The 57,419-nt window shown below is 62.1% G+C and carries 52 protein-coding genes (1 of these 52 running past the window's edge); 14 read left to right on the top strand and 38 right to left on the bottom strand.

The window, feature by feature from the left end; translation table 11 throughout:
- The 13 genes from ABEA23_RS11760 to ffh all read right to left on the bottom strand — a co-directional run.
- Positions 1-53, bottom strand: partial view of a tyrosine recombinase XerC gene (locus ABEA23_RS11760; RefSeq protein ID WP_345478199.1) — the 5' portion only. 949 nt of this gene lie to the left of the window's left edge; 53 of the gene's 1,002 nt are visible here — the first part of the coding sequence; its start codon is at positions 51-53; its stop codon lies beyond the left edge, outside the window.
- 36 nt (positions 54-89) lie between these two features.
- Positions 90-1,478: a DNA-processing protein DprA gene (locus tag ABEA23_RS11755; protein WP_345478198.1), complete on the bottom strand. Its 1,389-nt coding sequence runs from the start codon at positions 1,476-1,478 to the stop codon at positions 90-92.
- A 9-nt stretch (positions 1,479-1,487) separates the two neighbouring features.
- Positions 1,488-3,062 (bottom strand): YifB family Mg chelatase-like AAA ATPase, encoded by a 1,575-nt coding sequence (locus tag ABEA23_RS11750; protein WP_345478197.1) that lies wholly within the window; start codon positions 3,060-3,062, stop codon positions 1,488-1,490.
- Entirely contained in the window at positions 3,059-3,436 is a 378-nt protein-coding gene (locus tag ABEA23_RS11745) for a YraN family protein (RefSeq protein ID WP_345478196.1), read from the bottom strand. The genes ABEA23_RS11750 and ABEA23_RS11745 overlap by 4 nt, the downstream gene beginning before the upstream one ends.
- Positions 3,437-3,582: 146 nt before the next feature.
- Entirely contained in the window at positions 3,583-4,269 is a 687-nt protein-coding gene (locus tag ABEA23_RS11740; RefSeq protein ID WP_345478195.1) for a ribonuclease HII, read from the bottom strand.
- A gap of 11 nt (positions 4,270-4,280) precedes the next feature.
- Positions 4,281-5,051: a signal peptidase I gene (gene lepB, locus ABEA23_RS11735; protein WP_345478194.1), complete on the bottom strand. Its 771-nt coding sequence runs from the start codon at positions 5,049-5,051 to the stop codon at positions 4,281-4,283.
- On the bottom strand, positions 5,041-5,808 hold the full coding sequence (gene lepB / locus ABEA23_RS11730; protein WP_345478193.1) for a signal peptidase I: 768 nt from the start codon (positions 5,806-5,808) through the stop codon (positions 5,041-5,043). Before lepB (ABEA23_RS11730) ends, lepB (ABEA23_RS11735) begins: the two co-directional genes overlap by 11 nt.
- Before the next feature lie 37 nt (positions 5,809-5,845).
- The gene (gene rplS / locus ABEA23_RS11725) at positions 5,846-6,223 is read right to left on the bottom strand and encodes a 50S ribosomal protein L19 (protein ID WP_345478192.1); all 378 of its coding nucleotides are present in this window, start codon (positions 6,221-6,223) and stop codon (positions 5,846-5,848) included.
- A gap of 193 nt (positions 6,224-6,416) precedes the next feature.
- Positions 6,417-7,145 carry a tRNA (guanosine(37)-N1)-methyltransferase TrmD gene (gene trmD, locus ABEA23_RS11720; RefSeq protein WP_345478191.1) on the bottom strand — a complete coding sequence of 243 codons (729 nt, stop codon included), beginning with the start codon at positions 7,143-7,145 and terminating at the stop codon, positions 6,417-6,419.
- Positions 7,146-7,156: 11 nt separating this feature from the next.
- A complete protein-coding gene (gene rimM, locus ABEA23_RS11715) occupies positions 7,157-7,723 on the bottom strand; it encodes a ribosome maturation factor RimM (RefSeq protein ID WP_345478190.1) in 567 nt (188 codons plus the stop codon).
- A gap of 23 nt (positions 7,724-7,746) precedes the next feature.
- A complete protein-coding gene (locus tag ABEA23_RS11710) occupies positions 7,747-7,989 on the bottom strand; it encodes an RNA-binding protein (protein WP_044493450.1) in 243 nt (80 codons plus the stop codon).
- Positions 7,990-8,003: 14 nt separating this feature from the next.
- The gene (gene rpsP / locus ABEA23_RS11705; protein ID WP_044492800.1) at positions 8,004-8,423 is read right to left on the bottom strand and encodes a 30S ribosomal protein S16; all 420 of its coding nucleotides are present in this window, start codon (positions 8,421-8,423) and stop codon (positions 8,004-8,006) included.
- Between the two features lie 269 nt (positions 8,424-8,692).
- Positions 8,693-10,279 carry a signal recognition particle protein gene (gene ffh / locus ABEA23_RS11700; RefSeq protein WP_345478189.1) on the bottom strand — a complete coding sequence of 529 codons (1,587 nt, stop codon included), beginning with the start codon at positions 10,277-10,279 and terminating at the stop codon, positions 8,693-8,695.
- A 130-nt stretch (positions 10,280-10,409) separates the two neighbouring features.
- On the opposite strand from ffh, the gene ABEA23_RS11695 reads away from it, so the two are divergent.
- The 4 genes from ABEA23_RS11695 to ABEA23_RS11680 all read left to right on the top strand — a co-directional run bounded on the left by ABEA23_RS11695 (position 10,410) and on the right by ABEA23_RS11680 (position 14,459).
- Positions 10,410-10,982 carry a hypothetical protein gene (locus ABEA23_RS11695; RefSeq protein ID WP_345478188.1) on the top strand — a complete coding sequence of 191 codons (573 nt, stop codon included), beginning with the start codon at positions 10,410-10,412 and terminating at the stop codon, positions 10,980-10,982.
- Between the two features lie 66 nt (positions 10,983-11,048).
- On the top strand, positions 11,049-11,792 hold the full coding sequence (locus tag ABEA23_RS11690; RefSeq protein ID WP_345478187.1) for a hypothetical protein: 744 nt from the start codon (positions 11,049-11,051) through the stop codon (positions 11,790-11,792).
- Between the two features lie 76 nt (positions 11,793-11,868).
- Complete coding sequence (gene ftsY, locus ABEA23_RS11685) at positions 11,869-13,068, top strand: signal recognition particle-docking protein FtsY (RefSeq protein WP_345478186.1); 1,200 nt, start codon at positions 11,869-11,871, stop codon at positions 13,066-13,068.
- Positions 13,069-13,220: 152 nt separating this feature from the next.
- The gene (locus ABEA23_RS11680; protein ID WP_345478185.1) at positions 13,221-14,459 is read left to right on the top strand and encodes an ammonium transporter; all 1,239 of its coding nucleotides are present in this window, start codon (positions 13,221-13,223) and stop codon (positions 14,457-14,459) included.
- 125 nt (positions 14,460-14,584) lie between these two features.
- Here ABEA23_RS11680 and ABEA23_RS11675 read toward each other — a convergent pair whose 3' ends face one another.
- On the bottom strand, positions 14,585-15,802 hold the full coding sequence (locus ABEA23_RS11675; RefSeq protein ID WP_425577214.1) for an MFS transporter: 1,218 nt from the start codon (positions 15,800-15,802) through the stop codon (positions 14,585-14,587).
- Positions 15,803-15,899: 97 nt separating this feature from the next.
- Complete coding sequence (gene smc / locus ABEA23_RS11670) at positions 15,900-19,442, bottom strand: chromosome segregation protein SMC (RefSeq protein WP_345478183.1); 3,543 nt, start codon at positions 19,440-19,442, stop codon at positions 15,900-15,902.
- A gap of 171 nt (positions 19,443-19,613) precedes the next feature.
- On the opposite strand from smc, the gene ABEA23_RS11665 reads away from it, so the two are divergent.
- Complete coding sequence (locus ABEA23_RS11665) at positions 19,614-20,663, top strand: hypothetical protein (protein WP_345478182.1); 1,050 nt, start codon at positions 19,614-19,616, stop codon at positions 20,661-20,663.
- Between the two features lie 31 nt (positions 20,664-20,694).
- On the opposite strand, the gene ABEA23_RS11660 is transcribed toward ABEA23_RS11665, so the two are convergent.
- The gene (locus tag ABEA23_RS11660; protein WP_345478181.1) at positions 20,695-21,741 is read right to left on the bottom strand and encodes a hypothetical protein; all 1,047 of its coding nucleotides are present in this window, start codon (positions 21,739-21,741) and stop codon (positions 20,695-20,697) included.
- 24 nt (positions 21,742-21,765) lie between these two features.
- Here ABEA23_RS11660 and ABEA23_RS11655 point away from each other — a divergent pair, with 24 nt between their 5' ends.
- Positions 21,766-22,791, top strand: coding sequence for a glycosyltransferase family protein (locus ABEA23_RS11655; RefSeq protein WP_345478180.1), 1,026 nt, complete (start codon positions 21,766-21,768; stop codon positions 22,789-22,791).
- Between the two features lie 57 nt (positions 22,792-22,848).
- On the opposite strand, the gene ABEA23_RS11650 is transcribed toward ABEA23_RS11655, so the two are convergent.
- Both ABEA23_RS11650 and ABEA23_RS11645 read right to left on the bottom strand, forming a co-directional pair.
- A complete protein-coding gene (locus ABEA23_RS11650; protein WP_345478179.1) occupies positions 22,849-24,465 on the bottom strand; it encodes a glycosyltransferase family 4 protein in 1,617 nt (538 codons plus the stop codon).
- Positions 24,466-24,562: 97 nt separating this feature from the next.
- Positions 24,563-25,585, bottom strand: coding sequence for a glycosyltransferase family 2 protein (locus ABEA23_RS11645; protein ID WP_345478177.1), 1,023 nt, complete (start codon positions 25,583-25,585; stop codon positions 24,563-24,565).
- A 278-nt stretch (positions 25,586-25,863) separates the two neighbouring features.
- Here ABEA23_RS11645 and ABEA23_RS11640 point away from each other — a divergent pair, with 278 nt between their 5' ends.
- Positions 25,864-28,188 (top strand): glycosyltransferase, encoded by a 2,325-nt coding sequence (locus tag ABEA23_RS11640; protein WP_345478176.1) that lies wholly within the window; start codon positions 25,864-25,866, stop codon positions 28,186-28,188.
- Positions 28,189-28,266: 78 nt separating this feature from the next.
- Here the strand turns inward: ABEA23_RS11640 and ABEA23_RS11635 are convergent, their stop codons facing one another.
- Entirely contained in the window at positions 28,267-29,313 is a 1,047-nt protein-coding gene (locus ABEA23_RS11635) for a hypothetical protein (protein WP_345478175.1), read from the bottom strand.
- A gap of 77 nt (positions 29,314-29,390) precedes the next feature.
- Here ABEA23_RS11635 and ABEA23_RS11630 point away from each other — a divergent pair, with 77 nt between their 5' ends.
- The 3 genes from ABEA23_RS11630 to ABEA23_RS11620 all read left to right on the top strand — a co-directional run bounded on the left by ABEA23_RS11630 (position 29,391) and on the right by ABEA23_RS11620 (position 32,426).
- Positions 29,391-30,344 (top strand): hypothetical protein, encoded by a 954-nt coding sequence (locus tag ABEA23_RS11630; RefSeq protein ID WP_345478174.1) that lies wholly within the window; start codon positions 29,391-29,393, stop codon positions 30,342-30,344.
- A gap of 118 nt (positions 30,345-30,462) precedes the next feature.
- Positions 30,463-31,392 (top strand): ABC transporter permease, encoded by a 930-nt coding sequence (locus ABEA23_RS11625; RefSeq protein WP_345478173.1) that lies wholly within the window; start codon positions 30,463-30,465, stop codon positions 31,390-31,392.
- The gene (locus ABEA23_RS11620) at positions 31,389-32,426 is read left to right on the top strand and encodes an ABC transporter ATP-binding protein (RefSeq protein WP_345478172.1); all 1,038 of its coding nucleotides are present in this window, start codon (positions 31,389-31,391) and stop codon (positions 32,424-32,426) included. Before ABEA23_RS11625 ends, ABEA23_RS11620 begins: the two co-directional genes overlap by 4 nt.
- Positions 32,427-32,497: 71 nt before the next feature.
- Here the strand turns inward: ABEA23_RS11620 and ndk are convergent, their stop codons facing one another.
- From ndk to ileS, 4 genes are read right to left on the bottom strand one after another with little or no spacing between them, the layout of a single operon-like run.
- A complete protein-coding gene (gene ndk, locus ABEA23_RS11615; RefSeq protein WP_345478171.1) occupies positions 32,498-32,908 on the bottom strand; it encodes a nucleoside-diphosphate kinase in 411 nt (136 codons plus the stop codon).
- 11 nt (positions 32,909-32,919) lie between these two features.
- A complete protein-coding gene (locus tag ABEA23_RS11610) occupies positions 32,920-33,399 on the bottom strand; it encodes a DUF4233 domain-containing protein (protein ID WP_345478170.1) in 480 nt (159 codons plus the stop codon).
- Complete coding sequence (locus ABEA23_RS11605) at positions 33,399-34,787, bottom strand: bifunctional folylpolyglutamate synthase/dihydrofolate synthase (protein ID WP_345478671.1); 1,389 nt, start codon at positions 34,785-34,787, stop codon at positions 33,399-33,401. The genes ABEA23_RS11610 and ABEA23_RS11605 overlap by 1 nt, the downstream gene beginning before the upstream one ends.
- 22 nt (positions 34,788-34,809) lie before the next feature.
- Positions 34,810-38,112 (bottom strand): isoleucine--tRNA ligase, encoded by a 3,303-nt coding sequence (gene ileS / locus ABEA23_RS11600; RefSeq protein WP_345478169.1) that lies wholly within the window; start codon positions 38,110-38,112, stop codon positions 34,810-34,812.
- Between the two features lie 426 nt (positions 38,113-38,538).
- On the opposite strand from ileS, the gene ABEA23_RS11595 reads away from it, so the two are divergent.
- Entirely contained in the window at positions 38,539-39,243 is a 705-nt protein-coding gene (locus ABEA23_RS11595) for an MgtC/SapB family protein (protein ID WP_345478168.1), read from the top strand.
- Positions 39,244-39,479: 236 nt separating this feature from the next.
- Here ABEA23_RS11595 and valS read toward each other — a convergent pair whose 3' ends face one another.
- Complete coding sequence (gene valS / locus ABEA23_RS11590; RefSeq protein ID WP_345478167.1) at positions 39,480-42,104, bottom strand: valine--tRNA ligase; 2,625 nt, start codon at positions 42,102-42,104, stop codon at positions 39,480-39,482.
- A gap of 94 nt (positions 42,105-42,198) precedes the next feature.
- Here valS and ABEA23_RS11585 point away from each other — a divergent pair, with 94 nt between their 5' ends.
- Positions 42,199-42,960, top strand: coding sequence for an SDR family oxidoreductase (locus ABEA23_RS11585; protein ID WP_345478166.1), 762 nt, complete (start codon positions 42,199-42,201; stop codon positions 42,958-42,960).
- Between the two features lie 123 nt (positions 42,961-43,083).
- On the opposite strand, the gene ABEA23_RS11580 is transcribed toward ABEA23_RS11585, so the two are convergent.
- Together ABEA23_RS11580 and ABEA23_RS11575 are read right to left on the bottom strand one after the other, a co-directional pair.
- Positions 43,084-43,686, bottom strand: coding sequence for a mycothiol-dependent nitroreductase Rv2466c family protein (locus tag ABEA23_RS11580; RefSeq protein WP_345478165.1), 603 nt, complete (start codon positions 43,684-43,686; stop codon positions 43,084-43,086).
- A gap of 92 nt (positions 43,687-43,778) precedes the next feature.
- Positions 43,779-45,257: a mycothione reductase gene (locus ABEA23_RS11575; RefSeq protein ID WP_345478164.1), complete on the bottom strand. Its 1,479-nt coding sequence runs from the start codon at positions 45,255-45,257 to the stop codon at positions 43,779-43,781.
- 95 nt (positions 45,258-45,352) lie between these two features.
- On the opposite strand from ABEA23_RS11575, the gene ABEA23_RS11570 reads away from it, so the two are divergent.
- Positions 45,353-45,682, top strand: coding sequence for a putative quinol monooxygenase (locus ABEA23_RS11570; protein ID WP_044492838.1), 330 nt, complete (start codon positions 45,353-45,355; stop codon positions 45,680-45,682).
- A 112-nt stretch (positions 45,683-45,794) separates the two neighbouring features.
- Positions 45,795-46,598 carry a ParA family protein gene (locus tag ABEA23_RS11565; RefSeq protein WP_044492839.1) on the top strand — a complete coding sequence of 268 codons (804 nt, stop codon included), beginning with the start codon at positions 45,795-45,797 and terminating at the stop codon, positions 46,596-46,598.
- 97 nt (positions 46,599-46,695) lie between these two features.
- On the opposite strand, the gene ABEA23_RS11560 is transcribed toward ABEA23_RS11565, so the two are convergent.
- From ABEA23_RS11560 to ABEA23_RS11505, 12 genes are all read right to left on the bottom strand, one after another.
- A complete protein-coding gene (locus tag ABEA23_RS11560; protein ID WP_345478163.1) occupies positions 46,696-47,322 on the bottom strand; it encodes a MerR family transcriptional regulator in 627 nt (208 codons plus the stop codon).
- Between the two features lie 110 nt (positions 47,323-47,432).
- Positions 47,433-48,005: a bifunctional nuclease family protein gene (locus ABEA23_RS11555; protein ID WP_345478162.1), complete on the bottom strand. Its 573-nt coding sequence runs from the start codon at positions 48,003-48,005 to the stop codon at positions 47,433-47,435.
- 57 nt (positions 48,006-48,062) lie between these two features.
- Positions 48,063-48,821 (bottom strand): transcriptional regulator FtsR, encoded by a 759-nt coding sequence (gene ftsR / locus ABEA23_RS11550; RefSeq protein WP_260073724.1) that lies wholly within the window; start codon positions 48,819-48,821, stop codon positions 48,063-48,065.
- Between the two features lie 74 nt (positions 48,822-48,895).
- Positions 48,896-49,327 carry an FHA domain-containing protein gene (locus tag ABEA23_RS11545; protein WP_345478161.1) on the bottom strand — a complete coding sequence of 144 codons (432 nt, stop codon included), beginning with the start codon at positions 49,325-49,327 and terminating at the stop codon, positions 48,896-48,898.
- 52 nt (positions 49,328-49,379) lie between these two features.
- Entirely contained in the window at positions 49,380-49,766 is a 387-nt protein-coding gene (gene gcvH / locus ABEA23_RS11540; RefSeq protein WP_345478160.1) for a glycine cleavage system protein GcvH, read from the bottom strand.
- A gap of 92 nt (positions 49,767-49,858) precedes the next feature.
- Positions 49,859-51,100, bottom strand: a complete 1,242-nt coding sequence (locus tag ABEA23_RS11535) for an ABC transporter ATP-binding protein (protein WP_345478159.1) — start codon at positions 51,098-51,100, stop codon at positions 49,859-49,861.
- A 17-nt stretch (positions 51,101-51,117) separates the two neighbouring features.
- Positions 51,118-51,966, bottom strand: a complete 849-nt coding sequence (locus tag ABEA23_RS11530) for a carbohydrate ABC transporter permease (RefSeq protein WP_260073720.1) — start codon at positions 51,964-51,966, stop codon at positions 51,118-51,120.
- A 2-nt stretch (positions 51,967-51,968) separates the two neighbouring features.
- Positions 51,969-52,940, bottom strand: a complete 972-nt coding sequence (locus ABEA23_RS11525) for a carbohydrate ABC transporter permease (protein WP_345478158.1) — start codon at positions 52,938-52,940, stop codon at positions 51,969-51,971.
- Positions 52,937-54,247, bottom strand: a complete 1,311-nt coding sequence (locus ABEA23_RS11520; protein ID WP_425577174.1) for an extracellular solute-binding protein — start codon at positions 54,245-54,247, stop codon at positions 52,937-52,939. The genes ABEA23_RS11525 and ABEA23_RS11520 overlap by 4 nt, the downstream gene beginning before the upstream one ends.
- A gap of 98 nt (positions 54,248-54,345) precedes the next feature.
- Complete coding sequence (gene clpX / locus ABEA23_RS11515; protein WP_345478156.1) at positions 54,346-55,638, bottom strand: ATP-dependent Clp protease ATP-binding subunit ClpX; 1,293 nt, start codon at positions 55,636-55,638, stop codon at positions 54,346-54,348.
- A gap of 176 nt (positions 55,639-55,814) precedes the next feature.
- The gene (locus ABEA23_RS11510) at positions 55,815-56,471 is read right to left on the bottom strand and encodes an ATP-dependent Clp protease proteolytic subunit (protein ID WP_345478155.1); all 657 of its coding nucleotides are present in this window, start codon (positions 56,469-56,471) and stop codon (positions 55,815-55,817) included.
- A gap of 38 nt (positions 56,472-56,509) precedes the next feature.
- On the bottom strand, positions 56,510-57,118 hold the full coding sequence (locus tag ABEA23_RS11505) for an ATP-dependent Clp protease proteolytic subunit (protein ID WP_044492855.1): 609 nt from the start codon (positions 57,116-57,118) through the stop codon (positions 56,510-56,512).
- Between the last annotated feature and the right edge of the window lie 301 nt (positions 57,119-57,419).

Below are 57,419 nucleotides of genomic sequence, written 5' to 3'. Positions count from 1 at the left end.
GGATGCGATCCCGAGCCCGATCCTGACTGCCGTGTATCTGCTCCCTCGGACATAAAGGCAGTGTAGCCCCGGCTGCCTCCCTCCCCTAGCTATCTCCCCTCCCGGGCGATGGCCCACTGGTCGTTGTCCCGGCGCGCCAGACCGAGGCGCTGCAGACGACTGAGGCCTGCCAGAACGTGCGGTACGGGCAGCCCTGCTACTGCGGCGAGTCGGCTGACTGTGGTCAGCTTGCGCACCGGCAGCGCGTCATAGAGCCGCTTATCCACTTCGCTGAGCCCGTCCAGCCGGGCGGCGCCCTCCCGCACCGTGTCCTGCCGACCCGTGCCCTCCCGAACGGCGTTTTGTTGGCCCCTCCGGTCATGGGCAGCAAGTTCCCCGATGGGCACCGTGACCTCCGCGGCTGCGGTGTCCTGTTCAGGGGCGCTTCGGCCCACCACGAGCTGCAGGACGTCGGCGGTGTCTGTAATCAGCTGGGCGGGACTGTGCTGCAACAGCTGGTGACACCCCGCTGAGCTCGCGGAGTAGATGCTGCCTGGCAGCACCCCTACCGGCCTGTCCAGCGCGAGGGCATGGTTGGCCGTGGAGAGCGCTCCGCTGCGGGATCGGGCCTCTAAGACGACGGTAGCCTCAGAGAGGGCTGCGATAAGCCGGTTCCGGTGCAGAAATCTGTGCCGCTGCGGTGAGGATCCCGGCGGCAGCTCGGAGAGGAGCAGTCCGTATGCGGCCACGTTCTTCAACAGTTGCTCGTTCCCGGCCGGGTAGAGGGAGTCCAGTCCTCCGGCCATCACCGCAATAGTGGCGGCTGGTCCCGGCACTGTGTCGGTCCCGGCCTCCGACTCTGCCGGATGCTCACTCAGTGCGCGTTGAATAGGGCGCAGCGCGCCGCGGTGTGCTGCTGCGTCAATGCCGTATGCCCCGCCTGAGACGACACACACCTGGTGGGCAGCAAGCTCTTCGGAGATCTCCGCAGCAGCCCTGGCGCCGTAGTCAGTCATTTCGCGGGAACCTACTAGTGCGATGCTTCGCCCCCGCGCAGGTATGCGCGCTGCGGCGACCTCGTAGGGCCCGGGCCCGTGTTGTGCCGAATGGCTCGCGCGGAACCAGAGCCCGATAGGTGCGGTGGTACGCAGATCGCGTAGCGTCTCCGGCCATGCGCAATCTTCCGGGATCAGCAGTCCACCGCCAAGAGAATCCAAACTCCTGAGATCTTTATCTCCGTGCAGCTGGCCCAGTCTGACCCGCCAGCGTTGCAGGGCAGTGTGCAATTGGCGCTGACGTGGCCCCAGCCCTGCTGCCTCTGCGGCTTCCCCGACTCGTTGCTGCTCCGTTGCAGAAGCGTTTGTCCCTGCCGTCACCAGCCGGTGTGCATGTTCTGGTCCCAACTCCTGGACCATCACCGCACCCAAGAGGTCCCCAGGTTCTATGAGCCGACTCAGCTCGGCCCGGCAGCATCGGGTCTCCTTAGTGCCCCATTCCATAGTTCTCCCCTATCTGGCTGCCGCCAAGCGAAGCTGCATGGCAATGTCGATCTCATCCGCACCTGGTTTCGCAGCCCCTGTGACATCGGCTACCGTCCATGCCAACCGAAGAACTCTCACGTATCCGCGAAGCGAGATCGCGGCACGATCCAGCGCGGTGTCCAGAGAGCGCAATGCAGCTGCGGGCAGCCGCAGGGCCCCGGTGAGCACCGGCAGCGGCACTTGGCTGTTTCTTTCAATGCTGGGACTGCCTTCCTTTCCCAAGGCACTTAGTCGCGCCTGCTGAGCTTGACGTGCGCTGATGACTCGGGCCAGCACCTGAGCGGAGCTTTCTCCGGGCTCTTCAAGAGCCATTGCGGCTGAGCGCGGGCGTTGGACATGAACCTGGAGATCGATTCGATCCAGCAGGGGGCCGGACAGGCGTGAGTAGTACCCGCGTCGCTGGGCTACTGAACAGGTACAGGCTGCCCCGGATCCAACGTTGAGTCCGCAGGGGCAAGGGTTGGCTGCCATCAACAGCTGGAACCGCGCCGGGTAGTTCACCGCCCCGCGAGCACGGTGGAGAACAATCTTCCCGGTCTCCAGTGGCTGGCGCAGCGCATCCAGCACCGGGCGCTGAAATTCTGGGGCCTCATCAAGAAAAAGCACACCGTGATGTGCCCGAGTCACCGCCCCGGGCCGCGCAAGGCGTGCCCCTCCCCCGACAATGGCGGCAGCTGAGGCACTGTGATGAGGTGCTTCAAAGGGCGCCCGACGACGCAGCCTCGTCACACTGCGGGCTCCGGAACTGATGGACTCAATGGCCGTCACTTCCATGGCCTGCTCATCTTCCAGCGGCGGAAGAATACTCGGAAGCCGCTCGGCCAGCATGGTCTTCCCCGCACCAGGAGCACCTACCAACAGCATGTGATGACCCCCTGCGGCCGCCAGTTCCAGGGCAAAGCGGGCCTCCTGCTGCCCCCGCACTTCAGCCAGATCTGGTCCTGCTGGCTCTGACGCGGCCTCGCATTGCTCTGCGACTCCTCCGTGCATTCGGGTCAACCCGCTTAGCGCCTCACGGGGAATCGAACTAGCACCAGGGGCGGCAAAGGCCGCGGCGACTTCGCTGACATGGGAAGCTGCCAGCACATCTGAACCAGGCACTAGTGCAGCTTCCCCGGCGTTCTCCTGGGCAACCACTACCTGGTGCACCCCTGCGTTCACCGCTGAGGCCACCGCAGGTAAGACACCAGAGACCGGACGCAACCGCCCGTCGAGGCCGAGCTCAGCAAGAAACAGCACGTCCTGGGTGCCGCGCAGCAGACCATCAGCGGCCCAAGCGCTGACCAGTATCGCCAGATCCAGCCCTGAACCGGATTTCGGCAAGGAAGCTGGAAAGAGATTCACCGTCAACCGTCGCGCCGGTAAGTCCAGTCCGGCGTTCTTCGCTGCCGAGCGGATCCGGTCTTGACTCTCGCGCAGTGCCGCATCCGGCAAGCCCAACAGGATAAACGCAGGAAGCGACTGACCAATATCTGCTTCTACCTCAATCAGGTGGCCTTCCATCCCCAGCAGCACCACACCGCGTGCCCTGCCCATACTCATAGGGCCACGGCCTTAAGGTGCTCGATCCGCGGGGCAGGTTCCGGTAGGGCAGTGTCACGCCGTTCCAGCAACACTGACACCACATCCACTCGCCGCGGCACCCTCAGCAGGCCGTGTTCCGCAGCGTATTCGCGCAAGAGCAGATAGAGCCGACGCAGCTTCGCATCAGTGACGGCTTCAAAGGGGTGTCCGTAGCCGATTCCTCGGCGGGTTTTAACCTCCACTGCGACAAGCTGACGCTGATCCCGAGTAATCAGGTCCAGCTCGCCGTGTCGGCTGCGCCAGCGTCGTTCTAGTACCTCATGCCCGCGGGCCTGCAGGTACTCCGCCGCCTGCTGCTCACCGATCAGACCGGTGTGATCCTTAGGATGCATCCGTGGTGCTCCTTTCCTTGGAGCACCAGCCTGGGGCATCTGTGATCACCAGACACCGACATCACTTGCCGATGTGGAAGTATCCGCGTGGCGTGTCTCGGCACCTCAGCTGGGGAAAACTCCCCTGCGCTTGAGAGACCTATGTTCTAGAGGCCCGGCAGCGCCTGGAGTCCCAAGTTCCAGGACCGCCGGTGGTACGCGGTCACCCCGGCCTCCTGGATAGCATCACGATGGTTTGCTGAGCCATAGCCCTTGTTGGAATCCCACCCATAGACCGGATGCTGCTGGGCCAGCTGGGTCATCAGCTTGTCCCGCTCCACTTTGGCCAGCACACTTGCGCATGCCACGGTGAGGCTGAGAGTGTCCGCTTTGCGCATGGTGCGCACTCGCGGGGAGCTGCCGCCGGTGAGCCAATCATGGGTGCCATCAAGGATCACCATGTCCAGCGGCCGGCCAAGGTCAGCTTCTACCGCTCGCAGACCGGCCAAGCCGGCGTCGCGCAGTGCCGCGGTGATGCCGTGACGGTCAATGTACTCAGCACTGCGGTGCTCCACCGCATGGGCTTGGGCATGGTCGCAGATCTGCGGCTGCCACCGATTCCGTGCCACGGCGCTGAGCAGTTTGGAGTCCCGCACGCCGTCGAGCTGCTCACAGACTCCCGTCTCCTCCGCCACGCTCTGGAGCAGTTGACTGTCTAAGTCCATCACGACGACGCCGACGCTCACCGGTCCGGCCAGCGCACCCCGGCCGACTTCGTCGATGCCTGCGATCAGGCGCGCGCCAGTCTCCCGGCGCAGCGCGAATTCAGGCAGCAGAGTGGCGTTAGCAGGCATGACAGATCAGCTTACTGAACAGGATCGGGGACATTCTCGAAGGGGTCACGATCTGACCCGCCGCCGGACATCCGGTCAAAGGGCCAGACGATGGCCGCAGTGCGCCCGATGATGTCCTCCACCGGCACCGCCCCGGAATTCGGCTCAGTGACATGGGCACGGGAATCAGCCGAGGCCTCGCGGTGGTCACCCAGCAGCCACACATGCCCCTGGGGCACGGTGACCTCGAAGGGGGTGTCGCTGGGGGCGTTGCCGGGGTACAGATATGGCTCGTCAACGGGTTCGCCGTTGACCAGAATGCGTCCGGATTCATCGCAACACTCAACGGTATCGCCTTCGGTGCCCACCACACGCTTGACCACATAGTGTGCGGAGGTATCAGGCAACAGGCCGATGAAGATCAGCGCGTCCTGCACGGGGTTGGATTCCGTCGAGCCGCCAGAGCCCCACCAGCTGCGAGTGTCTTCAAAGACCACGACGTCGCCCCTCTCGACATCCATGATCCCTGGGGCCAGCAGGTTCACCACGATGCGATCATCCACTTCCAGTGTTGGCTGCATCGATTCTGAAGGGATGTAGAAGGCGCGCAGCAGAAAAGTCTTGACCAGGAATGAGATCAGGATCGCCAGACCAACGATGGTGATCAGCTCGATGATGAAAGCGCCCAGCGGACTGCGTTTGCGCCGTCGTGGCCTGGTCTCTGCCTCTTCCGGCATCGGGCGCGCTGGCTCTGCGGGGTCGGTGAGGTCGCCGTTGTCCTGGTGGGGCTGCTCACTGCTCATACGGGACCTCCTGGATACTGCGCCTCTGGCCCCACGGCCACAAGACGTGGCTGGCGCGACCGATGATGCGATCTTCGCTGATCATACCGCCGCCGGGTGCCCCCAGCAGGGCGCGTGAATCTACTGAGTGCGCCCTGTTATCACCCATCACCCAGACCCTGCCTGCTGGCACCTCCACGTGGAACTCCAGCTCTGAGGCAGGCTCTGCGTCAGTGACTGTGTAGGGCAGGTAGGGCTCATCCAGGGCTTCGCCGTTGACGATGATCCGACCCTGGTCGTCGCAGCATTCCACGGTGTCACCGCCGACGCCGATCACCCGTTTGACGAAGACTTCTTCCGGTGAGCCCAACCCCAGCCAATGGGCACTCTGCTCAAGCGTGCGCGCCAGGATCTCAGAGCTGCCGCGGTAGGGAGCGAAAGAGCCTTCACCGTTGAAGACGACGACGTCGCCCCTCCAGCTGCCGTGCGAATCAGGATAGCGCTTGTCTACTGCGACCTTTTCCCGGTCGTGAAGTGTCGGCCGCATGGACTGCTGCTGAATGGTGTAGATATCCACCACTGCTACGCGGATGAATCCGCTGATCAGCACAGCAGCTACCAGAATGACCAGAGACCAGCCGAGCCAGCTGCCGGGTATAAGCCGCCGCACAGTGTTGCTGGCTGAACGAGGGTTTCTGGCTGAACGCGTGTTCTCTGGAGAACGAGCAGAACCCCGGCCCGCTGACGAAGGGTCAGCAGAGCCGGGGTTCTGGTTCACGTGATGTGCTTAAAGACTCGAACGCGAGGCTGGTGCCTTACGCGGTCTTGCCCTTAGAGCGCGCCACAGCGGATTCGCGCTTCTCGCGGATGCGAGCAGCCTTGCCGTGACGGTCACGCATGTAGTACAGCTTGGCGCGGCGGACGTCGCCGCGTGCCAGGACCTCGATCTTCTCGATGACCGGGGAATGCACCGGGAAGGTACGCTCCACGCCCACTCCGAAGGACACCTTGCGAACGGTGAAGGTCTCGCCAACACCGCCGCCCTGGCGGCCGAGCACGTAACCCTTGAAGACCTGGACACGGGTGGTCTTGCCTTCGACGATGTTCACGTGCACGTTGACGGTATCGCCAGGACCGAAGTCCGGGACGTCGTTGCGCAGGGATGCTGCGTCGATGAAGTCAAGCTTCTGCATCGTTTGCTCCTGAAGACGTCTGCCATAGGTCAGGCGCCTTACGTTCTTAAGGCTCTCCGGAATCTGCCGATACGCAGGTGGTGAGCCTCAAAGGCTTAAGAATCCGGTGCCAACGGGTGTTGACTCCGGGGCCTGTCTGTTGACGCTGCTCCCCCATGGCAGAGCCGGCGTCCAGCAGGCACAGCTGTTTATCTTACTCGTTCGCCATTTCCTGCGCCACTACGTACTTGGCCCAGAGGTCGGGACGGATCTTACGGGTCCGCTGAAGCTGCTGTTCCCGTCGCCACTGAGCGATCTTCGCGTGGTCCCCGGAGAGCAGCACCTCAGGCACTGCTTCGCCACGCCACTGGGCCGGTTTGGTATAGACGGGATATTCCAGAAGGCCCTCACCGGAATGCGACTCCTCGGCGAGTGACTCGCTATTGCCGATCACCCCCGGTACCAGCCGAGTAATGGCCTCAACCATGACGACGACGGCGGATTCGCCCCCGTTGAGCACATAGTCACCGATGCTCATCCGGCGGACATCAAAATGCTCCGCCGCCCAGTGGCTCATCCGCTCGTCAATGCCTTCAAAGCGGCCCGGAGCAAAGACTAGGTGCTGGCGTCCGGCGAGTTCCTCGGCGACTCTCTGCGTGAACACTTCACCCGAGGGTGTGGGGATGATCAATGTGGGACGAACGGCGGCGTCGTCGGAGGCCAGCACATCTTCCAGGGCCAGCGCCCACGGCTCTGGCTTCATCACCATTCCGGCGCCACCGCCGGTGGGAGTGTCATCCACGCTGTGGTGGCGATCGAAGGCATAGTCACGCAGCTGGATGCGGTTGAGCTGCAGGAGCCCATCGCGCTGGGCCTTGCCGATCAGGGAAAGGTCTAAGACGTTGAAGAACTCAGGAAAGATGGAGATGGCGTCAATGCGCATGCTGCGGCTCTCTAGAAAAGACCGGTGGGCGGGTTCAGCCGAATGGTGCGCGCCTCGACGTCGATCTCCGGAACGATCTCTTCGACGAAGGGAACCATGACCTCTTCGCCGTCAGCGGTGGTGACTACGAGAAGATCCTGGGCGGGGCCGGTGATCAGCTCAGCGACTTCGCCCAGTGCGGTACCGGAGGCATCGATACAGGTCATACCTTCGAGGTCGTGGCTGTACCAGCCTTCATCCTCATCCGGCTCAGCCGGCGCCTCAATGTAGAGGAAGGAGCCGCGCAGCGCTTCAGCGGCGTCGCGATCATTAATCTCTTCAAACCGCAGCAGACAGATCTGCTTATTCCAACGCTGGGCGGTGACAGTCAGGCTCGCGGTACCGCGGTCAGCGGTCTCTTTGCCGGGTTCACGGATCAGCGCGACCCCGGGAGCCAGCCGCTGCGTGGGGTCATCAGTGAACAGCTGGACGGTGACTTCACCGCGGATGCCGTGGGGTTTGCCAATGCGAGCGACCCGCAGCCGCTCCCCTGTTCCGGGGGCTGGCTGCGGGTCGGCGTCGTATTCAGTGTGTGCCATGGAAGCGTGTAGCTCCAGGCCGCTCAGCGGCGACGGTCGGTGTCGACGACGTCGACACGAACATTGTCTCCGCCGGGCAGTGCGGCGACCACAGTGCGCAGAGCCTTAGCAGTGCGGCCGGCGCGGCCGATCACCCGGCCCAGGTCATCGGGATGCACCCGAACCTGGAGGGTGTCGTAGCGGCGTCCGTTCTTGCGGCGCACATCAACTTCATCAGGCGAGTCGACGATGCCGCGGACCAGGTGCTCCAACGCGTCAGTGATCACTGCTTCAGACATGATTACTCAGCGTTCTCCTCGGAAGCCTCCGCTGCCGGGGCCTCCTCTGCTGCGGGCTCCTCAGCCTTGGGGGCTGCGGACTGCTCCACGATGACAGATCCCTTGGAAGGAGCGACAAACTCCTCCTTGGCGGCCTTGGTCTTCAGGGTGCCTTCGGCGCCGTCGATCCCCTTGAACTTCTGCCAGTCACCGGTGATCTTCAGCAGCTGCTGGACCTGCTCGGAGGGCTGAGCACCCACGGAGAGCCAGTACTGGGCACGCTCGGAGTCGATCTCGATGAACGAGGGCTCCTCAGTGGGGTGGTACTTGCCGATCTCCTCGATCGCCTTACCGTCACGCTTAGTGCGGGAATCGGCAACGACGACGCGGTAGTGCGGGCTGCGGATCTTGCCGAACCGCTTGAGACGAATCTTGACTGCCACTTGTGTGGTTACTCCTGTATCTGAGTTTTGGCGCGGCCAGGCACTGAGGCAGTGTGGGGATCTTGCTGCCGGATCAGTGCGACCACTAAAGAACGTTGACCGGCCGGTGAGAATAGAGGGTGCCCACAGGCCGAGCAAAGTACATACATATTGTGCCAGAGATCGAGCTCCGGCGCGATTCAGCGTTAGTTCCGGCGGCGCGTACACGCAGCGCTCGCCTCTCGGCCGCGTACAGTGGCCGCGGCCTTCACGCCTGAAGAGTTCCGCGGCTACTTGAGGTACTTCTCGAAGCCCTTGGGCAGGCTGAGGTCGTCTGGGTTGAAGTCCTGTCCGGCTGCGCCGAAGCTTGAGCCATCCATGCGCTTGGCACCCTGCTGACGGCGCAGCTCGGCCTCGCGGGCCTGCTGGGCAGCTTTTGCGGGATTGCCGGACTTGCCCTTGACCTTCTTAGCCTTGCCCTTGGCCGGCTTCTTCTTACCGGCACCTGCGCCCATGCCGGGCATAGGAGGCATACCGGGCATTCCCGGCATACCGCCCCCGCCGGCCATTTTCTTCATCATCTTCTGGGCCTGGCCGAAGCGCTCCAGGAGCATATTGACCTCGGAGACATGAACTCCGGAACCCTTGGCGATGCGGGCACGACGTGAGCCGTTGATGATCTTCGGGGCATTGCGTTCATGCGGAGTCATCGAGTAGATGATCGCCTCGATACGCCCGATTGAGGAGTCGTCGAACTGATCCAGCTGCTGACGCATTCCTGCAGCGCCGGGCATCATGCCCAGCAGCTTCTTCATGGAACCCATCTTCTTCAGCTGCTGCATCTGGGAGAGGAAGTCCTGGAGGGTGAAGTCCTCCTGATCGGCGAACTTCTGGGCCATCTTCTCGGCCTCGGCCTTATCCCAGCTGGCCTCGGCCTGCTCGATGAGGCTGAGAACGTCGCCCATATCCAGGATCCGCCGCGCCATCCGGTCAGGGTGGAAGACCTCGAAGTCCTTCAGTCCTTCACCCGTGGAGGCGTACATCACCGGCTTGCCGGTGACCGAGGCCACTGAAAGGGCCGCACCACCGCGGGCGTCGCCGTCGAGTTTGGTCAGCACCACTCCGGTGAAGTTCACACCTTCGTTGAAAGCTTGGGCGGTGTTGACCGCGTCCTGACCGATCATCGCGTCAATGACGAAGAGCGTCTCATGCGCCCCGACGGCAGCCTTAATATCGGCAGCCTGCTGCATGAGTTCAGCGTCGACGCCGAGACGACCGGCGGTGTCAATGATCACCACATCATGGAGCTTCTCCCGGGCGGTGGACACACCCTCGCGGGCAACCGCCACTGGGTCACCGGTGGGGGCCTCAGCCTCAGAGGAAACACCTGGATGCGGGGCGTACACCGGAACGCCGGCACGCTCACCGCCGACCTGGAGCTGACGCACCGCATTGGGGCGCTGCAAGTCACAGGCCACCAGCAGCGGGGCGTGGCCCTTGCTCTTCAGGTGGAAGGCAAGCTTGCCGGCCAGGGTGGTCTTACCTGCACCCTGCAGACCAGCGAGCATGATGATAGTGGGCGGCTGCTTGGCGAACTGCAGTTCGCGAGTCTGACCGCCGAGGATGCCCACGAGTTCCTCGTTGACGATCTTCACTACCTGCTGGCCGGGATTCAGCGCACCGGACACCTCCGCACCCATCGCACGGGTCTTGATCCGCGAAATGAACTCGCGCACCACGGGCACAGCCACATCGGCATCGAGCAGGGCACGCCGGATTTCGCGGGCGGTGCCGTCAATATCAGCCTCGGACAGCTTCCCCTTGCCGCGGAGGTTCTTAAACGTCGCTGTCAGGCGATCGGAGAGGGAGTTGAACACGTGTGCGTCGGTTCCTTCGCTGTCTGTCGTCGTAAAACTCGTGGGCGCCGCAGCGGCTGCACCGGCGTGGACATCCTCGAAGCGGTGTCAGCCTCGCGCAGCCTGCGGCCCAAAGCTCTAGAGTAACAATGTGCACCAAGTTGATGATGCGGAAGTTATCCAGGCAGCCCTGGTCGGGCACCTCACCACTATGCAGGCAGTGGAGATCGGCCACCGTCGCGCTGCCCGCGCACTGTCTCTCAGTGCCGCAGCACAGCAGACTACTCCCCCAGCCGGGGCTGTGCACGGCTTGTCACCGACTGAACGCATCATGCTCAGCGCCGCGCACCGTGCACGCTGCGCCTCCTACGCTCAGCGTGCGGCCTTCCTGGAGGAGCTCACGCGTTTTCCGATTGCCGGTCTGAAGGCGCTCTCTGCCCACGATATAAAGACCCTGCATGTCCCAGAGCACATTGGTAAGGCCGCCGCGCCAGTCGCTGCGACGCCAGAGGTTGCGGAATCGGCCCCTGCAGAACCGCACGGGACTGCTGCCACGAGCCCCACTGCGCAGGCGGAACGGCCAACCGCAGCGGATGAGAAAAAGAGCCAGCGCGACGACGCCGACGCTCCGGGCCCGGTGCCCACCGCTCCCGCGCCCAAGCCCTCAGCACGCGGCCGCAGCTTCTTCGACGTGATCTACGGCTGGGGCAGCTCTAGGCGCTGAACGGACCACGTAGGATTCTTCGAAGAAGCCACCTGCTGATGAAAAGCCGCTCGAGGGGAGACAGGCATGAGAGATCAGACTGAGACGCCAGAGGGTACTGCCGGTACTGCATCATCCGCTTCCGCAGCACACGACGCCGCAGAGCTCGATTCCACAACGCAGGACGCCGCAGAGCTCGAGTCGTTCCACGCGGGAACCCAGCAGGACGATGCTGCTGAGCTTACGGACAGCGAGCTTGCGGAGAGCGAGCCAGCAGAGAACGAGCCTGCGGAGATCGCAGCACCCGAAGACCTCGGCGAAAACGCTCACCAGGTGGTGCTGGCGCTGCTGAGACATCAGCGCGATCTGGTGCTCGAGCTGCAGGAGGTCTACTCGAGGCTGGAGCAGGTCCGAGAGGTGGAATATGCCCAGTTGCGCATCGAAGTTGATGAGGCACTGCACTCGGTAGCGGATGTACCGGAGCGGCTGACACTGCTCCAGGAGCGTACTGATGCGCTTGCTGCCTCCGTGGAGGAGCACTCTGCTCTCAGCGCTGACCAGAATGCTCGCACCAGCGCGAGCACAGCGGACCAGCGAGTTCAGCTTGCCGAGCGCGATGCCCGAATTGCTGCGCTCACAGCACGACTCGATGAGCTGGAGAAGTCAGCTCAGCAGACGGCCCGTTCTGCGGAGGAAGCTCATGAGTTGCTCGAAGTACTAGCCCAGGAGACCGGTTCCAGCCTCCTCCACCGGTTCACTGAACGAGTCAGCCCGGCAGCCCAGCAGGCCAAGACAACGTTCAGCAAAGTCGCACGCAGGCTTCGCCGCTAGAACGTAGCTGCTTCACTGACCAGCCCGGTCAGCATCTCAACACCCTGGTGTTCCTTCCCCCCGCTAGACTGACCGGGTGGATTCATCAGTTGTGATTACTCTCGCTGTCCTTGCCGTCGTTCTGCTGGGCGTAGTGTCCTTCCTGCTTGTCAGCGGTCGTTCGCTGAGCTCGCGGGAAACCGCTAGGCGCTATCCCACCACTCGGGATGCCGATGATGTACCTCCGGGAGCTGCTGGGGATGCAGATCGTGAGGGTGACGGCACAGCCGTGCTGGCCCCCGAGCGTCCAGAAGCTGAACCCGAAACACAGCTCGAAGCCGAAGCCCCAGTAGTTACTGAGACTCCTGAACCGGTAGGCGGTCGCCTGGCTCGGCTGCGCGCCCGGCTGGTGAAGTCAAATAACGTTTTCGGCAAATCCCTGCTGGCTCTGCTCAGCCAGGATGAAATCGACGAGGACGTCTGGGATGAGATCGAAGAGACTCTCCTGATGGCTGACCTCGGTACTGATCCCACGATGGAATTGGTGGATCGGCTGCGCGAGCGCGTCAAGGTGGAAGGCTCCAAGGACCCCGCTCGGGTCAAGGCCATGCTGCGCGAAGAACTGATTGCACTTATCGACCCCCAGCTGGATCGTAGTTTGAACACCGAGGCAGCAGGACGGCCCGCCGTCGTCATGGTGGTGGGCGTCAACGGTGTGGGTAAAACGACCACTGTGGGCAAGCTCGCCCGTGTACTGGTGGCACAGGACAAGGACGTCATCCTCGGTGCTGCCGATACCTTCCGGGCCGCCGCAGCGGAGCAGCTGACCACCTGGGGCTCCCGCGTGGGAGTGCCCACTGTCTCCTCGGATGTCGAAGGTGCAGATCCGGCGTCGGTGGCCTTCGAGGCTGTGGCCAAGGGCGTGGAACTAGAGTCCGACGTCGTGATGGTGGATACCGCCGGCCGCCTGCAGAACAAGGCAAACCTCATGGACGAGCTGGGCAAGGTGAAGCGCGTCATTGAGAAGAAGTCTGAAGTTGATGAAGTGCTGCTGGTCCTTGACGCAACGACCGGCCAGAACGGACTGAGCCAGGCCAAGGTCTTCAGCGAAGTGGTGAATGTCACCGGAATCGTGCTGACGAAACTGGACGGCAGCGCCCGCGGCGGAATCGTGGTGGCTATTCAGCGCCAGCTGGGTGTGCCGGTGAAGCTGATCGGGCTGGGCGAAGGTCCTGATGACCTTGCGCCATTTGAAGCCGAGACCTTCGTGGACGCGTTGCTGGAAGAGACTGCCTGACCCATTGCGTGAAGCAATAAATTGATTTCCTGCGGAAAGATTTAACGCTTCCGTTACATTTGGGCCCTTCGGGTGAAACACGGCTGGAGAACTATGGAATCCAGCTCGCACCGGTGAGATACATCGGTGAGTGATGTTTCCTGGAGGGACACATGGAAATACCTGACGTGACATGGGTGATCGTTGCCGGCGCACTCGTGCTGTTCATGACTCCCGGTCTTGCACTGTTCTACGGCGGTCTTTCCCAGACCAAATCCGCTGTCAACATGATGATGATGAGCTTCGCTGCTATGGGCCTGGTCGCACTGACCTGGGCACTGTGGGGCAGCGCCATCGCTGGCGCGGAGCCCATCGCTGGCGGCCTCTTCGGTAACCCTGCTGCTGACTTCGCACTCTTCGAGTCCTTCGCCGCAGGCGATGACACTCTGGTGTGGGTCGGCTTCGGCGCAACCTTCGCCATCATCACCACCGCTCTGATCTCCGGAGCTATCGCCGACCGAGCAAAGTTCTCCGCATGGATGATCTTCGTTCCAGTCTGGCTCACCCTGGTCTACGCACCACTGGCCTTCTGGGTATGGGGCGACGGCGGGCTGCTGACCGCCGATGGTGCTGTGGGCTCTGTAGTGGGTGAAGCAGTGGACTTCGCCGGCGGCCTAGTGGTGCATATGTGCGCAGGCCTTTCCGCACTGGCACTGGTCCTGGTCATCGGACCGCGCAGCAACTTCGCTCCGACTAAGCCGCATAACGTTCCCTTCGTGCTGCTGGGCGCATCGATCCTGTGGTTCGGCTGGTTCGGCTTCAACATTGGTGAAGCAGGCGACGGCGTGGAAGCTTCGCTGAATTGGATCAACACCATGCTGGCCCCTGCCGCAGCACTAGTGGCCTGGCTGCTGACCGAATGGGCCCGCGGAAAGAAGCCAACCCCGGTGGGAGCGGCCTCAGGAATCGTGGCCGGCCTGGTGGCCATCACCCCGGCGGTGGCCCACGTGAACCCGCTGGGCGCGATTATTCTCGGTGTGGTCTCCGGCGTGATCTGCTGCTTCGCGGTGGACTTCAAATACGGTAAGTACGACGACACCCTCGACGTTGTGGGTCTGCACTTCGTCGCTGGCCTGTGGGGCACCGTGGCCATCGGTCTCTTCGGTTACGAGGACATCTTCGGAGAAGGCCGCAGCGGCATCTTCGTCGGCGGCGGATTCGATCTGCTGATCTCGCAGCTCGTGGCATGTGCGGTGACCCTGGTCTTCGCCTTCGTGGCGACCTACATCATCGGCATGGTCATCCACAAGACCATCGGCTTCCGCGTGGACGTCGAGGTCGAGGAGGGTGGAATCGATGAGATCGCTCACCACACCAGCGCCTACGTCAACGAGAGCGTTGCCGCTAAGTAACCCGTAGCGCTCTGCATCGCAGATCGTTGTCCTGCAAAAGCCGGGGCGGAAGCTGACAGACTCACTGTCGCTGCCGCCCCGGCTTTTCAATTCCCGGTGGTTAAGAGAGCGTTCTGGTAGGTCAGCTACGTCGCTGACCTGGGATTCGGCTCATCATCCTCGGTATCCGATGCCGCGCGCTGCGCTGCTGCAGGAAGAGTCTCAGGCGCCACCGCCCAGGCTCCCACTGCCAGCAGCATGATCAGGCCGGTTAACCCGAACGCCCAGGTGTATCCCAAATGGTCCACGATCAGGCCCGCCAACAGCGGACCAACGATAGAACCTAAGTCTTGGGTCATCTGGAAGACAGAGACCACGCTGCCGCCGTTCCTGCCTTCGCCCACGATATCGGCCACTGCTGCCTGCTGCGCTGGAACAATCAGGCCGGTTCCGGCCCCGGCGACGGCACTAAGCGCCAACAGCGTCCAGGGATCTGGTGAGAAACCAAGTGTGCCTGTAGCTAGCGCGGCGATGGTGAGCCCGATGATGATCGGCGGACGTCTGCCCCACTGGTCGGAGCGCTTGGCCAGAGTCAGCACCACACTCACGTTTCCGGCAGCAAAAACTGCCAGGGCAATGCCGGCCAACTGGGCAGAATCGATAATCCATCCGCCGCCGACGAAAGCTCCCGCGGCAAAGAGAGGCACCACGGAGTTACGCACTCCGAAGCTGGCCCAACCATTGGCGAAGCCCGAAGCCAGGGCCGCGCGGTAGCTGGGACGAGCCCACGCCTCAGCCACGCTAGCCCGGCTGCGGCTGTCCCGGGTGAGCCGGTCCTGCAGCCGGGACTTTCGCAGCATCACAAACACGACGCCTGCCGCGACAACCAGCGCGCCGCCGTAGACCAGAAACGGTACACGTGGGCCGAGTACCACCAACGCTGAGCCCACCAGCGGTCCAGCCACATTACCGATGAGGAATGCCGAAGCATACGCGCCGGCTACCCGGCCACGGATATGCGGCGGGGCTTTGCGAGCCAGGAAGGTCATGGCGGAGACCGTGAAGAAGGTGGAGCCTATACCGCCCAGAGCCCGGAAGATCAGCAGCAGTTCATAGCTGGGGGCAAAAGCGGTGGCCACCATTGAGGCTGCCACAATGAGCAGGCCCACCACGTAGACGGGGGTCTCCCCCAGCTTCTCTGTCAGCCGACCCGAGAGTGGAGCGAATAGCAGCCTGAACAGGCCGAAAGCAGAGACCACTGCTGAGACCGCCAACGCGGAAACCCCGAAGTCCGAGGCATACTGCGGCAGGATCGGTGCCACGATTCCGAACCCAATGGCGATGATGAACGCCGAGAGGATCATCACCTTCAGTTCTGAAGGGATGGGCGTTTTGGCTGTTTTTTCGGCCTCAGTGATCACATAGTGTGCTCAACGCCGACAGTGCCCGCCCTGTTCCCGCCTATGCGGAATCGCTGCGAGCCAGGCGTTGGGAGACCACACGGGTTGAACCATCCTGCCTCATCGAGACTCCATAGAGCGCGTCGGCGATCTCCATAGTGCGTTTCTGGTGAGTAATAACAATCAACTGCGAAGATTCGCGCAGTTCCTCAAAGATGACCAGTAGACGGGAGAGATTCGTGTCATCCAAGGCTGCCTCTACCTCGTCCATCACATAAAAGGGACTCGGCCGCGCTTTGAAGATGGCTACCAGCAGCGCTACTGCTGTCAGAGACCGTTCGCCACCTGAGAGCAACGAGAGACGACGGATGCGTTTGCCCGGCGGACGCGCGTGGACTTCGATGCCGGTGTTAAGCATGTCTTCAGGATTGGTGAGCTCCAAACGTCCTTCACCCCCTGGGAAGAGCCGGGAGAAGACGCGTTCAAACTGCACCCGGGTGTCCTCCCAGGCCTCAGTGAAGACCTTCTGGACGGTGGCATCGACTTCGCTGATGATATCCAGCAGGGATTGCCTAGATTTCTTCAGATCTGCCAGCTGCTCCTGCAGGTAGCGGTGACGCTCTTCCAGCGCGGCGTGCTCTTCCAGCGCCAAGGGGTTGACCTTGCCCAGGGATTTGAGGTCACGGCGTGCTTGGGCCAGCCGGGATTCCTGTGCTCGGCGCTGATACGGCAGCCCCGGTGCGTCGTCGTCCTCGTTCTCAGGATCCGGTACAGGCTGGTCTGGTCCGTAATGCTCGATCAGATATTCGGGGGTCAGGCTGAGTTCTTCTTCAGCGCGTTGCTCGGCGGCCTCCAGAGCCAACCGCAGTTCCGTCTGACGCAGCTCCGCCTGATGCAGCCTCGCCGTAATCTCTTCCAGCTCAGTGGCAGAGCTGCTGCGCTGTTGTTTAGCCGCGCTGATCTGTTCAGCGAGGTCGGCGTAGCCCTGGCGCACTTCTGTCTGGGCCCCCTCCACGGCCTTCAGTTTTCCTGCCAAACGCTCGACGGCGCGCTCTGCTTCGGCACGGATGTCTTCGGCCCGCTGTGCCTTGTCATGACGCAGCTGGGCTGCCTTGCGTGCCTGTTCACGGCGGTGCTCTTCAGCTTGAGCATTTCGGCGCAGAGATGCCGCCCGCTCAAGAAGCTGCTTGTGCTGTTCCTGGGCCGCCCGTAGCGCCAGTCGCGCATCTACCTCTTCCCGGCGCAGAGCCGATGCTGCTTCGCTGAGCCGGTCACGTTCCTCAGTGGAGGGCTCTTCGAGGGTCTCCTGGTTCTCAGCGGCGTCCAGACGTGCCGTGATCTCCTGGAGCTGGTCCTCGGCGTCCTTTGCGCTGGCCGCCGCGTCTGCCATCTCTTTATCGAACCCGGCTACACGCTGCTGGGCACGAGTGATCTCCGCCTTGAGCCTGTTGAGCTGGTCTTGGGCCGATGTCAAAGCCCTGTCGCTGGCCTGGGCGGCCTCGCGAGCTTCATTGGCGCCCAGCTCGGCGGCGCTGACTTCCTGCTGGCTGTGGGCGAGTTGTGCAGTGATCTCGGTGAGGTCCCGCTCGGCCCGATCGAGTTCTTCGGTGATCTGTGCGATATGCGCGGTGATAGCGACCTCAGCGTTCTCCACGGCAGTACCGCCGATCCGCTCTCCCAGACGAAGAATCACCCCGTCCGCTGTCACTGCGGCCCGAACATCGTCGCGGCTCAGCAGCTCCTCAGCCTGATTCTGGTCCTCAACAACGACGACGCCCGCTAGAACGGCTTCCACGGGGGCGCTGAGGTCACGTGGCGCGTGGACCACGTCCAGCGCCCAGTGGGTACCCGCGGGTAGCTTTTCCCTGGTGGCAGCAGAAGTGGAGGCCTCAGTCGGATAGACCACGTGAGCTCGTCCGCCGTCATTCTCTGCGAGCCAGCTCACCGCTTCTGCTGCGGCCGAGGCATTGGCAACCAGTAGGGCGGCGTCGAGGCTGCCGAGGCAAGCGGCGATGGCTTTCTCCCACCCGCGGTCTACACCTAGCTTCTCAGCGTAGCTTCCGGTCACGATGGAAGCGGGGTGTTTGGCCAGCGCCGCAGCACCGTCGCGCGGGCTGCGAGCGGCTTCCAGTCCCGAGAGCCTAGCGCGGAACTCACTGACAACGATCTCTAACTGCCGTTGGCGCGCAGCAAGTTCGTCATGTGCAGCGCGCAGATCCTCATATCGGGTCTGCGCCTGGCGGTACGCCTCATCGAGTCCGTTTTCACCAGAGGTGATGCTGGTGATCCGCTGTTCCAGTTCGGCCAGTTCAACCCGAGACGTTTCAAGAGCGATCTGCTCGATCTCCTGCTGCTCCACAGCCCGACGCTGTCTGCTCTGGGCGGCGTCTTGACGGCCCTGAGCTGTTTCTACACGACCGCGCAACGTAGCCAGGCCCGCCTTCCGGTCAGCTACGGCACGCAGCTGCTCGGTGATTCGGGTCTCTTCCGCTTTAAGTTCCTCCTCGGCGGCAGTGCGCCGGGCCGTGATCTGCTCCAAGTGCTCGCGTGCGGTGTCGAGCTGTTCCTGCTGCATCTGCGCTTCAGCTGCGACCTGTTCGGCCTGATCGCGCAGCTGCTGAGGGTCACGTCCGTTGCTGGTGTCCATAGCTGCGGCGCTGCGCAGGCTGCTGGCACGTTCTGCCGCCAAGGAGGCCACCGAACGCAGCTTCTCCTGCACTTGAGCCAGCCGATGGTGGCCAGACGACAGCCGCTCAGAGCGGTCACGCAGTGCCTCGCTCTGCTGTACGAGCGCGCTGATCTGTTCATCCTGGCTGCGCAGCTTCTCCCGCAGTTCCTCTGCAGCCTCATGATCCTGCTGTTCGCCCTGGCTGGAAGCGTGGAGCGCGGTAGCGGCTTGAACGAGGTCATCTGCAATTAGCCGGGACAGCGCGTCGCGCAGCTCGTACTGAATGTGCTGCGCTCTGCGCGCCACCTTGGCCTGGCGGCCCAAGGGGGCCAGTTGGCGCGAGAGCTCGGAGATCAGGTCCTCGAGTCGTTCGAGATTGCCCTGCATGGACTCAAGTTTGCGGACCGAACGCTCACGACGTCGTCGGTGTTTGAGCACGCCTGCGGCCTCTTCGATAAATCCGCGGCGCTGCTCGGGCGTGGCATGGAGGACCTGATCCAGCTGGCCTTGGCCCACGATCACGTGCATCTCCCGGCCCAGGCCCGAATCTGAGAGCAGCTCTTGAATATCCAACAGACGGCATTTGGCACCGTTGATGGTGTACTCGCTGCCCCCTGAACGGAACATGGTGCGGGAGATGGTGACTTCGGAGTAGTCGATGGGCAACGCGCCGTCGGAATTGTCGATGGTCAGCGAGACAGACGCACGTCCCAGCGGCTGCCGTTCGGCGGTGCCGGCAAAGATCACGTCCTCCATGGTCCCGCCGCGTAGTGACTTTGCGCCCTGCTCCCCCATGACCCAGGCCAGGGCGTCGACCACATTGGACTTGCCAGACCCGTTAGGCCCCACGACGGCGGTGACGCCCGGTTCGAATTCAAAGGTGGTGGCGGAGGCGAAGGATTTGAAGCCGCGGACGGTCAGTGTCTTCAAATGCACAGCGGCGTGTCCTCCCCTCAAGTTGGCGCGATCCCCACCATTCTGCCGCAAAGCGAACCTGTCAGGCACAGCGGTGTGTCAAGATAGTCCTCGTGATTGCTCAGCTAAAGGCCCCCGCTCCTACCGGCAGAACCTGCGTCGGCTAGTTCGAAGGAGCCGACTGAGAGAAGAATGAACACCATCCTGACTCGCTTCATCGCTGAACATGCAGCGTCGGTGGAACCCACCGCGTATGTACTTGAGGGCCGCCGTGCGCAGCGCCCAAGAGGTATCTTCCCGGCTGCCTTTAGACGGTTTGGCGGCTCAATCGCTGCGGTGTCGGGCAAACAGCGTGTGGTGATTCAGAACCAGCAGACTGTCGGTGGCTTCCAGGTCAACCTCACCAGCCTCGCCAGCGTGGACGGCTATGAGGCATCTAGGTCTGCCACTTTGGCCTATGAGTATTTCCGCGCTGCACGTCTTAAGGTCCCTTCCGGCAGGGCATTCTCTTCGCGGGAGTACGAGGCTGCACTCGAGTATCTCGAGCAGCACAACGAGGCTCCGCTGCTGGTCAAGCCAGCACATACCTCCAGAGGACGCGGCATCACGCCGAATGTCCGCACAGAGCAGGATCTGAAGGCGGCCTGGGAGAACGCCCGTGCGGTCTATATCCGAGGTCTCGGCAGTAGCAATCAGATCCTGCTCGAGGAGCAGATTGAAGGTATCAGTATCCGCGCCTTCATCGCTGGGGAACGGGTAGTTGCCGCCACAGCGAGAATTCCTATGTTCATCGTGGGCGACGGCAACAAGACAGTTGAAGAGCTTGCGGTGCGGTCTGTGCGCCTCCGACGTCGCAATCCTTTTCTCTCAGAATATTCACTGGACGTGCACCAGATCCTCCAGGATTCTTGCGTGGATCCTTCGCATGTGCCGCCCCGGGGCGAGATACTTGTGCTGTCGGAGAGAGTTGGCATGGAGTACGGCGGGGTGACGGTGGACATCACAGATCACCTTGGGTCTGATCTGCAGAAGCTGGCAGTCGGAGCCGCATGGGCCGTACCGGGGATACCCGTGACAGCGGTGGATTTGGTGGCACCTCAGCTGGATTCGGCGGAAGGCGCGGCGGTGCTCCAGATTGACGTCGAGGCGAATCTTGCAGTCCACCATTTCCCCTGGATCGGTCAGCCCCGGCCGGTAGCTGAGTACGTGGCACGAGCCATGATTCGCCGGGCTCACGTCTAGCAAACCCGCCGTCGTCCCGGGCGAAGATAGTTCAGACAGAGTCGATGACGGTATCGATCCGTTTCTGCAACTGAGCAACAGTCTTCCGTGCTCTTTCCACCGCGTGCGGCAGCTGCCGCGCTCGTTCCGCGACACTTGAAGAGAAATCGCCTAGCTGATCGTACCGACCAACAAGATCCCCCAGTCCTGCGGCGGCAAGAATCCGTGTGATCTTCTGCGGGTTGGCCGCTGAACCGATCGGGTAGGCACCTTCCGTGGCTCCGATAATCAGTCCGTGGGCTCGGTCGCTGATCACTGCGATGGATTGCCGAAAGATCTCTCGGGCATACGCGTCCAGCACGGCGTGGCTCATGCTTGGCGGTACAAGGTAGCGACCCCCCAGGGCCTCGGCCAGACGCACGGCTTTAGGCGCATCCCGGGCCACTTGAGCCAGGGTGACGATTTGTGCAGATGTTTCAGCGGCGAGACCCGCGACAGCGCCGAACCACGAGTCCTCAGGCCACGGTCGGTCAAAGCGCATGGTGACCGCAAGAAGTGGACGCGAGCCAGTCGGCTTCCATTCAGTGGTCTCTGTGCCGAGAGAAAAAGCCCAGTCCGGAGCGACGTTGCCGAACCCTGCGGCTTCGCGGGAACCCTGGTCTCTCCAGGAGACCACCGGAGCCTCCCTGAAGACTCGCGGAAATTGTGTGCCCTGGGCAGCCTGCGGATCTTTGAAACCTATGCCTGCCACGATCAGTGTCCCCCCGGCACGCACCCCATATCTCAGCTCAGCGGTGCGCTGTGGATTCGGATACTTTCCACCCTGCGGATCGATTTCGCCAGCGTTGAAGAGATGGATTGCGCGCGGTGTAGAAACGCTGGTTCTGACCCATTTTCCTCGCTCAGTGTAAATGCAATCTGTCTCGCGCAGCTCAAAGCCAGACAAATAGTCAGCGGTCGGCGAATCGAAGAAAATGTGAAAACGGCGGTCCTCCCGCCGAAGTGCGCGAAGGTAAGCGGTTCGTAGTGCCGAATCGCCGAGGTTGTCATCCTGGCCGGTGAGGTCGACAAAGACTTCTTGTTGATTGCGGGCACCCATTGCAGGCCAGTCTATACTGGGCCGGTGCCGCCAGCTCTTACTCCTGAAGATCACTCCGCCGCGCTACGAGTCCATATCGGTCACCGGCCTCCTCGACCGAATGTCTCATATGTTGACCAGATAGTCGGAGAGAGCCAGGAGAGCATCGCCTTCAGCTACTTCACTGGTCTCCTGCGGAACTATGACGTCGACATCGTCCACGTTCATCACCCCTGTGCCCTACTTGGCGGAAAAACCGACGGCGACCCGCTGCCTAAGAATGATCTGGTGCTGTCGGCCTTAGCGCTGCGAGTAGTACGCAACCTCAGGAAGCATCGCACCGCCTTGGTCCAGACGGTACACGGCAAAGACCACTGCGGTACCGGTAGGTGGCGTGGAATCCTCGAACGCGCCACCGATGCCTACGTCACCCTCGATGCTGACACGAATACACCGGCACCGGACCGAACAGTCCATATCCCGCACGTTCATTATCGGGAACGCTTTCTCGGCTATCCGATGTCCGAACCGTTCTCGGGACGTGTGCTCTGTATTTCCCCACACCGCCTAGGCGCAGTCTCCGAAGCCCCGCTGCGTGTCTTTGAGCTGACTAGTACCGAGGGATTGTCGCTACGCGTGGCCGGCGGTCCGGACCCCGCGGTTGATCTGCTCATTGATCGGGCGGCAACAGGGATGCAGGAGAGGATCAGCTCCCGTGTGGAACTGCTCTCAGACGCCGCGATGGTCGAGGAAATCTCCGAGGCTGAGCTGGTCTTGCTCCCCGCGATTGAGACCTTGGCCGACGAGAGCATGCTCTTCATGGCCTTATCTCTGGAACGGCCAGTGCTCGTCCAGGACAGCCCGGCGGTGCAGAGCCTTCGCAGGGAAGTCGGACCGGGGTGGATTCACACCCACGATGGGGCCTTGACGGCAGAACGCATTGACAGTGTCATGGACGCGCTGCAGTCCGGGCCCGCGCAGCGGCCACCACAACTCATGGCGCGAAACATGAATGTTGTGGCCAAGCAGTACGCTGAAATCTACCGCGAGGTGGCCCGACGCCGCCGATGAGCGCCCCCGTCAGGCTGCAGACTTTGATGAAGCGCAACCTGACGGAGCTCCCGTCAGTTATAAGGGCAGGCGCCGTTTGAGCGCATAGTTGACTCGGTGCGCCAGCGGCTTCAAACCTGGGGCAACGCTAAGGGCCAGATGCCCATAAGGGCGTGCCCTGCGGGCAACGCTTCGCAACGCGCGTCGCGCGAAGGACTGTGCCGGGGCAGCCGGGTCTCCCGGCTTCTGTTCGGCCCCCCTCTTCGCCGCCCGAGTCCTGATTCCTGAGTGCCTCTCCACATAGAACAGCAGCAGGTCAACGAGTTCCTTAGCATCTGCGAGGGTCGGGTCCGGCGAGAACTCCGCAGGAAGCTTCCCGGTCACCAACTGCTGATACACGGTTGAGAAGCTGAACTTTCGTGCCTGCTCCGCCGCCTCTAGCGATGCGCTGGAGAGCAGCTGATAACGCTCTGGGTCCTCCGATACAGCCTTGACCTCACGGGCCAGGGCCAATGGGTCAGATTGTGGGACAGAGACGATCCCAGCGTTGTCCTGAACCGGGAGCAACCATGGAAGGTCATACATCACTACGGGCAGACCCCGCGCCTGCGCTTCAAGCAGAGTCAGCTGGTAACCCTCAATCACGCTGGTCGAGACGAATATATCGGCAGCGTCTGCGGCGTCGATCAGCTCCTGACCGTGCAATGGGCCCACGACCTCAATGAGATCCTCGAGCCCCTTCTTGCGCACCTCAACATTGAGCTTAGCTGGAGTCAAACCACGCCACTCAGGCCCGATGAGCTTGAGACGGAAATCCACATCCAGCTTCTTCAGCTCTGTTCCCACAGCGAGGAGCTGACGGACCTGTTTAGTGTGTTCGTCGAGGCGGCCCCACCAGATCAGTTCCACCCGCCGACCATGTGGTGCCGGCTTGGAGATCTCTTCTGCCGCAGAGTCCAGGATCATCGGTGAGACGGGGTTCGGCAGGTATGCCGCGTGCTTCACCCCTCTGAGCTTCCAATAGACGGCGTCCAGAGACGACAAGGTCACAACCTGGGCCAGCGCGTTCATATGGTTGGTAAGGAAGGATGTCAGGCCACTGAGATCGTAGACGGGCCGCCCGGCGAAATTGTGAATCCACCCGATTGTCGGAATGCCAAGAGCCCGGGCAGCCAGCGCATACACCGGCCAGTCGCGGGAATAAAGGATCTGGTGGTCGATAATCGCGTCGATGGCGTGCTCGCTGCAGATCTGGATCCACTCAGCCGCCTTATCCGAAGAGTTCGCGGCCCCCAGCTGAAGAAACGTAGCCCCAGCGGGGATGGCATGCTGGTCGCTGCCTTCGCCGCGAGCGGCAATGACCACACGGTAGCCAGCCTCGAGGAGGTACCTGGCCTGCGAGAGGAGCACCATGGAGACCCCACCAGTGGTCACCGTCTTGGTAGTCAGCAGAACGGTACGGACCTCACGTTCGCCCAAAGGTACGCGAGTGCCCAGACGTGCCAGCAGGCTGACGGCATCGGCTCCCTGCTGAGTCGCGGCGAGGACGAGATCTGCGGCCGGATATTGCGCCTCGAGTCGGCCTAGCCGCTCCGCCTGCGATGAAGTGTCAGGATCTCCCAGCACAGAGAGGATTTCATCTGCGATCACCGCCAGGCGCGGGTCTTGTGCTGCTGGGGAACTCAAGGGGGGCATTGGTGGGTACGCTCCATAACATTCAGTCAATGGCTTGATCAGCCGTTCTGCTGCATCCCGGCGACGGTATTCATACGCCCGGGAGACAGGCCTAATCCTAACGAAGCTGCTGCGTGCTTCCTGTGAGTGGTTGAATCTCCGGCGCTGTCCGTGGCTGCGGACCGGAGCTTCGCTGTTCCATGGCGCGGACCGTATCTTGTTCTGATACCCGCTGATGAAGAACTTCGAGACAGCTGGCAGCAAGACTGGGGTTCTCCAGTCCGGGAAGGTACTTCACCACGTTTCCTATCACGGTGAGCTTAGCCGCCTCATAACTTGCAAGGAGAGTCTCACCCGAGGAACCCCCATGCGCCGCCTGCTGACGCACAATCTGCGTGAGGGCATCAAGGGCGTCAATCGAGTGGAGATAGAACGCGAACTGATCCGTCGTCTCCACGCGTCGGCCACTGGGCCCGCGTTGGAAGTGGTACCGATAGAGCTTGTCTGGAACGGAGGAATACTGGCGGGCTGCCGCGGCGGCGAGGAACGAGATGGGCAGGTCATCGGCCCGGTACAGGCGTAGCGTGCTAGGAAGGCGCGAGTACGCCAGCCGCACGAGCTCAGTGCGGAAAAGGTAGCGCCACACCTGCATTTGCACCGGACCCTCGGGAGGAAACAGGCCCGGCAGAACCGCCTCATGGGATAGCTCCGCATATCGAGGCTGCAGCCTGCGTTCAAAATCGGCTACTGAATCTCTGCTCGCTGCCACGACATCGATTCCGAAGCCCACCAAGTCACTGTTGAGTTCCTGGGCCCGCCGGAGCGTTTTCTCCGCTGCCCCGGGCAACAGCTCGTCGTCACCGTCGAGGAAAAGCACGTACGGTGCTAGCGCTGCCTGTACTCCTCGCCTACGCGCTTGAAAGGGAGAAGAGTTCACAGCAAGCCGGAGCAGCCGAATACGCCGGTCCAACTGCTGAGCAGCGTCTATCACTTCAGCAGAGCGGTCCGTAGAGGCGTCGTCGACGCAGATGATCTCAATGTTCTCCAACGTTTGCGCCCGGCAGCTCTTCAGGGCGGCTTCAACCTGTTCCTCGTTGTTATGGACCGGAACAATGATAGAAACCTCGGGAGAGCTTGGCACAGTCCTCACCTCGAAAAAATGGTGGCTCGGTCGACTCTGCGGTCAACTCGGTGCGGTCGTCCCGCGGATGTGGTCATTCTGACAGTTACCTCGCCGAGAGACCACCCTCGATAACGGTTGTGAATCAGCCCGGGTGAGATATGGCACGCTGGGATTGTCGCTGCCGCTGCGTCAGGCTGGCGCATATAGTATTGGGCTGCCCGCCGGGCATGGACTGTGCGGCGATGATCACTTGGTGGCGCACTGCTCGCGCCCTGTTGTCTAACGATGGAGCTACGATGCAAGACTCTCCTCAGGTATCGATCGTGATGCCTGTCTTCAATGACGAAGACTGGATCGCCGAAGCGCTCGAAAGCTGCCTGAGCCAGACTCTGCAGGAGATCGAGGTCATCTGCGTAGATGATGCTTCCACGGATGACACCCCGCAGATCATCGAGCGGTATCGGGAGAAAGACCCGCGCGTGCGGCTGGTCCGCCAGCCGGCTAATCTCTCTGCGTTCCAGGCCCGCCGGGTCGGCATTCTTGAGTCATCCGCACCGTACATTCTCTTCCTCGACGGCGACGACGAGCTGGATCCGCGGGCTGCTGAAAAAGCTGTCGCTAAGGCGGAGTCCACGCACGCAGACCTCGTGGGATTCGGCGTCGCGGTGCTTGGTCCCAACGGGAACGCGGTGTTGGGATACCAACGGCGTCTGATGCCGAAACACTCATCCCTTGAGGGCGAGGAGATTCTCAAGGGGCTCTTCCCCGTCGGGCGGCCCGCGCAGGGCCAGCTGTGGAGGTTCTTATTCAGCACTGATCTGCTGCGTGAAGCTTATTCGCTCCTGCCAGAAGACCTTGTTCTCAGCCGCGTCAATGATCTGCCGATCACCTTCCTGGCGCTGGCCTCTGCCCGACGCTATGTTTCGATGACCGACCTTCTCTACCGGTATCACTTCCGCCGCGGAGGCAGTGGACACCAAGTCGCCGGCCTTGAGCAGTTCCAGTTCTACTGCCGAGGTATCGAATCTCTGGAGAGCATGGCCGGCGCTGTGCGGACCCTAGCGCGGAAGACTCCTGATCCTGAGCCGATTCTGGACGGCTACGAAACAGCCCGGTTGTCGATCATCGGAAACGTGCTGGGCTATTTGCTCGCCAGCGCAAGCGAGGAGTTCTACCAGGACTATCTCGAGCATCTCTACTCCTTGGTCAGCAAGGCAGACGTCGTGCTCGCCGCCGCTGACTACGCCCCGGACGCCATTCCGGTGCTGGCTAAGCACAGCACGAGGGCCGACCTCACAGGCCGAGAGGTGCGCAATGTCCTGCTCACCACAAAGGTCATCACCACTGGTGGGGTCTCATTAGTCCTCCTCGCCCAGGCGAAATACCTCACCCAGGCGGGCTACCAGGTGACGATTGCCGCTAAAAGCCGCGGCAGCGTGCTGGACGGGCTGCCAGAAGGTGTGAAGTTCGTAGAGATCACGGGCCGACGCGCCTCGACCCGGCTCTCACAATGGGCCGAAATCTGCAGAACCGAATCCATCGATGTGATCATCGAGCACCAGGTTCTCTACAGCAAGAGCTGGCCCTCCTATGCCCTCATGGCAGAGGCCGTAGGCGTTCCTACGATTGGATGGATTCACAGCTTCGCTCTGCGCCCGGTCTACGACCTCAAAGACATGATTTCCTTCATTCGGAAGCAGGCAAACTGCCTGGCTTCCGTTGTCACACTGTCGCCGCTGGACGTCTCATTCTGGAAGCTCCAGGGTGTGTCGCACACCTGCTACCTGCCAAACCCAGGATCCCCGATGCTGCTGGAGTCCGCAGGTTCTGCAGCAAAGAAGTCCGCACCTGAAGGCGCGCTGAAGCTCATCTGGTGGGGTCGGCTCGAAGAACACACCAAACAGGTCAGCCAGCTCATCGAGATTGCCGCTGAGCTTCGGCAGCTCGATGTGAACTTCCGGCTTACGATCATTGGGCCAGACTCACCGGAACTTACCGCCGCTGACCTGAAGACGCGCGCTAAGAGCCGCGACGTCGAGGACCTCGTGGACCTGGTAGGTCCGTTGCAGGGCAAGGATCTGCTCAATGCCATCGATGCCGCAGATATGTTCGTCAGTACGAGCATCCTCGAGGGCTATCAGCTCACACTCGCGGAGGCACAGGCGCGCGGGCTACCGGCGGCGATGTACGAGCTGCCCTGGCTGACCCTCGTGCAGGAGAACAGAGGGATCATTCCTGCCGCGCAGGGCGACGCCGCAGGCCTTGCCAGGAAGATTAAGGCCGTCGCTGGGGACCCCGACCTCTACGCCCAGTATTCACAAGCTTCTGCGGAGGCCGCGCAACGGGCACTGAGCCTGGACTTCTCCCGGCTGTACGAACAGCTGGTCACAGGGTCGCTGCCTGAGCAGTATTCACCGGAGCCGACCCTTGGAGACGCTCAGCAGATCATCGATTGGATCGTCTTCTTCACTGAGCGCCATACCGGTATTCCCGGCCGCCGCGGGCGGGGCTCCGTTGCCGGTGAAAAAACGCTGTTGCGCCGTGCTCTCAACCGGGTGGACCGGGCTGCTCCGGCTCTGAGGCCGGTCAAGCGCCGGGTGAAGCGTTTGCTGGGCCGTTAAACACCGGATTACCTGTGAGGAGGGGTCCGGCAGCGCCGAACCCCTCCTCACTGTCGCTCTCTGGCGGAAGCTATTGCGTCAGCGCATGGAGTCCATCGCGTCGTTGATGCGGCGTGTCAGCTCAGCGAGCCGTTGACGGGCCGTGTCCACAGCCGGTTTGAACTCCGGAAGCTGGGCATCAAATCGTGCAGAGAACTCCTGGAGCTGGTCGTAGCGTCCCACCAGATCCCCAAGGTCGGCAGCCGCAAGCAGCCGCTTGATCTTCTGGGGGTTAGCAGCCGAGCCGATGGGGTACGCGCCTTCGGTAGCAGCGATGATCAAACCATGGGCACGATCGCTGATCACTGCCAGAGCCTGGCCATACGTGTGCCGGGCGTGGGCGTCGAGGTCGGCATGCTTCATGCTTGGCGGGGTGAGGTACTCGCCGTCCAGCATCTGTGCCAGCTGAACAGCTCGGGGGGCATCCCGCGCCACCTGAGCGAGGGTGACGATTTCGCTGGAAGTCTGTGCAGCTAACGCCCGGACGCCCTCGATCCACTCAGCACCGGGCAGCGGACGATCGTAGCGAAGCGAAACCGCAAGCAGGGGCCGGGCCTCCGCCGGTGCCCACTGCGAGGTCGGTGTTCCCAGGGCATAGGCCCAGTCCGGCGCCCAGGTCCCGAAACCGGCCGCATCCCGAGAAGGCTTATCTCTCCATGAAGCGATTTTGGCTTCACGTAGGAGCGGATGGATACCGCTGGCGTCAAGCTTGGACGGGTCCTTAAGGCCGGTGCCGGCCATGATGATCATTCCGCCGCGGTCCACGATATTGCGTAACTGAATCGCGGTGTGCCGTGGCGGGTAGGCACGGCCGGGATTGATCTCACCAGCGTTGAAGAGCATCACTGCGCCCTTGGAGCTGTTGCTTGCGGCGATCCATTCATCTCGGTCGTTATAGACCTTGTGCTCTGGCTTCAGAGGTATGCCGGTCAAGTAATCAGTGGTCTGCCCCTCGAAATGCACGTGGAACTGGCGTCCTGGTCCCTGCGCCGCTTCAAAGTAGGCCGCCCTCAGGGCGGAGTCACCGAGGTTGTCGTCCTGGCCGCCGAGGTGGATAAAAACGTCCTGCACGCTGTTTTCGCTCATCGCGTCTACTCTAATATAGTTATTCTGTGCTCCCCGATGATCCTAGTCCACACAATGGCCGTACTCTTCGCGTACTTGTGGGCCACCGACCACCAGCACCAAAGGTTCGTTACATAGACCAGGTCATCGGTGAGGAGACTCACGGCATCGATTTCGGCTACTTCGGCGGGGCTTTCCGCAATCAGGAAGCAGAAGTCGTCCATATCATGGATCTCAACCCTCTCCTAGGTGAATCCACCAAAGACAGTACTCGAGTGGCGGAAGCCAAGAGCTTCGTCGAGACACTTCAGGAGCAGAGGACCGCACTGGTTCAGACCATCCTGGATAGCACTCCGGCCGACGACGCTGCCCAGCAGATTCTTAACGAGGCCACTGAGACCTTCATCGTCCTCGACAATCACACCCCGACCCCGGATGCGTCACGAACTGTTGTAGTCCCCCATGCCCACTTTCGCAGCCGATTCTTCGGCTACCCGCGCGCGCATGAAGTAGCGGGGCGATTGTTATGTGTGGCGCGATCAGAGCTATCTCGCTCTGCGGAAGGACCGTTAAAAGTCTTCTCTGTCACCGACACCCCTGAACTATCACTGCGGGTCGTTGGAGACGAAGACCCAGCTCTTGAGCAACTGATTCCGCGTGCTGTGCGACGGGCGGGGGGTTCCGTCTCAGCTCGCACGGAGCTCCTCTCCGACGCAGAGCTCGTTCGCGAGATTGATGCTGCTGAGTTCGTGATTCTGCCGCAAGTCACCTCCCTGGAGGATATGACCCTGCTTTACCTAGCTCTTTCGCTGGACCGGCCGGTGATGCTGCCCGAAAGCGAGTTGGCACGTGAGCTGGGGGCAGAGGTAGGTCCTGGCTGGATCAACTGCTTCGACGGCCCCGTGACGGCTGAGGGCATTGATCAACTTGTCGCTCAGGCGCGAGCCCTGCCGCGCTCAGTGCGGCCTGACTTGGACGCACGGGATCCAGAGGTGATTGCGAGAAGGTATGCCGAGGTGTACCGCGCCGCTGCTAAGAGCGTCACTCGCTGAAGACGCCGCCGAGGTTCGTGCGAGTTTCCGCGGCTTGACGGCACCCGCTGATAGACTGGCAGGCGCTTTGCCGGTGCTCTGCGCGCGGCAACGACAAACCGGAAGGAACTGACGTTTCATGGGAACATCCACCACCGAAGCATCGCAGTATGCTCTCGGTGCACGTCGCGTAGTGCAGCTGGACGGTTCACGCCTGGTACGCGTTGGTGCTCGCCCCACACTGGGCCAGTACATCAAGCAGCTGTGGAAATTCCGGCACTTCCTTTACTACGACTCACGTTCCCGCGTCTCAGCGCAGAACAACTATGACGCTCTGGGCCGTGTGTGGATGGTTTTCAACCCCATCCTGCTGGGTCTGGCGTTCTTCACAGTCTTTGGTCTGATCCTCGAGTCATCACGCGGTATCGCCAACTTCCTGGGCTACCTGGTGATTGGCATCTTCATGTTCCGCTTCTTCACCTCTGCCATCACCGGTGCGGCGAACTCGATCGCCGGGAATCAGAGCGTGGTCCAGGCATTTAACTTCCCTCGGGCGGCGCTGCCACTCTCAGCTGCCGTCCGGGAGCTTTTCGCTTCCGTACCGGTCTTTGTGGTGATGGCTCTGCTGGCCTATTTCCTGGGTGGTTACCAGGTCACCCCGGACGAGGAGAACGCCTACCCGGTTGAGCTCACCTGGCACTGGCTGCTGTTCTTCCCGGCAGTGTTCCTGGCGCTGCTGACCATGGCAGGCATCGGCATGATCCTGGCCCGTCTGGTCAACCACTGGAACGACACCAAACACCTGATCACCTTCGGCACACGAGTTCTGCTCTACACCTCTTGCGTGTTCTTCAGCATCGAACGCTATGACCGTGCCCCCTGGGTCAAGACCATCGTGGAGCACAACCCGCTGTTCTGTGTCCTGGATATCGTCCGCCACGCCTGGCTCTACGACGGCTTCGCCGACCCCCAGCGCTGGGTGGTCTTGAGCATCTGGGCATTCGGTTCGCTGATTATTGGCTTCATTGTCTTCTGGGCCGGCGAAGAGTCCTACGGGAAGGAACGATGAGCACTCCCGCATCTGAGTACACTCCACGTCGTGCCAACTGGCTGGCCTCCTCCAACGCCACCGCAGGTGGCCTCGACGTCGACCCCGAGGCTCTCGATGACTTCGACAGCATCGAAGAGATCGCCTGGGACTCCGCACCGCTGACCTATCACGCCCCTGTTGTGGAGACCGCGGACTCCAAGGAGATCGCTGTAGCGGTCGACGGTGTCTCCATGGTCTACCGGGTGCGCTCCTCCACGGAGTACCTCAAGGCCGAGAACCGCTTCGCCCGTATGGTGAAGCAGGTCACCGGCTCAGGCTGGGCCGAGATTCCCGCCCTGGACGAAGTCAGCTTTGTGGTGAACCGCGGCGAGTCAGTAGGTGTCATCGGCACTAACGGCTCCGGTAAGTCCACCCTGATGAAGCTGCTCACCGGTAAGGTCCGTCCCACCACCGGCGAGGTCTACGCAACCTCCACCCCGGTCATGCTCGGCGTAAACGCCGCACTGGTAAGGACCATCTCTGGCCGGGAGAACATCAAGCTTGGCTGCTTGGCCATGGGGCTCAGCCCCGAGCAGGCCGCTGAGAAGTTCGACATGATCGTGGAGATCTCCGGTCTCCACGACGCCTTGGACATGCCGCTGAAGGCGTACTCCTCAGGTATGGCTTCCCGATTGCAGTTCGCCATCGCCACAGCCGTGGACCCCGATATTCTGCTCATCGATGAGGCCCTGAACACCGGCGATGCCCAATTCCGGGCCCGCACCAAGCAGCGGTTGGATGAGGTGCGGTCCAAGGCCGGCTGCGTCTTCCTGGTTTCGCACTCGCTAGGCACGATCAAGCAGATGTGCACCCGGGTGATCTGGATCGAACAGGGACGGCTGCTGGCCGACGGAGATCCGGAGTGGGTCTGTTCCCAGTACGAGGAGTACACCTCGCATAAATCCAATGACCGTAAACGCTCCGCACAGATCGTCTACGATCGCACCCTGCTGAAGCTGGCACCACTGCAGTTGGAGTTCAGCGAGGGCACCCGCCCCACTCGAGCGGGCTGATAAACCTCCAGGTACAAAGAAGCCCGGCGTGGTCACATGACCGCACCGGGCTTCTTTGTCAGCTGTGACGCCTAGAACCAGATGGAGATCTCCCGCTCGGCAGATTCCACGGAGTCCGAGCCGTGCACCAGATTCTTCTGGACCTTCTCCCCCCAGTCGCGGCCCAGGTCACCGCGGATGGTGCCCGGTGCCGCCGTCGTGGGATCAGTAGTGCCCGCCAGGGAGCGGAAGCCCTCGATGACGCGGTCGCCTTCCAGGATGGCTGCCACCACGGGTCCGGAGAGCATAAAGTCCACCAGCGGCTGGTAGAACGGTTTGCCCTCATGCTCAGCGTAATGGGCGGCCAGTTGCTCAGCGCTGGCCTGCAGCTTCTTCAGCTCAGCGATGGTGTATCCCTTCGCCTCGATGCGGCGCAGGATCTCACCGGTGAGTCCCCGCTGCACGCCGTCGGGCTTAATCAGCACCAGAGTGCGTTCAGTCACGTTAAAGCTCCTCACTTCTCCCCCGGTGCGCCCTCAGACTCACCGGCATATTCTTGTTCCAGTCTGTATCTTTCCATCTTTTCCGCATCAATCTGCGCGCCCTTTTTCACCGCATACCACCAGCAGGCCAGGAACCCCAGCCCGGGCAGCAGCGCAAGCGGAGCCCAGAGTCCCTGCTCTGTGACCAGGGCCGTACCGAGAAAACCAGCGACGATGACTGCCTGCAGCGCCCAACCGATGATGTAACCGAGCGGCTTCTGCAGTAGCGCGCACGTCATGATGCAGGCCACCGCGACCACTAGGGATCCGCCGAAGATCCACCACGCGTACCATTCGTGCTGATTAAGCCCCCAGGCGGCTAGGCCGAAGAACAGCATCAGTGCCGCCTCCAGGCTGAGTACCGTAGAGGAGAACAGGACTCTGACCGAGCGGGGTGGTCGGGTCTGTCCCGGCTGCCACTGCTGCTGTGCCCTGCTGAGCCGTCGTCCCATCAGGCTGCTCCCAGCAGGGTGCGAGCCTCGCCCACCAGAGTGATGGATCCGGTGATCAAAATGCCGCCAGTGGCGGTCTCCCCGGAGTCATCCACGCGCATCACCGCCCAGTCGATGGCCTCATCCAGTCGTTCGGTGATATGGATATCCTCCTCGCGGAATCCGGCGTCCTGTGCCAGCTCGGCCAAGTCCGCTGCCGGGATGGCGCGCGGGGAGGTTGACTCGGTGAAGCAGATTTCCTCAGCCAGACCTTCATACTGTGTGTAGAGGGTCTGCAGCATGGCGGGGGCGTCCTTTTCCTGCAGGATTCCCACCACCAGTACCAGTTTGGTGAGCCCGAAGCTCTCCTTCAGCGCCAGCGCGGAGGCTTCAAGGCCTGCGGGGTTATGCCCGGCGTCAACGATGACGGCCGGACCGGTGCGCAAGGTCTCCAGCCGACCCGGCGAGGTGATGTTCTCACAGGCCAACTGCAGGTTCTCTAGGTTGAGTTCCTTCTCCCCTCCCCCGAGGAAAGCCTCCAACGCGGCGACGGCCAGCGCGAAGTTCTCTGCCTGATGGGGTCCATGCAGCGCCAGCAGCAGGTCTGGATAGCGGCCGGCGAGCCCCTGGATGGTCAGCTGCTGTCCGCCCACCCCCGGGGTACGGGATTCAACGCCGAACTCCACGGACTCGAAGCGGAACTCCACCCCGGCCGTCCGGGCAGCTTCGAGCAGCGCATCAGCCGCCTCAGGAATCTGTGCCGCGGAGATCAGGAAGCCACCGGGTTTGATGATTCCGGCTTTCTCCAGAGCGATGTCGCGTTCGGTATCGCCCAATAAGTCCGTATGGTCCAAGCTGATGGGGGTGATCACCTGGACTGCGGGCTCCACTACGTTGGTGGCATCCCATGTGCCGCCCAATCCCACCTCGATGACCATCACATCAACTGGCTCATCGGCGAAGATCGCGAAAGCCAGCACCGTCAGGCACTCAAACAGCGTCAGGGGCACTTCACCGCGGGCCGAGAGCTGCTGATCCACCAGCTGGATATGCGGCCGGATCTCATCCCATACCCGGACAAAGGTCTCATCCGAGACTGGTTTGCCGTCGACGCTGATCCGCTCGGTCACCGACCCCATATGCGGGGAGCTGTACCGTCCCACCCGCAGGTCATGGGCTAGCAGACCGGCTTCGATCATCCTGGCGGTAGAGGTCTTGCCGTTGGTGCCGCCTACATGGATCACTGGCGCCGAACGTTGGGGCTCCCCCAGGACATCCATGGCCATCTGCATGGGCTCCAGGCGGGGCTGCATGTCATTCTCCGGCGCGCGCGCCAGCATCTCCGCATAGACACTGGCCACGGAGAAGTGATCAAGCGGCTGAGCTCCGGAGGGTCCTGAACTGGGCATCTCTGAACTGGGCGTATCTGAGCTAGGCATGAGTGTCCTCTACGACGACGGCGACGCTGACCTTGGTCTCTTCCTGCATCTCCCCGGCCAGCAGGTTCAGCTCCACGGTGAGAGTCTCGGACTTCACTAGTTCCTGATGCGCTTCCACCGCACTGATGACCTCCGGGGCGGCTGTCAGTGTGGTGGAGATTCGGTCAGAAACCTGCAGGTCTGCATCCTTACGGGCAGCCTGGATGGTGCGGATGACATCCCGGGCGGTGCCCTCGGCCACAAGCTCCTCGGTCAGTTCGGTGTTGAGCACCAGGAAACCGCCCTGTTCGAGCACGGTGACGGCTTTATCCCCGAGTTCCTCAGAGACTGTGGTGGTCAGGGTGTATTCGCCCTCAGCGAGCTCAAGACCACCGGCGGTGACCACCCCGTCGGTCACCGACCAGTCGCCGGATTTGGCGCCCTTGATGGCCTGCTGCACCTGCTTGCCCAGCCGCGGGCCCGCAGCACGGGCATTGACCACCAGCTGCTGGCCGATCCCATAGGCCTCGGCCGAGGTTTCTGCAAGATCCCGCAGCACCACGGATTTGATGTTCAGCTCATCGGCGATGATCTGCTCATAGGTTCCGGCCAAGGCGACCGCCTCAGGCACCACTACCGTCAGTTCTGACAGGGGCTGGCGGACACGCCGCTTGGCCTGTTTGCGCAGCGCCGATCCGGCGGAGGTGATGGACCGGGTCAGCTCCATCAGTTCCACGGCCCGCTCATCCTTCAGATAGTCCTGCGGATTGGGCCAGTCCGCCAGGTGCACCGAACGGCCACCAGTGAGGCCGCGCCAGATCTCTTCACTGATCAGCGGCAGCAGTGGGGCAGCTACCCGGGTGAAGGTCTCCAGGGCGGTGTAGAGCACATCGTAGGCAGCAAAATCCTCGTCGTAGAACCGCTGGCGGGAACGCCGGATGTACCAGTTGGTCAGAGTCTCGGAATAGCGACGCAGAGCATCAGTAGCACCAGCCACGGCGAAGTCGTCCATGGCCGCGGTGACGTCCCGGACCAGATCACCGGTCGCGGCGAGGATGTACCGATCCAGGGGGTTCTCGACGTCGTCGGCCTTCACGCTCTTAGCTTGGTAGCCCGCTCCCCCATTGGCGGTATTGGCGTAGAGGGCGAAGAAGTGCCAGGCGTTCCACATCGGCAGCAGCACCTGACGAACGCCCTCGCGGATGCCTTCCTCCGTGACAATCAGGTTTCCGCCGCGCAGGATGGGGCTGGACATCAGGAACCAGCGCATCGCATCGGAGCCATCGCGGTCGAAGACCTCGTTGACGTCCGGGTAGTTCTGCAACGATTTGGACATCTTCTGCCCGTCAGAGCCCAGCACGATGCCATGGCTGATCACGTTGGTGAAGGCCGGGCGGTCGAAGAGCGCGGTGGCCAGGATATGCATGGTGTAGAACCAGCCGCGGGTCTGGCCGATGTACTCCACAATGAAGTCTGCTGGGTGGTGGTTCTCGAACCACTCAGCGTTCTCGAAGGGGTAGTGCACCTGGGCGAATTGCATGGAGCCGGAGTCGAACCAGACGTCCAGCACATCTTCGACTCGCACCATCTTGGACTGGCCGGTGGGGTCATCCGGGTTCGGCCGGGTCAGCTGATCGATCCACGGACGGTGCAGGTCCGGTTCTCCGGCGGCATTGCGCGGATAGTCACCGAAGGCCTCCTTGAGCTCCTCCAGGGAACCGTAGACCTCGGTGCGCGGGTAGTTGGGGTCATCGGAGACCCACACCGGAATGGGGCTGCCCCAGTAGCGGTTGCGCGAGATGGACCAGTCACGTGCGTTCTCAAGCCATTTCCCGAACTGGCCGTCTTTGACGTTCTCCGGGATCCAGTTGATCTGCTCGTTGAGTTCTAGCATCCGCTGCTTGATCTGAGTGACAGCTACGTACCAGGAGGTCACGGCCTTGTACATCAGCGGAGTGCGGCAGCGCCAGCAGTGCGGGTAGGAGTGCACATAGGACTGTTCGCGCACCAACCGGCCATCGGCCTTGAGCTGGTTGATGATGGTGCGATTAGCGTCAAAGGCCTGCACGCCGGCGATCTGCGCCAGCGGGGCATCACCTTCAGGAGTCGGCTCAGCGAACATCGGAAGGAACTTCGCGGCCGAGTCCACGGAGAGGATCACGGGGATGCCGGCCTCTTCAGAGGACCGCTGATCCTCCTCACCGTAGGCGGAGGCCTGATGGACCAGCCCGGTTCCGTCGCTGGTCGTCACATAGTCCTCCACCAGCACCCGGAAGGCGTGTTCGGTGCCCCACTTCTGCGTATCGGTGTAGTAGCTCCACAGCGGCTTGTACTCCAGATTCACCAGATCACGGCCCTGGTACCGGCCGACGACGGCGGCCACCGCGGCCTGTGCGGCGGTCTGATCCTCTGAGTCGGTGAAGCCCAGATCCTTGGCATAGGCACCCAGCAGCTCGGCGGCGAGCATGTGTTTACCCGGCAGCGGCCCGTCTGCGGGAGCTTCCACCACCACGTATTCGATCTCCGGACCCACGGCAATGGAGAAGTTCGTGGGCAGAGTCCAGGGTGTGGTGGTCCACGCCAGCAGGTTCACTCCGGTGAGTGTGTCCCCGAGCTGGCCGCCGCCGGTGACCGGGAAGGTCACAGTCACTGAGGGGTCCTGGCGGTCTTTATAGACGTCGTCGTCCATGCGCAGCTCGTGGTTGGACAGTGGGGTCTCGTCCTTCCAGCAGTATGGCAGCACGCGGAAGCCCTGATAGGTCAGGCCCTTCTCGTGCAGCTGCTTGAAGGCCCAGATGACGGACTCCATGAAGTCCACGTTGAGGGTCTTGTAGTCGTTCTCGAAGTCCACCCAGCGAGCCTGCCGGGTCACATAGGTTTCCCACTCTTTGGTGTATTTCAGCACTGAGGCGCGGCAGGCGTCGTTGAAGTGCTCGATGCCCATGGACTCGATCTCGGCTTTGTCGGTCATGCCGAGTTCCTTCATAGCCGAAAGCTCAGCAGGCAGACCGTGGGTATCCCAGCCGAAGCGGCGATCCACACGCTTGCCGCGCATGGTCTGGTAGCGCGGGACGAGGTCCTTGACGTAGCCGGTGAGCAAGTGGCCGTAGTGCGGCAGGCCGTTGGCGAACGGCGGACCGTCATAGAAGACGAACTCCTCGGTGTCCGGCCGACTCTCGATACTGGCCTTGAAGGTGCCGTCAGCCTCCCAGTACTTCAGAATCCGCTGTTCGATCTCAGGGAAACGCACAGAGGTCGGCACCTTACGCTCACCTGTGGCAGCGCGGGGGTAGACGGGAGCGGAGTTCTCGGTCATGGAAGGTCCATCCTGCTTACGGTTGTGACAGTCGGCTGTTGTCTTCATCCGCAAGGACGCTGCGTGATGCGGCAACCCTACGGACCAGACCCGTGTAAGTCGCCGTACTTCAGCGCGGTACCACCTTGCTTGCCCAGCGCCGGTGGCTAAGCGCCGCCGTCGTTGGACCTCTCCATGACTGCTGTGACGGGCTTACCCGTCCGGTTCTACTGAGGTCTGGTGCATCTGTGGACGCCCACGCCTGTTCTTCCGGAAGCTCGCCGGTGATAGCCGGGTCAACGCTGCTGGGAAAAGTCTACGTGATCCGGTCCTGGAGCTCGAACCCGTAATCCGACCTTTTCCGCCGGCGGCGATCCTATGCCACTGTTCTGGCGCCTCTGCTCTTGGCCTCTGTTCTTGTACCTCACTGCCGCCTAGGCTCCTGTTATGGATTTTGAGCTTCTGCCTGATTCGCTGCTGACTGAAGTATTACTGCTGATCTGCGCCTTTGTGCTGTCTGCTGTCATCGGTGTGGAGCGCGAGATTCGCCAGAAGTCCGCTGGGGTGCGCACTCACATCCTGGTGGGTATGGGTTCGGCGCTCTTCACTTTGGTCTCCGCCTACGGGTTTTCGCACCTTCTGGGCGATGAGGTGATGTTGGATCCCTCGCGCATCGCCGCTCAGATCGTCTCCGGCATCGGGTTCATCGGCGCTGGCGTGATCTTTGTGCGGCAGAACATCATCTCCGGGCTGACCACTGCGGCCTCCATCTGGGTGACGGCCGCGGTGGGAATGGCCTGCGGAGCCGGTATGCCGGTGATCGCAGCGCTGACCGTGCTCCTCTACGTCGTGGCGGTCACCCTGGTCACCGCCATGGTGCGGAAGCTGCCCCAACATGGCCATACCCGGCTCTACTCGCTGCGCTACGCAGATGGTCACGGGATTCTGCGCGATATTCTCAGCACCGCCAGTGACTTGGGCTATGAGGCTGCGCTCTCCCACGCCAAGCGCCAGGGTGATCACAATCCGGTGGTGGAAGCCACCATGCGCTTCACCCGGCGGCAGCAGTCTGCCGATGAGGAGCTCTTCCGTCGACTCAGCGAGATCGACGGCGTCCACGAAGTCCGCAGCGTCCAACAGGACCACGACTGAGGGACGGATCCTCGCAGGCGTTGCAACAACAGATGGGATAGACCGACCCAGACTGCGCCGAATCCCCTCCGATGTTGCGGTTGAGGACAAAAAGTGGGGCTTTCGCGCAACAACGGGTGGGATACCAAACTCCCGACGGCGGGGGCGCGGCTCTAGATACGACGACGGCACCCCCGGGGAGACCAGGAGCGCCGTCGTCGTCATCAGGAGGGCCTGCTAGGACGGCCCGCTGCGGATTACTCCTCCTCGGCCAGTTCCACCTCACTGACGGCGAGTTCCTGGGCACCATCCTGGCTGACCAGCTCCAGGCTGCGCGCCCGGGTGGCCCCGCGAATGTCGTCCAGGGCGGCCTGGAGATGCGCCAGTGTCTCGGCCGCGCCGGTGATACGCGCGGTCAGGATCTCAGTGCGCTGCTTGACCTTCGCATCGGACTTGGCCCGGCGCAGGCCTGAAAGCGCCTCGCCCACTGACCCGAGCATGGCTGGGTCGCCCTGGACGCCGTCGAGGTCGGCAGCCTGCGGCCATGCCGCGGCGTGGACAGAACCCGCACGCCACCAGCGCCAGACCTCGTCAGTGGCGAATGGCAGCACCGGTGCGAATAGCCGCAGCAAGGTGTCCAGCGTCGTGGCCAAAGCTGTGCGCACCGAAGCCTGGGCCTCCTCGCCGCGTCCGCCGTATGCGCGGTCTTTCACCAGCTCCACATAATCATCGGTGAAGCGCCAGAAGAAGGACTCGGTGACCTGCAGGGCACGGGCGTAATCGTAGTTCTCGAAATGGCTAGTGGCCTGCTCCACAACAGTCTTCAGTTCAGCCAACAGCGCCTGGTCCAGCGGCTCCAGAGAAGCAGCTTCAGCGCTGCCCGGTTTCAGGATATGCGCCTCGGTGACCCCCATACCCAGCGCAAACTTGGAGGCGTTGAGCAGCTTGATTGCCAGGCGGCGACCGATCTTCATCTGCGCGACCTCATAAGCAGTGTCCGCGCCGAGCCGTGCTGAGGCCGCCCAATACCGCACCGCATCGGTGCCGAACTGATCCAGCACATCGTTGGGGACCACCACATTGCCCTTGGACTTGGACATCTTTTTGCGGTCCGGGTCCAAGATCCAACCGGAGATCGCAGTGTTGGTCCACGGCACCGATTCGTGCAGGGAATGGGCGCGCACCATCGTGGCGAAGAGCCAGGTGCGGATGATGTCGTGACCCTGCGGACGCAGGTCATAGGGGAACACGGTGGTGAAGAGCTCGTTGTTGCGCTCCCACTGCCCGGCGATCTGCGGGGTGAGCGATGAGGTCGCCCAGGTATCGAGCACATCCTCTTCACCGATGAATCCACCGGGGACCCCGCGCAGCGACTCATCAAATCCTGGTGCTGTCTGGGAGGCCGGGTCCACGGGCAGCTGGTCCTCAGTGGGCAGGATCGGGTTCTCGTAGTCCGGGTTGCCGTCCTCGTCCAACCGGTACCAGACCGGGATCGGCACACCGAAGAAGCGCTGGCGAGAGATCAGCCAGTCTCCGTTGAGGCCTTCCACCCAGTTCTCGTAGCGGGAGCGCATAAAGCCGGGGTGCCAGTCGATCTCCTGGGCGCGGTTCAGCAGCTCCTGGCGGCGATCAGCGTCGCGTCCGCCGTTGCGGATGTACCACTGCCGAGAGGTGACCACCTCGAGCGGCTTATCGCCCTTCTCGTAGAAGTGCACCGCATGGGTGATCGACTTCGGTTCGCCGTCGAGAAGGTCCTTCTCGCGCAGCAGCTGCACCACGGCTTCTTTGGCCGAGTGCACGGTCTTGCCGGCCAGCTGCTCGTAGTTGGCGCGCCCCTCGTCGGTGGTGATCCATTCAGGCACCTCACGGGTGAAGCGTCCGTCGCGGCCGATGAGCGCACGGGTGGGCAGCTGCAGTTCGCGCCACCAGGTCACGTCGGTCATATCGCCGAAGGTACAGATCATGGCGATGCCGGAGCCCTTCTCCGGATCTGCCAGCCGGTGGGCTTTGACCTCCACCTCTACGCCGAAGAGCGGTGAGGTCACGGTCTTGCCGAAAAGCGGCTGATAGCGCTCGTCGTCGGGGTGGGCCACCAAGGCCACGCAGGAGGGCAGCAGTTCCGGGCGGGTGGTCTCGATGAAGACCTTCTCCCCCTCGGCAGTGGTGAATGGGTAGCGGTGGTAGGCGCCGGGGCGTTCCTTGGACTCCAGCTCCGCCTGGGCCACTGCAGTGCGGAAGGTGATGTCCCACAGCGTAGGGGCCTCAGCGGTGTAGGCGTTGCCGCTGTGCACATCCCTGAGGAATGCGCGCTGGGAGGCAGCCCGGGAGCTGTCCTCGATAGTGCGGTAGGTCTGCCGCCAGTCCACAGAAAGTCCCAGCCGGGTGAAGAGGTCCTCGAAGACCTTCTCATCTTCGACGGTGAGCTTTTCGCACAGTTCAATGAAGTTCTGCCGACTGATCGCGTCCCAGTCACGCTGATTCTTGGCGGGGGCAGCCGGGGGCTGGTAGTCCGGGTCGTAGGGCTGGGAGGGATCGCAGCGCACGCCGTAGTAGTTCTGCACCCGGCGCTCGGTGGGCAGGCCATTGTCATCCCAACCGAGTGGGTAGAAGACGTTGTATCCGCACATGCGCTTATAGCGCGCCATCACGTCTGTCTGGGTGTAGGAGAACATATGTCCCACATGCAGGGACCCGGAGGCGGTCGGCGGCGGGGTGTCGATCGAGTAGACCTGCTCGCGGGTGGTCTCGGGGTTGAAGTGGTAGAGCTTCTCTTCGGCCCACGCAGCGTTGAGTTTGGCTTCCAGTCCCTCAAGGGCGGGCTTCTCGGGGACGTCTGGAGTTTTGGTGGTGGACGTGTCTGTGTCCTGAATGTTCTCGGCCATGGGTGCCATTCTGTCATGAGCGGCGGTGCCGGCTGGGCACGTCATACACCAACGACAACACCCTCGTTCAAGTTCCTGCCGCTACCCTTGGACCATGATTCAGGAACTCTCCACGCGCAGAGCACTTGTCACCGGCGCCTCATCAGGTATCGGGGCCGCCACCGCCCACCGGCTGACCTCAGAGGGATGGCAGGTCTTCGCCGTCGCACGGCGCACCGAGAAGCTGGAGCATCTGGCCGAGCAGGAGGGCATCATTCCGGTGGTCTGCGACGTGACTGATCCCGCGCAGGTGGCCGCGGCCCTGGAGAAGGTCACCGCTGAGGGCGGGATCGACACCCTGATCAACAATGCCGGTGGGGCGCTGGGCCTGGACACAGTAGCTGAAGGGGCCGCGGAGGACTGGCGTTGGATGTATGAGGTCAACGTCCTGGGCGCGCTGAATATGATCCAGACATTCCTGCCGATGCTGCGGGCCCATGGTGAGGGCACCATTCTGAACGTCACCTCCACCGCGGGGTTGGTCGCCTACGAGGGCGGCGGCGGATACAACGCGGCGAAGTTCGGTGAGCATGCGCTGACCGGAGCGCTGCGCTTAGAAGAAGCGGAGAACAACATCCGCGTCATCGAGGTGCTGCCGGGCATGGTCAAGACCGATGAGTTCTCGGCCAAGCGACTGCGCGGTGATGCCGCTGCTGCAGAGAAGGTCTATGCAGGTGTGGAGCAGCCGCTGGTGGCCGAGGACGTCGCCGAGGTGATCGCTCACGCGGTGACACTGCCGCATCACATCAACCTGGACCAGGTGGTGGTGCGTCCGGTGGCGCAGGCCGCCCAGCACAAGGTCATCCGCAAGCTCTGAGACTTCAGCGGGCCGCCCACGCTGCGGGCCCACACCCTGAGGAATTGCGTAAAGAAACTGCCGGAACTCCCCCTGTTTTGGGTCGAGTTCCGGCAGTTTCTTTACGTTTTCGGCGGATTCAGTTCAGTCGAACTGCGGGGACTCCGTGCGGCTGCGCTTGAGCTCGAAGAAGTACGGGTACTGGGCCAGCGCCACGGCACCGTCGAAGATCTTCCCGGCTTCTTCTCCACGCGGGATACGGGTGATGACCGGGCCGAAGAAGGCGGTATCGCCGAAGGCCACGATGGGCGTTCCCACATCGGTGCCGACCTTGGAGATTCCGGCCGCATGCGAGGCACGCAGACGTTCGTCGTACTTCTCGGTCTGAGCGTCCTCAAGCAGCGCGGCCTCGGCGCCGATGGCCTCAAGCGCCGTAGCGGTAGCGGAGATGTAGTCCTTATTGCCGTTGTTGTGGATTTCGGTTCCGGCAGCCGTGTAGAACTCGCCCACCTTCTCCTCACCATGGGCCAGTTCCACGGCGATTGCGGCCCGCGACGGCGTCCAGCGCGCCAGCTGCTCTGGGTCTTGTGCTGGCGAAGGGTTCTTGTCCTCATTGAGGACACCCAGGCTCATCACATTCCAGTGCACTTCAATATCGCGGACCTTCTCCACCTCCAGGATCCACCGGGAGGTCACCCAGGCGAAGGGGCACAGGGGATCGAACCAGAAATCAACGCGCTCAGCCATTGCAGCTCCTTAATCAGTTCCTTGTGATGAGGTTCATGCGGATGGTTCCATCAGTGACCAACCGCAGGCTCCTCGCTGTCATTCCGCTCTCCCTAAAGCGGAGCGTTCTCCGGTACCGGGACATCAAGGCCCAGCAAGGCGTTTTCGGTGACTTCCATCAGCGCCGGGTGGATCCAGTACTGGCCGCGGGCCACTGTGTAAGCATCCTGTCCGAAGCTCATGGCGTGGGTGATGGGCTGGATCAGATTTGACGATTGGTAGCCCATAGCGTGGGCCCCGAGGATTTCACCGCTGCGTTTATCGGCGATGACCTTGAAGATTCCGTAGCTGTCCTCCATGGCCCAGCCGTACGCGGTATCCCCGTACTTCTGAGTCTTGGTCGTCACGTTCTCAGCGCCGATGGCTTCGTTTGCCTGAGCCTCGGTGAGCCCCACCTGCGCAATCTCCGGGTAGGAGAAGATCGCTGAGGGAATGGCATAGTGCCGCACCGGACGAAGGTTGTGCGGGTTCTCGAGGTTGTGGGCCACCACCCGTGCTTCATGGTTGGCTACGTGTTTAAGCATGGCTTCGGAGCAGATGTCCCCCAATGCGTAGAGCCCTTCCACCGGTTGACCCCCGGAGAGCACGCGCTGGTATTCGTCCACTGCAATCCGGCCATCGGGATGCAGATCCAGTCCGGCTTCTGCGGCTCCGACCAAGTCGCTGTTGGGCTTCCGGCCGATGGCCACCAGAATAATGTCCACCTCCAGTTCTTCTGCGCGCCCATCCGAGGTCACCAGATGTGCGCGGACGCCCCCAGGCCCCTCGCCTTGTCCCGAGCTTGACCGCTCCAATGGTTCGACGGCGGCCAGGGTGCGCTGATACCGCACGCTCCAGTTCTTCTCGGCCTCGGCGGAATAGGCATCCGAGATGTCGTCGTCGAGCTGGGTCATCAGCCCCTGACTCCGGTTGATCTGGACCACGTCACTACCCAACCCGGAGAAAATACCGGCGAACTCACAGGCGATATACCCACCGCCCACGATCAGGACCCGGCCGGGCAGGTCTTCTAGGCGCATGATGGTCTCCGAGGTATGGACCTGGGGCAGATCCATACCGGGAATATCCGGCAGGATGGGCCGGGAGCCTGCGGCGATCACTAACTGATCGGCCTGCACCTCGGTATCGGAACCACCAGTTTGTGTGCTGAAGGTCTTAGGCCCGGTGAGCGTGACCATTTCACTCAGCAGCGTGACGTTGTCCAGGTTCTCCCGGTACTCACGCCCCCCTTCCGAGACGGCGTCGATGCGGGCAAAGATCCGGTCCCGAATAGCTGGCCAGTCCGCTGTTGCAGCGCCGATGGTGACGCCCACCTGGGCTGCTTCCTGCGGTACTCGGGACAGAGCTGAGGGCCGGACGTACATTTTGGTGGGAATGCAGCCCACATTCAGACACGTGCCGCCGAACGCTCCGGTGGAGTCGATGCCTTTATCGGCCAGCACCACCTGCTTGTCATCCCAAAAGGGCGTGATCAGGGAGTTTCCGGAGCCTGAACCGATGATTGCCAGATCTGGACGCAGTGTGAGGGCCATACGCCCATCCTAGGACCGCGGAGCTTCATGAACGCCCACTATGTCTCATAAAGTGACATGACGAACCCATCCCCTGCCCACTATGAGGAGAAAAGATGATTTTCATTGCCGTGAAGTTTGAGACCAAGCCGGAGTTCGCCGAACAGTGGCCTGAGATTGTTAGGGAGTTCACTGAGGCCACTCGCGCTGAGCCGGGCAATAAGTGGTTCGAATGGTCCCGCAGCCTGGAGAACCCGAATGAATATGTGCTGCTTGAGGCATTTGACGACGACGCCGCGGAACCCCATGTGACCTCCGAGCACTTCCAGAGGGCCATCTCCCCTGAGGGCCCCATGTACCAGGCGCTGGCCTCCACTCCGAAGATCGTCTCCCGTCAGGTTGAGGGCGATGGTTGGGATGAAATGGGCGAGATGAAGATCGACTAACACCCTCTTCGCGCGGCTGAAAGACAGCGCTCTGTCGAGCAGCTGATGCGCATTTGAAGGGCGCGCCCCCGTGGTCCACCACGGGGGCTTTCTTCATCCCTATGATGGAAGGGTGCAGATTCTGAGTGTGTCCAGTCTGAAAGGCGGGGTCGGGAAGACCTCGGTCACTATGGGCCTGGCTTCTGCCGCCCTCAACAGCGGCGTCAGGACCCTGGTAATAGACCTGGATCCCCATGCTGATGCCACCACTGGCCTGTCTGTGTCCCGCGGGGCCGGCCGTGAGGCAGGCTTGCTCCTCCGGGAAGCCCGCCGGGCGAATATCGCCGAGCACGCTGTCCGATCCGGTTGGGTAGATCTGCTGCCTGAAGACCAGCGCTCCTCTGCGGTGCTCGATGTCATTGTCGGCTCCGCGCTCTCAGCTACCTTTGACCGCCCGGATATCCGACACAAGGATATGAAGCGCCTGAAGACTCTGCTGCACGGGCTGAGCGGCTATGACCTGGTTCTCGTTGACTGCCCGCCGTCGCTTTCTGGATTGACTCGTATCGCGTGGGCGGCAGCACACCAGGTTCTCCTAGTGGCGGAACCCAGCCTCTTCTCTGTGGCCGGCACTGAACGCACCATGCGCGCTATTCGCATGTTTTCCAATGAGTTCGCCCCGCAGCTGACTCAGGCCGGTGTAGTGGTCAATCGGGCACGGGCCGATTCCGTCGAGCACGAGTACCGGCTACTGGAGATGGAGCGGCTGTATCAGGACAAGCTGATGCTCCCCGTTCTGGAGGAGAACCCCTCGTGGCAGCAGATCCAGGGGGCTGCCTACCCGGTTCACCAGTGGCCCAGCGACCAGGTACGCGATATGGCCAAGAGTTTTGATGAACTATTGAAACAGCTGGTCCCAGCCAAAGCAATGCGCTGAGGTTATTTCCTCAGCTGGCCTTCAGTAATGAACATCCTCCGGCTATGAAAAAAGGTCCTACCCTTTCGGGAGGACCTTTTTTCATAGCCGGTGAGTGTTAAGACGCCTGCTGCCTGCGAGCCCGCAGTTCTGCTAGCTCGTCCTGAGCGCTCAGCGCCTCATCGCCATGGTGGACTGAAGCGTCCAGGACTGGCTTTGCCTGCTGTGTGCGTTCGCGTGGGAGTTCAGCCAGACTGCCTTCCACCTCACGCCACACGCGGCCTACGGCGATGCCGAAAACGCCCTGACCGCCCTGGACCAGGTCGATGACTTCGTCGGAGGACGTACATTCGTAGACGCTCGCGCCGTCGGACATGAGAGTAATCTGCGCCAAGTCTTCGACCCCGCGCTCACGCAGGTGCTCGATAGCCGCGCGGATCTGCTGGAGGGAAACGCCGGTATCAAGGAGGCGCTTGACGACTTTGAGCACCAGGATGTCCCGGAAAGAGTACAGCCGCGCTGAACCGGAACCGGCGGCGTTGCGCAGCGATGGCTCCACCAGCTTGGTGCGTGCCCAGTAGTCCAGCTGACGGTAGGTGATACCTGCGGCAGCGCACGCCACCGGGCCCCGATAACCCATCTCTTCGTTGAGATCAGGCAGTCCGTCTACGAAGAGCGGCTCCTGGGCGGCGGCTGCTCTCGGCTGCGCAGTCTTGCGCGTCTCAGCGCTTGAATCCAGACTCACCGGTCACCTTCCGTACTCTACGTGCGCTGTGACAGCGCTCGTGCTTGCGATCTTTATCCAGTGTATCGGCGCAGGACCATAAAATGGCGTTATGGTTTCTGCGCGTCGTATTACGAATTTTTGAAATCTTCGGGCCCCGCCTCATCCAAGAATTTATGGAACTGTCGGATCTCTTCCTCGGAGATCGGGCCCCGGCGGTTGGGCAGCCCTTCGTGGGCTCCTGCCGCTGCCGGGCTGTCAGTTTCTTGGTCCGCTCGAGCTGAGGGACTGTAGCGCGGTGAGACCGAGACTTCCAGGAGAGTCTCCCGGCTCATGGTGACCGGGCAGTGCACCCGGACCGCCAGGGCCACCGCGTCAGAGGCACGTGCATCGAGAACCTGGCCCGTCCCCAACCGAATGCTGCCGAAGTAAGTACTGGGATCCAGAAGGCCAAGTTCGATGGCGACCACTCCCCCACCCAGAAGCTCTAGGCTCTCTGCCAGAAGATCGTGGGTCATGGGACGCACCGGAGTCTCACCCTGCAGCGCACGAGCTACCGCGGCCGCTTCGGCGGGGCCCACCACGATTGCCACATGGTGCTTGTGGTCTTCTGGCGCTGCACCGCGCAGGATCAGCACGGGCTGGTTGCTGGGCAGTTCTACCCGTACACCGACCACACTGAGTCGGACCTGACGGTCATCCATAACTTTCAGTGTAGAGGTTGAAACTCCCCGCAGGCACCCGTGGCTTCCGGGGGGGGGTCAGCTCTTGTCGATCTGTTCGACTGCGGAGTCCATGATGGATGCCCGCAAGTCTTTCAGCGACTGGAGCATCTCCTTAGAAGACTCCGCCACCCTGGCCCGCGCAGCTGCGTCTTTGCGTGCCGCATGTGGAGCCATGGCACGGGCGATCAGGTCCAGCTCGCCGTCGGCCGAGCGGCGAATGCCGACCAGATGCTTGGGCTCAAGGCCGTAGCGGGCAAGCACCCGAACAGCCTTGACGGCTTTGAGGTCGTGATGGCTGTAGTTGCCCTGTGCATCGGCCGTGATGATCCGGAACTTCTCCAGGGTGTCCAGCATCCCCCGGGTCGCCCCGGAAAGTGCGCGCAGTTCCTTTCGGCTCATGGGCCTACTGCGTCCGGTAATAGCTGCAGCCATCTCACCGGTGACCTCGCGCGGGCCTACCGGGGCGGATTCAGGAAGCGCCTCCGGTGTTTCCCCGCGGTCAATGGCATCCATGGTCTGCTTGATGACATCCAGGGGCATATACCGGTCCCGCTGCAACGCCAGGATGAAGCGCAGCCGCTCTACATCTGCGGCACAGTACTTGCGGTAACCCGAGGGAGTGCGGGCAGGCTCTACGAGATCGCGTTCCTCCAAGAAACGCAGCTTGGAAGCGCTGAGGTCGGGGAACTCATGCTGAAGTTCGCGCAGTACCTCGGAGATAGTGAAGACATGGGTTTTGGCTGGGTCGCCGACGTCGGCCGCCGGTTTAGGCTCGCGTGCGGGTGAGGCACTCACTGCGTATCCTCTTTCGGGCTCAGGGGAAGGAAAGAAGTCAGCCCCAGAATAGCGTGCCGTCCAACAAATCCCGGTTATTTGGTGCCGGAGTAGTAGGTGAGCCGGAACTTGCCGATCTGCACCTCATCGCCGGTCTTCAGTACATAGCGGTCAACTCGGTCATGGTTGACATAGGTGCCATTAAGGCTGCCGAGATCCTCGAGCTCGAATCCGCCCTCCACGCGGTGGAACTTCAGATGACGGCGCGAAACTGTCACGTCATCGAGGAAGATGTCAGCTTCTGGGTGGCGACCCACAGTGGTCACTGACTGATCAAGGAGGAACCGAGCGCCCTGATTGGCTCCGGAGTGAGCGATCAGCAGAGCGGAGTCCTTCGGAAGGGCGCCGATGGCCTTGGTGTCCTGCTCAGAGACCTTCGCCTCTGTGGGGCCTCCCTGGGTAGGCGGGAGCGAAATTGATGTGGTTTCGCTGGCGCTTTCGTCGTGGCCAGGTCGTGTAGCTTCCACGGCGACCTCCTCTCAGATGTTGCTCTCGGGTCGGGTCACCACTATATAGCAGTCAGCCGACCTGCCGGGTGTAATCGTCAGCACTGAGAAGGCTATCAACACCCGACTCAGCAGCCAGCTTCAGCTCAAAGAGCCAGCCGGCGCCATAGGGGTCAGCGTTGATAGCCTGCGGCTCGTCGCTGAGCGCTTCGTTGACTGCCACGATCTCACCGGCCACGGGCGCGTAGATGTCCGAGACAGACTTGGTGGACTCCACTTCTCCGACCACGTCACCGGCGGCGACGGCGGAACCCACCTCAGGGTGCTCCACGTAAACCACTTCGCCGAGGGCGTCCTGAGCAAAATCGGTGATGCCGATGCGCACCACACCCTCTGTGCCTGCCGGAGCCACCCACTCGTGCTCGGCGCTGTACTTCAGATCTGCGGGGATGCTGCTCATGAGGGTGTACTCCGCTCCTGGTTGGTGCCTGTGTATCTCCTCACAACTTAGCACCTCCCGAAGTAGATTCGAGACATCCCTGGCAGGCGGTGTCAGCTTCTAGAAGCGCGCTCCTGATCCTGTTTGCGTTCCTCTCGGGCCCGCTGAGTCAGCTCTGCACCAGCTTCTGCGTCACGGGTGAGGTTCTCCCCGGTGGCGGGATCGAAGAGATGGATACGGCGAGTATCGATCCACAGATCGGCGACCTCTCCACCGCGCACCCTGGAAGTGGCGTCCAACGTCACGACCAGCTGAGTACGCAGTTCGTCAGCATCCATTTCCTCGGCGAGGTTCTGCAGTGCTTCTGCCACCCGAGGGTCGTTCTCGTAGGACACATAGGCGTACTGCTCGTTGCCGAGCCATTCGGTGTGGCTCAGCTCGGCGGAGATAACAGAACCCTTCGAGAGCTGCGGCTCAGCCAGAGTGGCAGCATCTTCGAAGAACTCCGGACGGATACCTGCCAGGACGATGTCTCGCCCTTGGCCGGCGCGGGCGGTGTCTTCGCTCAGTTCGATGTCACCTAGCGGTGTCCTCAGCGTGCGGCCTTCTACGGTGCCGGGCAGGAAGTTCATCGATGGGGAGCCGATGAACCCTGCGACAAACAGGTTCACCGGCTGTTCGTAGAGTTCCCGAGGGGAAGCGATCTGCTGCAGTTCGCCCTTCTTCAGGACGGCCACCCGATCGCCCAAGGTCATGGCCTCAGTCTGGTCGTGGGTGACGTAGACGCTGGTGGTGCCCAGTTTGGTCTGCAGCTGTGAGATTTCTGCGCGCATCTGACCGCGCAGTTTGGCATCGAGGTTGGAGAGCGGCTCATCGAAGAGGAAGGCGTTGGCGTCACGCACAATGGCACGGCCCATGGCCACGCGCTGACGCTGGCCGCCGGAGAGGTTGCCAGGTTTGCGCTCCAGGTGTTCTTCGAGTTCCAGCATGGCTGCCGCTCGGCGGACCTTCTCATCTACCTGCTGCTGGCTGAACTTCCCTTTGGCCAGTCGCATCGGGAACGCGATGTTCTCGTAGACAGTCAGGTGGGGGTACAGCGCGTAGTTCTGGAAGACCATGGCGAGATTGCGTTCACGCGGTGCCTGCTCATTGACGCGTTCACCATCGATCAGCAGCTCGCCCTCGGTGATGTCTTCCAATCCCACGATCATGCGCAGCAAAGTGGATTTTCCGCAGCCTGAGGGCCCCACGAGAATGACGAACTCGCCGTCCTCAATCTCGATAGACACATCGTTGACTGCCGGGTAGCCGTCGTCGTACTTCTTGACGATGTTCTTCAATGTGATTGATGCCATATCTAGATCCTTATCAGCTATCCCTTGACGGCGCCTTGGGTCAGGCCTGCGACGATCTGCCGCTGGAAGAGGAGAACAAGTACGACGACGGGGATGGTCACCACGATCGCCGCCGCCGAGATCGCCCCGGTGGGCTCCTCGAACTGTGAGGCGCCGGTGAAGAACGCCAGAGCTGCCGGCACCGGCCGGGCGGCTTCGGTGGAGGTCAGCGAAATGCCGTAGACGAAGTCATTCCATGCGATGAAGAACGCAATGATCGCCGTGGTGAACACCCCTGGCAGTGCCAGCGGGACGATTGCCTTGCGGAAGGCTTGCCATTGCGTAGCCCCGTCCACTTGAGCGGCCTGCTCCAGTTCCCACGGGATCTGCCGGAAGAAGGCCGACAACGTCCAGATAGAGATGGGCAGTGTCAGCGAGAGGTACGGAATGATCAGGCCGAGCCAGGTGTCGTATAGCCCGATAGTGCGCCACAGGTTGAACAGCGGTGTGACCACCGAGATCACGGGGAAGATCGAGACCGCAAGGGCAGCGCCCAGGATGAGCCGCTTGCCCGGAAAGTTCAGCCGCGCGATGGCATAGGCGGCCAGCGTGGCCAGCACCACCGCAATGGCGGTGGAGATGAGGGTGATGCCGATGGAGTTGCGCAGCGCGCTGAGGAACAGTCCCTGTGCGCTGCCGGTCAGGATCATCTCGTAGTTGGCCCAGGTCCAGGTGTTGGGAAGGAATGACTGGTTGCCCAGGTCGGCCGGAGTCTTGAAGCTGGTGGCCAGAATGGCGGCCACCGGGAACAGCGCGTACAGCAGGACCAGGATCGTCAGGATCGCCCAGCTCAGCCGCTGACGTGTGCTGAGTTTTGATGTCGCCATGACTACTTGCCTCCCTCTTTCTTCTTCCCGCCGGAGGCGTCGGTACCGCTGGCCAGATCGACTTTGAAGAGCTTGATGGCGGCGAAGCACATCAGCAGCACGCAGGCGAAGAGGACCACCGAGACTGCTGAACCAAGGCCGATCTCAAGCCGCGAGATGGACTGCCGGTATGCCAGCAGGGCGAGCACTTCAGTTCCTTCTGAACCGCCGGTCATAATGAAGACGTTGTCGAAGATGCGGAAGGCATCGAGTGCGCGGAACAGCACCGCCACCATGATTGCCGCCTTCATATTGGGAAGGATCACCCGGGTCAGCTGCTGACGCCAGGTAGCGCCGTCGACCTTGGCTGCTTCGACCAGTTCATCGGGGACCTGCGCCAGACCAGCCAGGAGGAGCAGCGCGATGAACGGCGTGGTCTTCCAGATCTCGGAGGCCATAATGACGAACAGCGCCGTCCACGTATTGGCGAACCAATCCAGCTCGGCGCTGATGCCTGGCACCCAGGAGAACCAGTTATTGATGAAACCTGAGTTGATGTCGAACATGTAGTACCAGGCGAAGGCTGAGACCACGGTGATGATGCCGTAGGGCACCAGGATTGCGGTGCGCAGCATGCCCCGCAGGGACTTCAGCGCCCGGTGCATCACCATCGCCAGCGCGAAGCCTAAGACCAGCTCCACCGCCACAGTGATGATAGTGATGACCACGGTGACCAGGAACGGACGCCAGAAACCCCAGTCAGTGAACAACAGGATGTAGTTGTCCAGGAAGACGAAGGCTCGGTCATCCGGCGCGGTCAGTCGGAAGGCGAACATCGAGTCGAAGACGGCCTGCGCGATGGGATAGGCGGTCACCGCCACCATGAGGAAGAATGCGGGACCCGCCAGCAGCCAGCCGAGCCGGGCTTCCGAGCGGGCCCGGCGGGACTTTGCCCGGGCTATGCTTCCGCGCTTGGATTCGGAGGTTGTGCTCACAGCAGGCGCTCCCCTCGCAGGACGTCAGTGATGTAACGGTCAGCTTCGGCCGGAGTGGAATCGGGGTCCACACCGGAGACCGGAGTGAAGGATTCCTGAATGACCTCGGAGATTTCGTTGTAGAACGGGGTCTGCGGCCGGGGTGCCGCCCCGTCCAGTGCCTCGCGGATGGTGTCGGCCATCGGATAGTCCTCCTCGATCCGGGGATCTTCAAAGGCTGACGCGGAGGACGGCGGATTGCCGTTGGTGACGAAGTATTCTGCCTGGTTCTCCGGGGTCACGATGCACTCGATCGCCTGGAATGCCAGATCTGGGTGCTCGGACTCTGCTCCCACGCCCAGGTTGATGCCACCCAGCGGTGCCGCGGCAGGAGTGTCTTCATCCACCTGCGGATAGGGTGCCCAGCCGATGTCCTCGGGCAGGGATGAGTCCAAGCTGCCTTCTTCTGCCGCAGCGTTGGTAGCTGCCCAGACGAAGGGCCAGTTCACCATGAAGGAACCGCTGTCACGCTGGAAGAGCAGCATCGACTGATTCTCGTCCATAGACGCGATGCCTGGGCCGCCGAGTCCTTCAGAGCCGATTCGCCCCAGAATCTCAGCGGCGTTTCGTCCGGCCTCGGAGTCGAGGTTGGTCTCTAACTCTTCTGCTGAGGCGGCCGGATCAACAATCACAGACTCACCCTGGGATTCGATGAGTGCATTGACCCAGACGGTCATGGACTCGGCCCGGATGCCCTGCACCCCCAGGTACTTGTCCTGCTCAATGGCGGCGTCGATGACCTCTTCCCAGGTCACTGGCTGGCTCATGTCCAGCCCCGCCTCTTCAGCCACCGATTTCCGGTACCAGAGAATCTGAGTATTGGCCCAGAATGGGACGGTGACGAGCTCGTCGTTCCAGGTGGCCCCTGCCAGGGCGCCTTCCAGGGTGTCCTGGGTGGTCCGCTCCGCGACATCGTCGGGAACTGGAGCGAGGAACCCGGGTTCGGCCAGTTCGGGGATGAACGGTGGATCCAGGGACATGATGTCCAGTGAGGAGTCCCCTGCCGCAAGACGCCGGGCTAGCTGCTCTCGCTGTGAGGGGGCATCGTTGGGCAGCAGCGAAGTCTGGATGCGGTAGGCGCCGTCGGCTTCCTCCGTGCACTTTTCTGCAAGGGCCTGCTGGCCGCCGTCGTCTGGGTTGATGTACCAGGTCAGTACTGGGGTGTCGTCGCCGTCGCCGCAGCTAGTCAGTAGCAGAGCCGCGGTCATGGCAACGGCTCCGATGCCGATGTGACCTCGTCGGCGCCTTGCGCCTCCAGTTGTCGTCATGGTTTCTCCAGCCATCCATCTAGGTAACGCTGATCACATCATCGGCATGTGACCTGGACGTAAGCTGGACTTGCTGGAGAAACGGGGCTGGTGCCGCCCTAGGCAGACTTCTTGCGGAGTTTCTTAGCCTCGTTGCGCGTGAGAAGGACTGGTTCAGCAGCATCCCGGACGACTTCTTCGGTGATGGTCACTGCCGCAATGTCATCTCGGCCGGGCAGCTCAAACATCACTGAACCCAGAGTTGCTTCAAGGATGGAGCGCAGACCACGTGCGCCGGTACCCCGGGCCTGAGCAAGTTCGACGACGGCGGCCACCGCCTCATCTGTGAACTCCAGTTCGATGTCATCCAGCGAGAAGATCTTCTGGTACTGCTTGATCAGCGCATTGCGTGGCTTGGTGAGGATGTCAGTCAGCGCGGCGTCGTCGAGTTCGTCCACGGTGGCCACCACCGGAAGACGGCCGATGAACTCGGGGATGAGTCCGAATTTATGCAGGTCCTCGGGCTCAACGTCGGCGTAGCTGACCTCACCGCGGGTGATGGTGCTCAATGGTGCGCCGAAGCCAATGCCCTTACGGCCGGCTCGCGACTCGATGATCTCCTCCAGCCCGGCGAAGGCGCCGGCCACAATGAACAGGATGTTCGAGGTGTTGATCTGGATGAACTCCTGCTGGGGGTGTTTGCGCCCGCCCTGCGGAGCTACCGAGGCTGTCGTGCCTTCAAGGATCTTCAGCAGTGCCTGCTGCACGCCCTCGCCGGAGACGTCACGAGTAATGGAGGGGTTCTCCGACTTACGGGAGATCTTGTCGATCTCATCGATGTAGACGATGCCCTGCTCGGCCTTCTTCACGTCCCCGTCGGCGGCTTGGATGAGCTTCAGCAGGATGTTCTCCACATCCTCGCCCACATAACCGGCTTCGGTCAGGCTGGTGGCGTCAGCAACGATGAACGGAACCTGCAGCTTCTTCGCCAGAGATTGTGCAAGATAGGTCTTGCCGGAACCGGTGGGGCCGACCATCAGAATATTGGACTTGCCGATTTCGACGTCGTCGTAGGGTCCCTTCTCCAGGGAGGTTGTCTTACCGGCTGATCCGCTGGCCTGGATCCGCTTGTAGTGGTTGTGAACCGCGACCGCCAGAGTGCGCTTAGCTCGGGTCTGGCCCACCACATATTCATCCAGGAACTCGAAGATCTCCTTGGGCGTGGGCAGCTCGAGGTCATCGGTCTCCTGAACCTCGTTCAGGTACTCCTCGATGATCTCGTTGCACAGCTCGATGCACTCGTCGCAGATGTAGACCCCTGGGCCAGCGATGAGCTTATAGCGCACCTGCTTCTGGCTCTTGCCACAGAATGAGCACTTCAGCAGGTCAGCGCTCTCACCAATTCGTGCCATGGAAGGTTACCCCTTGAGGACTGCATCGGACGGTCATCTCGCACGGGAGTCCCGCACGAACACTGCAATAAGCCTACGGTACTGCCCTGACATACGCGGTGACCGCCACCCAGCATGAAGCTGACTGGCGGTCACCGTGAGTATCAGCGCGGCCTGCCGCCCACGCAGTGGGCGAATCAGACCGGCAGCTTGCGGGACGAGAGAACCTCATCCACCAGGCCGTACTCCTTCGCCCCCTCAGCGGAGAGGAACTTATCGCGATCAATATCCTCGCTGATCTCATCAGGAGTCTTATTGGTGTGCTGCGCCAGCACGTTCTCCATCCAGGTGCGAATGCGGCGAACCTCATCAGCCTGGATGGCCAGGTCGGTGGCCGTACCGCGGGCGCCACCCATGGCCGGCTGGTGGATCAGCACGCGAGCATTCGGTAGCGCCAGGCGCTTACCCGGAGTACCAGCTGCCAGCAGGACAGCAGCTGCCGAAGCGGCCTGACCCAGGCACACTGTCTGCACATGGGGGCGAATGAACTGCATGGTGTCGTAGATAGCGGTCATCGCGGTGAAGGAACCACCGGGAGAGTTGATGTAGAGCGTGATATCGCGTTCGGAGTCCATGGACTCCAGCACCAGCAGCTGGGCCATAACGTCATCAGCGGAGGCATCGTCCACCTGGGCGCCCAGGAAAACGATGCGGTCCTCGAAGAGCTTCGCGTAGGGATCCTGGCGCTTGAAGCCGTAAGGAGTCCGCTCTTCAAACTGCGGAAGGATATAGCGAGCCTCGGCGGGGCCCTGCTGCGGCATAGCAGAGGGGGTCTGGGAGAAATCGAAGTTCATAGCTGTGCTCCTGTTGTCTCTAAAGCCGTGGTGATCTCTCAGACTCCGCCGCCGCCGGAGACGGTCGAGGAGCGCTGGGCAATCTTGTCGAAGAAGCCGTACTCCAGGCCTTCTTCTGCGGTGAACCACTTATCGCGGGCGTTGTCCTTCAGGATGGTGTCCACGGACTGACCGGTCTGCTCGGCAGTCAGCTCAGCCATGACCTGCTTCATGTGCTGGATCAGCTGGGCCTGGATGCGAACATCCGACTCGGTGCCGCCGATGCCGCCGGAAGGCTGGTGCATCAGGATGCGAGCGTGCGGAGTGGCGAAGCGCTTGCCGGGAGTTCCGGATGAGAGCAGGAACTGCCCCATGGATGCTGCCAGGCCGGTAGCGACGGTGACCACGTCGTTGGGGATGAACTGCATGGTGTCGTAGATGGCCATGCCAGCAGTCACAGAGCCGCCGGGCGAGTTGATGTAGAGGTAGATATCCGCCTCAGGGTCCTCGGCCGAAAGCAGCAGCATCTGCGAGCAGATGGCGTTGGCGTTGTCGTCGCGAACCTCGCTGCCGAGCCAGATGATGCGCTCTTTCAGCAGGCGGTTGTAGATGTAGTTGTCCTGGGATTCCGGAGCCACTGTGGCCGCCGCGGTGGGGTGCTCAGACACGGATTGCCTCCACTGTCAGTCGTCGATGTCGTATCCAGAACATTACTGGAGAAGGAGACGACGACGACGCCCGCCGCGGGACTGTTCGCCGTCGGCACAGTGTTGGTTCCGCGGGCGGGGAAACCCGCCACGGCCATGACGTGGCCCGCACCTCCGCGCAGCGGACGGCACGGGTCCCTGACGTCACGGCTCCACTCGGCGAGCCGACGCTCGCCATCACACCTAAAGGTTGGTCCCACGGGGGCCCGCCACGCTCAGGACGCGGCCCAGATACAGCGATGCCCCGGCACCAGACGGCACC

It is taken from the genome of Nesterenkonia rhizosphaerae, from assembly GCF_039544555.1.
Taxonomy (GTDB): Bacteria; Actinomycetota; Actinomycetes; order Actinomycetales; family Micrococcaceae; genus Nesterenkonia; species Nesterenkonia rhizosphaerae.
Note: the sequence above shows the minus strand (reverse complement) of the source record. Positions and strands in the feature narration are given on the sequence as shown.

Excerpts from the sequence above, each read along its gene's own strand:
- ABEA23_RS11750 (WP_345478197.1), bottom strand. The coding sequence starts at position 3,062 with ATGAGTATGGGCAGGGCACGCGGTGTGGTGCTGCTGGGGATGGAAGGC.
- trmD (WP_345478191.1), bottom strand. The coding sequence starts at position 7,145 with ATGCGCATTGACGCCATCTCCATCTTTCCTGAGTTCTTCAACGTCTTA.
- ABEA23_RS11620 (WP_345478172.1), top strand. The coding sequence starts at position 31,389 with ATGAGCACTCCCGCATCTGAGTACACTCCACGTCGTGCCAACTGGCTG.
- valS (WP_345478167.1), bottom strand. The coding sequence starts at position 42,104 with ATGGCCGAGAACATTCAGGACACAGACACGTCCACCACCAAAACTCCA.
- ABEA23_RS11635 (WP_345478175.1), bottom strand. The coding sequence starts at position 29,313 with ATGAGCGAAAACAGCGTGCAGGACGTTTTTATCCACCTCGGCGGCCAG.
- ABEA23_RS11585 (WP_345478166.1), top strand. The coding sequence starts at position 42,199 with ATGATTCAGGAACTCTCCACGCGCAGAGCACTTGTCACCGGCGCCTCA.
- ABEA23_RS11690 (WP_345478187.1), top strand. The coding sequence starts at position 11,049 with ATGAGAGATCAGACTGAGACGCCAGAGGGTACTGCCGGTACTGCATCA.
- ABEA23_RS11660 (WP_345478181.1), bottom strand. The coding sequence starts at position 21,741 with ATGGGTGCCCGCAATCAACAAGAAGTCTTTGTCGACCTCACCGGCCAG.
- ABEA23_RS11755 (WP_345478198.1), bottom strand. The coding sequence starts at position 1,478 with ATGGAATGGGGCACTAAGGAGACCCGATGCTGCCGGGCCGAGCTGAGT.
- ABEA23_RS11610 (WP_345478170.1), bottom strand. The coding sequence starts at position 33,399 with ATGGGACGACGGCTCAGCAGGGCACAGCAGCAGTGGCAGCCGGGACAG.
- ABEA23_RS11665 (WP_345478182.1), top strand. The coding sequence starts at position 19,614 with ATGAACACCATCCTGACTCGCTTCATCGCTGAACATGCAGCGTCGGTG.
- ABEA23_RS11580 (WP_345478165.1), bottom strand. The coding sequence starts at position 43,686 with ATGGCTGAGCGCGTTGATTTCTGGTTCGATCCCCTGTGCCCCTTCGCC.
- lepB (WP_345478194.1), bottom strand. The coding sequence starts at position 5,051 with ATGAGCAGTGAGCAGCCCCACCAGGACAACGGCGACCTCACCGACCCC.
- ABEA23_RS11570 (WP_044492838.1), top strand. The coding sequence starts at position 45,353 with ATGATTTTCATTGCCGTGAAGTTTGAGACCAAGCCGGAGTTCGCCGAA.
- ABEA23_RS11675 (WP_425577214.1), bottom strand. The coding sequence starts at position 15,802 with ATGATCCTCTCGGCGTTCATCATCGCCATTGGGTTCGGAATCGTGGCA.
- ABEA23_RS11640 (WP_345478176.1), top strand. The coding sequence starts at position 25,864 with ATGCAAGACTCTCCTCAGGTATCGATCGTGATGCCTGTCTTCAATGAC.
- ABEA23_RS11535 (WP_345478159.1), bottom strand. The coding sequence starts at position 51,100 with ATGGCATCAATCACATTGAAGAACATCGTCAAGAAGTACGACGACGGC.
- ABEA23_RS11555 (WP_345478162.1), bottom strand. The coding sequence starts at position 48,005 with ATGGATGACCGTCAGGTCCGACTCAGTGTGGTCGGTGTACGGGTAGAA.
- rimM (WP_345478190.1), bottom strand. The coding sequence starts at position 7,723 with ATGGCACACACTGAATACGACGCCGACCCGCAGCCAGCCCCCGGAACA.
- rplS (WP_345478192.1), bottom strand. The coding sequence starts at position 6,223 with ATGCAGAAGCTTGACTTCATCGACGCAGCATCCCTGCGCAACGACGTC.
- ABEA23_RS11595 (WP_345478168.1), top strand. The coding sequence starts at position 38,539 with ATGGATTTTGAGCTTCTGCCTGATTCGCTGCTGACTGAAGTATTACTG.
- ABEA23_RS11510 (WP_345478155.1), bottom strand. The coding sequence starts at position 56,471 with ATGAACTTCGATTTCTCCCAGACCCCCTCTGCTATGCCGCAGCAGGGC.
- ABEA23_RS11740 (WP_345478195.1), bottom strand. The coding sequence starts at position 4,269 with ATGCCTGCTAACGCCACTCTGCTGCCTGAATTCGCGCTGCGCCGGGAG.
- ABEA23_RS11680 (WP_345478185.1), top strand. The coding sequence starts at position 13,221 with ATGGAAATACCTGACGTGACATGGGTGATCGTTGCCGGCGCACTCGTG.
- ABEA23_RS11575 (WP_345478164.1), bottom strand. The coding sequence starts at position 45,257 with ATGGCCCTCACACTGCGTCCAGATCTGGCAATCATCGGTTCAGGCTCC.
- ABEA23_RS11625 (WP_345478173.1), top strand. The coding sequence starts at position 30,463 with ATGGGAACATCCACCACCGAAGCATCGCAGTATGCTCTCGGTGCACGT.
- ABEA23_RS11530 (WP_260073720.1), bottom strand. The coding sequence starts at position 51,966 with ATGGCGACATCAAAACTCAGCACACGTCAGCGGCTGAGCTGGGCGATC.
- ABEA23_RS11650 (WP_345478179.1), bottom strand. The coding sequence starts at position 24,465 with ATGCCCCCCTTGAGTTCCCCAGCAGCACAAGACCCGCGCCTGGCGGTG.
- ABEA23_RS11605 (WP_345478671.1), bottom strand. The coding sequence starts at position 34,787 with ATGCCCAGTTCAGGACCCTCCGGAGCTCAGCCGCTTGATCACTTCTCC.
- ileS (WP_345478169.1), bottom strand. The coding sequence starts at position 38,112 with ATGACCGAGAACTCCGCTCCCGTCTACCCCCGCGCTGCCACAGGTGAG.
- clpX (WP_345478156.1), bottom strand. The coding sequence starts at position 55,638 with ATGGCACGAATTGGTGAGAGCGCTGACCTGCTGAAGTGCTCATTCTGT.
- gcvH (WP_345478160.1), bottom strand. The coding sequence starts at position 49,766 with ATGAGCAGCATCCCCGCAGATCTGAAGTACAGCGCCGAGCACGAGTGG.
- ABEA23_RS11520 (WP_425577174.1), bottom strand. The coding sequence starts at position 54,247 with ATGACGACAACTGGAGGCGCAAGGCGCCGACGAGGTCACATCGGCATC.
- ABEA23_RS11745 (WP_345478196.1), bottom strand. The coding sequence starts at position 3,436 with ATGCATCCTAAGGATCACACCGGTCTGATCGGTGAGCAGCAGGCGGCG.